The sequence below is a fragment of the Lentilactobacillus sunkii DSM 19904 genome, from assembly GCF_001435575.1.
In the GTDB taxonomy this organism is placed as follows: domain Bacteria; phylum Bacillota; class Bacilli; order Lactobacillales; family Lactobacillaceae; genus Lentilactobacillus; species Lentilactobacillus sunkii.
Genome location: NZ_AZEA01000014.1, coordinates 1 through 57,237 on the forward strand (window position 1 = coordinate 1; position 57,237 = coordinate 57,237).

At 41.7% G+C, this 57,237-nt stretch carries 53 protein-coding genes and 1 riboswitch; of the genes, 3 read left to right on the forward strand and 50 right to left on the reverse strand.

The genetic code is table 11. The annotated features are described in order from the left end of the window. Positions 1-142: 142 nt before the first annotated feature. From topA to FD17_RS08580, 12 genes are all read right to left on the reverse strand, one after another. Positions 143-2,299: a type I DNA topoisomerase gene (topA, locus tag FD17_RS08525; protein WP_057825607.1), complete on the reverse strand. Its 2,157-nt coding sequence runs from the start codon at positions 2,297-2,299 to the stop codon at positions 143-145. Positions 2,300-2,408: 109 nt separating this feature from the next. Next, positions 2,409-3,293, reverse strand: coding sequence for a DNA-processing protein DprA (dprA, locus tag FD17_RS08530; RefSeq protein WP_057825609.1), 885 nt, complete (start codon positions 3,291-3,293; stop codon positions 2,409-2,411). Positions 3,294-3,330: 37 nt separating this feature from the next. Further along, positions 3,331-4,104 (reverse strand): ribonuclease HII, encoded by a 774-nt coding sequence (locus FD17_RS08535; protein WP_057825610.1) that lies wholly within the window; start codon positions 4,102-4,104, stop codon positions 3,331-3,333. Continuing rightward, a complete protein-coding gene (gene ylqF, locus FD17_RS08540) occupies positions 4,085-4,957 on the reverse strand; it encodes a ribosome biogenesis GTPase YlqF (RefSeq protein WP_057825612.1) in 873 nt (290 codons plus the stop codon). Before ylqF ends, FD17_RS08535 begins: the two co-directional genes overlap by 20 nt. 11 nt (positions 4,958-4,968) lie before the next feature. Beyond that, entirely contained in the window at positions 4,969-5,193 is a 225-nt protein-coding gene (locus tag FD17_RS08545) for a YozE family protein (protein ID WP_176744946.1), read from the reverse strand. Further along, positions 5,189-5,806, reverse strand: a complete 618-nt coding sequence (locus tag FD17_RS08550) for a YpmS family protein (protein WP_057825616.1) — start codon at positions 5,804-5,806, stop codon at positions 5,189-5,191. Before FD17_RS08550 ends, FD17_RS08545 begins: the two co-directional genes overlap by 5 nt. Positions 5,807-5,812: 6 nt before the next feature. Beyond that, positions 5,813-6,736, reverse strand: coding sequence for a GDSL-type esterase/lipase family protein (locus tag FD17_RS08555; RefSeq protein WP_057825700.1), 924 nt, complete (start codon positions 6,734-6,736; stop codon positions 5,813-5,815). Between the two features lie 94 nt (positions 6,737-6,830). Next, positions 6,831-7,679 carry a DegV family protein gene (locus FD17_RS08560; protein ID WP_057825618.1) on the reverse strand — a complete coding sequence of 283 codons (849 nt, stop codon included), beginning with the start codon at positions 7,677-7,679 and terminating at the stop codon, positions 6,831-6,833. A 94-nt stretch (positions 7,680-7,773) separates the two neighbouring features. Further along, a complete protein-coding gene (locus FD17_RS08565) occupies positions 7,774-8,265 on the reverse strand; it encodes a dihydrofolate reductase (RefSeq protein WP_057825620.1) in 492 nt (163 codons plus the stop codon). A 9-nt stretch (positions 8,266-8,274) separates the two neighbouring features. Next, positions 8,275-9,225, reverse strand: coding sequence for a thymidylate synthase (locus tag FD17_RS08570; RefSeq protein WP_057825622.1), 951 nt, complete (start codon positions 9,223-9,225; stop codon positions 8,275-8,277). Between the two features lie 34 nt (positions 9,226-9,259). Next, the gene (locus FD17_RS08575) at positions 9,260-11,179 is read right to left on the reverse strand and encodes an ABC-F family ATP-binding cassette domain-containing protein (RefSeq protein ID WP_057825624.1); all 1,920 of its coding nucleotides are present in this window, start codon (positions 11,177-11,179) and stop codon (positions 9,260-9,262) included. Between the two features lie 7 nt (positions 11,180-11,186). After that, on the reverse strand, positions 11,187-12,398 hold the full coding sequence (locus FD17_RS08580) for a CCA tRNA nucleotidyltransferase (RefSeq protein ID WP_057825626.1): 1,212 nt from the start codon (positions 12,396-12,398) through the stop codon (positions 11,187-11,189). A gap of 129 nt (positions 12,399-12,527) precedes the next feature. Between FD17_RS08580 and FD17_RS08585 the strand changes: the two genes are divergently transcribed. After that, positions 12,528-13,418: a YitT family protein gene (locus tag FD17_RS08585; RefSeq protein WP_057825627.1), complete on the forward strand. Its 891-nt coding sequence runs from the start codon at positions 12,528-12,530 to the stop codon at positions 13,416-13,418. 254 nt (positions 13,419-13,672) lie between these two features. Here FD17_RS08585 and FD17_RS08590 read toward each other — a convergent pair whose 3' ends face one another. The 17 genes from FD17_RS08590 to dnaE form a co-directional block, all read right to left on the reverse strand. Beyond that, positions 13,673-14,926: a tetratricopeptide repeat protein gene (locus FD17_RS08590; RefSeq protein ID WP_057825630.1), complete on the reverse strand. Its 1,254-nt coding sequence runs from the start codon at positions 14,924-14,926 to the stop codon at positions 13,673-13,675. Between the two features lie 67 nt (positions 14,927-14,993). Then, positions 14,994-15,269 (reverse strand): HU family DNA-binding protein, encoded by a 276-nt coding sequence (locus tag FD17_RS08595; RefSeq protein WP_013727856.1) that lies wholly within the window; start codon positions 15,267-15,269, stop codon positions 14,994-14,996. A 207-nt stretch (positions 15,270-15,476) separates the two neighbouring features. Further along, on the reverse strand, positions 15,477-16,784 hold the full coding sequence (der, locus tag FD17_RS08600; RefSeq protein ID WP_057825632.1) for a ribosome biogenesis GTPase Der: 1,308 nt from the start codon (positions 16,782-16,784) through the stop codon (positions 15,477-15,479). A 97-nt stretch (positions 16,785-16,881) separates the two neighbouring features. Then, positions 16,882-18,135, reverse strand: coding sequence for a 30S ribosomal protein S1 (gene rpsA / locus FD17_RS08605; RefSeq protein ID WP_057825635.1), 1,254 nt, complete (start codon positions 18,133-18,135; stop codon positions 16,882-16,884). Positions 18,136-18,218: 83 nt separating this feature from the next. Continuing rightward, entirely contained in the window at positions 18,219-18,896 is a 678-nt protein-coding gene (gene cmk / locus FD17_RS08610; protein WP_057825637.1) for a (d)CMP kinase, read from the reverse strand. 51 nt (positions 18,897-18,947) lie between these two features. Further along, positions 18,948-19,595: a LysM peptidoglycan-binding domain-containing protein gene (locus tag FD17_RS08615; protein WP_057825639.1), complete on the reverse strand. Its 648-nt coding sequence runs from the start codon at positions 19,593-19,595 to the stop codon at positions 18,948-18,950. 65 nt (positions 19,596-19,660) lie between these two features. Beyond that, positions 19,661-21,118, reverse strand: coding sequence for a RecQ family ATP-dependent DNA helicase (locus tag FD17_RS08620; RefSeq protein ID WP_057825641.1), 1,458 nt, complete (start codon positions 21,116-21,118; stop codon positions 19,661-19,663). Then, on the reverse strand, positions 21,108-22,166 hold the full coding sequence (locus tag FD17_RS08625; protein ID WP_057825643.1) for a helix-turn-helix domain-containing protein: 1,059 nt from the start codon (positions 22,164-22,166) through the stop codon (positions 21,108-21,110). The genes FD17_RS08620 and FD17_RS08625 overlap by 11 nt, the downstream gene beginning before the upstream one ends. A 105-nt stretch (positions 22,167-22,271) precedes the next feature. Next, positions 22,272-22,856: an ECF transporter S component gene (locus tag FD17_RS08630; RefSeq protein ID WP_057825645.1), complete on the reverse strand. Its 585-nt coding sequence runs from the start codon at positions 22,854-22,856 to the stop codon at positions 22,272-22,274. Between the two features lie 88 nt (positions 22,857-22,944). Further along, a riboswitch (FMN riboswitch) is annotated at positions 22,945-23,066 on the reverse strand. Between the two features lie 40 nt (positions 23,067-23,106). Further along, positions 23,107-23,835 (reverse strand): pseudouridine synthase, encoded by a 729-nt coding sequence (locus tag FD17_RS08635; RefSeq protein WP_057825648.1) that lies wholly within the window; start codon positions 23,833-23,835, stop codon positions 23,107-23,109. A gap of 11 nt (positions 23,836-23,846) precedes the next feature. Next, positions 23,847-24,428: an SMC-Scp complex subunit ScpB gene (gene scpB, locus FD17_RS08640; RefSeq protein ID WP_057825649.1), complete on the reverse strand. Its 582-nt coding sequence runs from the start codon at positions 24,426-24,428 to the stop codon at positions 23,847-23,849. Beyond that, on the reverse strand, positions 24,418-25,167 hold the full coding sequence (locus FD17_RS08645; RefSeq protein WP_057825651.1) for a segregation and condensation protein A: 750 nt from the start codon (positions 25,165-25,167) through the stop codon (positions 24,418-24,420). The genes scpB and FD17_RS08645 overlap by 11 nt, the downstream gene beginning before the upstream one ends. Beyond that, complete coding sequence (locus FD17_RS08650; protein WP_057825653.1) at positions 25,154-25,522, reverse strand: hypothetical protein; 369 nt, start codon at positions 25,520-25,522, stop codon at positions 25,154-25,156. The genes FD17_RS08645 and FD17_RS08650 overlap by 14 nt, the downstream gene beginning before the upstream one ends. 17 nt (positions 25,523-25,539) lie before the next feature. Continuing rightward, positions 25,540-26,427 (reverse strand): site-specific tyrosine recombinase XerD, encoded by an 888-nt coding sequence (xerD, locus tag FD17_RS08655; RefSeq protein WP_057825655.1) that lies wholly within the window; start codon positions 26,425-26,427, stop codon positions 25,540-25,542. Positions 26,428-26,436: 9 nt separating this feature from the next. Then, positions 26,437-27,297, reverse strand: coding sequence for a CvfB family protein (locus FD17_RS08660; RefSeq protein WP_057825657.1), 861 nt, complete (start codon positions 27,295-27,297; stop codon positions 26,437-26,439). A gap of 169 nt (positions 27,298-27,466) precedes the next feature. Beyond that, positions 27,467-29,224 carry a pyruvate kinase gene (gene pyk, locus FD17_RS08665; RefSeq protein ID WP_057825659.1) on the reverse strand — a complete coding sequence of 586 codons (1,758 nt, stop codon included), beginning with the start codon at positions 29,222-29,224 and terminating at the stop codon, positions 27,467-27,469. A 248-nt stretch (positions 29,225-29,472) separates the two neighbouring features. Further along, positions 29,473-32,820: a DNA polymerase III subunit alpha gene (gene dnaE, locus FD17_RS08670; protein ID WP_057825661.1), complete on the reverse strand. Its 3,348-nt coding sequence runs from the start codon at positions 32,818-32,820 to the stop codon at positions 29,473-29,475. A 133-nt stretch (positions 32,821-32,953) separates the two neighbouring features. On the opposite strand from dnaE, the gene FD17_RS08675 reads away from it, so the two are divergent. Next, positions 32,954-33,160: a YjzD family protein gene (locus FD17_RS08675; RefSeq protein ID WP_057825663.1), complete on the forward strand. Its 207-nt coding sequence runs from the start codon at positions 32,954-32,956 to the stop codon at positions 33,158-33,160. 62 nt (positions 33,161-33,222) lie between these two features. Here FD17_RS08675 and FD17_RS08680 read toward each other — a convergent pair whose 3' ends face one another. The 16 genes from FD17_RS08680 to rpsU all read right to left on the reverse strand — a co-directional run bounded on the left by FD17_RS08680 (position 33,223) and on the right by rpsU (position 51,022). Continuing rightward, a complete protein-coding gene (locus FD17_RS08680) occupies positions 33,223-34,089 on the reverse strand; it encodes an alpha/beta fold hydrolase (protein ID WP_057825702.1) in 867 nt (288 codons plus the stop codon). Between the two features lie 48 nt (positions 34,090-34,137). After that, positions 34,138-36,750, reverse strand: coding sequence for an ATP-dependent chaperone ClpB (clpB, locus tag FD17_RS08685; RefSeq protein WP_057825665.1), 2,613 nt, complete (start codon positions 36,748-36,750; stop codon positions 34,138-34,140). 148 nt (positions 36,751-36,898) lie between these two features. After that, positions 36,899-38,137 carry a peptidase T gene (pepT, locus tag FD17_RS08690; RefSeq protein WP_057825667.1) on the reverse strand — a complete coding sequence of 413 codons (1,239 nt, stop codon included), beginning with the start codon at positions 38,135-38,137 and terminating at the stop codon, positions 36,899-36,901. Between the two features lie 20 nt (positions 38,138-38,157). After that, complete coding sequence (locus tag FD17_RS08695) at positions 38,158-39,273, reverse strand: Nif3-like dinuclear metal center hexameric protein (protein ID WP_057825669.1); 1,116 nt, start codon at positions 39,271-39,273, stop codon at positions 38,158-38,160. Next, on the reverse strand, positions 39,263-39,967 hold the full coding sequence (locus FD17_RS08700) for a tRNA (adenine(22)-N(1))-methyltransferase (protein ID WP_057825671.1): 705 nt from the start codon (positions 39,965-39,967) through the stop codon (positions 39,263-39,265). Before FD17_RS08700 ends, FD17_RS08695 begins: the two co-directional genes overlap by 11 nt. Positions 39,968-40,129: 162 nt before the next feature. Beyond that, positions 40,130-41,365, reverse strand: coding sequence for an RNA polymerase sigma factor RpoD (rpoD, locus tag FD17_RS08705; RefSeq protein ID WP_082617183.1), 1,236 nt, complete (start codon positions 41,363-41,365; stop codon positions 40,130-40,132). 17 nt (positions 41,366-41,382) lie between these two features. After that, positions 41,383-43,212 carry a DNA primase gene (gene dnaG / locus FD17_RS08710; protein WP_057825673.1) on the reverse strand — a complete coding sequence of 610 codons (1,830 nt, stop codon included), beginning with the start codon at positions 43,210-43,212 and terminating at the stop codon, positions 41,383-41,385. Between the two features lie 136 nt (positions 43,213-43,348). Further along, positions 43,349-45,430 (reverse strand): glycine--tRNA ligase subunit beta, encoded by a 2,082-nt coding sequence (gene glyS, locus FD17_RS08715; protein ID WP_057825675.1) that lies wholly within the window; start codon positions 45,428-45,430, stop codon positions 43,349-43,351. Further along, positions 45,430-46,359 carry a glycine--tRNA ligase subunit alpha gene (gene glyQ / locus FD17_RS08720; protein WP_057825677.1) on the reverse strand — a complete coding sequence of 310 codons (930 nt, stop codon included), beginning with the start codon at positions 46,357-46,359 and terminating at the stop codon, positions 45,430-45,432. Before glyQ ends, glyS begins: the two co-directional genes overlap by 1 nt. Before the next feature lie 299 nt (positions 46,360-46,658). After that, positions 46,659-47,420 carry a DNA repair protein RecO gene (recO, locus tag FD17_RS08725; protein WP_057825678.1) on the reverse strand — a complete coding sequence of 254 codons (762 nt, stop codon included), beginning with the start codon at positions 47,418-47,420 and terminating at the stop codon, positions 46,659-46,661. Positions 47,421-47,432: 12 nt separating this feature from the next. After that, positions 47,433-48,335 carry a GTPase Era gene (gene era, locus FD17_RS08730; RefSeq protein WP_057825680.1) on the reverse strand — a complete coding sequence of 301 codons (903 nt, stop codon included), beginning with the start codon at positions 48,333-48,335 and terminating at the stop codon, positions 47,433-47,435. A gap of 12 nt (positions 48,336-48,347) precedes the next feature. Next, positions 48,348-48,755: a diacylglycerol kinase family protein gene (locus FD17_RS08735; RefSeq protein WP_057825682.1), complete on the reverse strand. Its 408-nt coding sequence runs from the start codon at positions 48,753-48,755 to the stop codon at positions 48,348-48,350. Continuing rightward, positions 48,733-49,221 (reverse strand): rRNA maturation RNase YbeY, encoded by a 489-nt coding sequence (ybeY, locus tag FD17_RS08740; protein ID WP_057825684.1) that lies wholly within the window; start codon positions 49,219-49,221, stop codon positions 48,733-48,735. Before ybeY ends, FD17_RS08735 begins: the two co-directional genes overlap by 23 nt. Before the next feature lie 28 nt (positions 49,222-49,249). Continuing rightward, on the reverse strand, positions 49,250-50,215 hold the full coding sequence (locus FD17_RS08745; RefSeq protein WP_057825686.1) for a PhoH family protein: 966 nt from the start codon (positions 50,213-50,215) through the stop codon (positions 49,250-49,252). Between the two features lie 71 nt (positions 50,216-50,286). Continuing rightward, positions 50,287-50,736, reverse strand: a complete 450-nt coding sequence (locus FD17_RS08750) for a GatB/YqeY domain-containing protein (protein WP_057825688.1) — start codon at positions 50,734-50,736, stop codon at positions 50,287-50,289. Between the two features lie 94 nt (positions 50,737-50,830). Beyond that, positions 50,831-51,022 (reverse strand): 30S ribosomal protein S21, encoded by a 192-nt coding sequence (gene rpsU, locus FD17_RS08755; protein ID WP_003553874.1) that lies wholly within the window; start codon positions 51,020-51,022, stop codon positions 50,831-50,833. Between the two features lie 177 nt (positions 51,023-51,199). Between rpsU and FD17_RS08760 the strand changes: the two genes are divergently transcribed. Beyond that, a complete protein-coding gene (locus FD17_RS08760; RefSeq protein ID WP_057825690.1) occupies positions 51,200-52,021 on the forward strand; it encodes a pyruvate, water dikinase regulatory protein in 822 nt (273 codons plus the stop codon). A gap of 10 nt (positions 52,022-52,031) precedes the next feature. On the opposite strand, the gene FD17_RS08765 is transcribed toward FD17_RS08760, so the two are convergent. The 5 genes from FD17_RS08765 to FD17_RS08785 all read right to left on the reverse strand — a co-directional run bounded on the left by FD17_RS08765 (position 52,032) and on the right by FD17_RS08785 (position 57,135). Further along, positions 52,032-52,952, reverse strand: coding sequence for a deoxyribonuclease IV (locus tag FD17_RS08765; protein ID WP_082617184.1), 921 nt, complete (start codon positions 52,950-52,952; stop codon positions 52,032-52,034). Continuing rightward, positions 52,949-54,166 carry a CDP-glycerol glycerophosphotransferase family protein gene (locus FD17_RS08770; RefSeq protein ID WP_057825692.1) on the reverse strand — a complete coding sequence of 406 codons (1,218 nt, stop codon included), beginning with the start codon at positions 54,164-54,166 and terminating at the stop codon, positions 52,949-52,951. The genes FD17_RS08765 and FD17_RS08770 overlap by 4 nt, the downstream gene beginning before the upstream one ends. A 17-nt stretch (positions 54,167-54,183) precedes the next feature. After that, positions 54,184-54,993 (reverse strand): ABC transporter permease, encoded by an 810-nt coding sequence (locus tag FD17_RS08775; protein ID WP_057825694.1) that lies wholly within the window; start codon positions 54,991-54,993, stop codon positions 54,184-54,186. Between the two features lie 13 nt (positions 54,994-55,006). Beyond that, on the reverse strand, positions 55,007-56,158 hold the full coding sequence (locus FD17_RS08780) for a CDP-glycerol glycerophosphotransferase family protein (RefSeq protein WP_057825696.1): 1,152 nt from the start codon (positions 56,156-56,158) through the stop codon (positions 55,007-55,009). A 101-nt stretch (positions 56,159-56,259) separates the two neighbouring features. Continuing rightward, positions 56,260-57,135 (reverse strand): YitT family protein, encoded by an 876-nt coding sequence (locus FD17_RS08785; RefSeq protein ID WP_057825698.1) that lies wholly within the window; start codon positions 57,133-57,135, stop codon positions 56,260-56,262. Positions 57,136-57,237: the final 102 nt, after the last annotated feature.

The following is a 57,237-nucleotide window of genomic DNA, read 5'->3' on the forward strand; positions in this document are numbered from 1 at the left end:
CTCTATATATATTGACTATACGTAGAAAACGCGTTTCGACAACCCACATGCTAACTTCTAAGGGCACTTTAGTTCAAACCCAAAACCAGGGTTTCAACCAAAGTGCCCTTAGAAACCGCATGTACCGGGTTTCGACACGCTCTTATTTTTGTGCCGGTTCCTCATAATCGCCGTTAGGACAAACGACTTGGGTTCCGCCCTTGACCCTCTTTTCGACTAAGAAGTGACCGTCTTTTGGACAATCACGGCCGATTGGCTTATCCCATGAAACAAAATCACAGTCTGGATATCTTGAACATCCATAGAAAATTCGATTCTTTCGTGACTTTCGTTCAATGACTTGGCCTTCATGACACTTGGGACAAATCACACCGATTTCCTTCACGATTGGCTTCGTATTTCGACATTCGGGGAATCGTGAACAAGCGTGGAATTTACCGAAGCGGCCCATTTTGACAACCATTGGCGCACCACAGATTTCACAGTTAATCCCAGCTGGTTCGTCTTTAATTTGGACTTTCTCCATATTTTTGGTAGCCGACTCGACTTCGTTTGAAAATGGCTTGTAGAATGTATCTACTAGCTTGATCCAGTTCTCTTTACCTTCTTCAACCTGATCCAGCTTACCTTCCAGATTAGCGGTGAAATCAATATTAACCACATCCGGGAAATACTCAACGATGATTTTGTTAACAATTTCACCCAATTCAGTCGGTTCAAAACGTCTGCCGACTTCCTTAACGTAATACCTGCGTTGAATGGTATCAATTGTGGGTGAGTAAGTTGATGGTCGGCCAACGCCCTTTTCTTCAAGTGCCTTGATCAGTGTTGCTTCACTGTATCGGGCAGGTGGCTGGGTAAAATGTTGATCGGGATTATTCTTGACCAACTGAACAACATCCCCCGTATCCAAATCAGGTAAGAGATTGTCCTTTTCTTTACTGTCACCATATACTTTCAAGAAACCATCAAACTTCATTTTTGAACCGTTTGCTTTGAAAATAACTTTGTTTTGCTCAATTGTAACTGCCATGGTATCCATGATAGCCGGTGTCATCTGGCTGGCAACAAATCTTGACCAAACCATTTGGTAAAGTCTAAATTGATCTCTGGTTAGATATTTCTTCAAACTGCCAGGTGTCCGGAAAACCGATGTTGGTCGAATCGCCTCATGGGCATCCTGGGCACCTTCGGGTAATTTACCTTTAATTGGCTTAGTAGCTGCGTATTCTGCACCGTATTCCTCATGAAGAAATTTGGAAGCTTCGTGCTTGGCAATCACAGAAATCCGGGTTGAATCGGTACGCATATAGGTAATCAATCCCTGACTGCCTTCCTTACCGATATTAATTCCTTCATACAGCTGTTGAGCAGCCATCATTGTCTTTCGGGTTCGGAAGTTGAGCTTACGGTTGGCTTCCTGTTGCATTGTACTGGTGGTAAATGGTGGTTGAGGCTGTCTTTTGCGTTCACGACGGGTAACTTTGGTAATATCGAAGTCGCCTTTTGGATCCAACTGTTTGAGGATATCTTGAACGGCATCGTTATTAGGCAATTCTTTTTTCTTACCGTTCAGACCGTAAAACGAAGCTTTGAATTTGCTGCGGCCCTTTTTAAACTCGGAATCAATTGACCAATACTCTTCGGGCGTAAAGTCTTTAATCGCATTTTCTCGTTCAATGATCAACCAAAGTGCGATCGACTGAACTCGTCCTGCACTCAGCCCTTTCTTCACCTTCTGCCAAAGCAAAGGTGAAATTGAATATCCTACCAACCTATCTAAGATTCGGCGAGCCTGTTGGGCGTCAACGAGATTCATGTCAACGTTACGGGGATGCTTGAATGACTCTTTAACGGCATCTTTGGTAATTTCATTGAAGACAACTCGATTATCGTCATTAGGATCCAAATCAAGAATATGCTGTAAATGCCAAGCAATCGATTCACCTTCGCGATCAGGATCGGCTGCAAGATAAACTTTTTTGGCTTTTTTTGCTGCAGAACGCAATTCTTTAATTGTGTCCCCTTTACCACGAATTGAAATATAGTGTGGTTCGTAGTCGTGGTCAATGTCGACCCCCATCTTGCTCTTAGGCAGATCACGAACGTGTCCCTTGCTGGCCATCACTTTATATGAACGGCCAAGATATTTCTCGATGGTCTTGGCTTTGGCCGGAGACTCCACAATAACTAAATTCTTTTTTGGTGATTTTCGTTTGGCTCTTGTTTTTGACTTAGCCGTAGTTTTGGCTTTGGCTGTTTTTTTGGCTTTTGGTTTTGTTGTTGTTGAAGTTGCCATATTTTCTCCCCTCAAAACTGCTTATTTTTAATTATACTATTGTAGGAATTTTTATTACAAATCTACCACATCATATTGCAGGAATTTTGAAGTGTCAACTGATAGAAGTCTAAATACCTATGTGAATGTATTCTTCCAAAATGTCCAAATTACTCAATACAGGTTTGGCCCCGGCGGTGATTAACTCATTGGTACCAACCGAAAGCGGCGATGTAATGGCTCCCGGGACGGCAAGGACATTCCGATTATTTTGAAGTGCCAAATTGGCAGTAATCAAACTTCCGGAATGCTGTTTTGCTTCGGTAACCAGCACACTTTGAGCCAAGCCGGCAATAATTCGGTTACGCTCCGGGAAATGGATCCGATAACCCTTTGTATGGTTTGGATATTCACTGATTAACAAATGATCCTTTGAAATAATCCCTTGCAGCTGCTGGTTGGAATACGGGTAGCAGATGTCTAACCCGGTCCCAATCACACCAATTGTTGAACCATTGTTGGCAATTGCACATTGATGAGCCAGCGTATCGACCCCTTTTGCCAGGCCCGACACAATAGTCATTGTATTGGAAACTCTTCCAGGAATCAAATGTTTCAGAATTTCGACCGAGTATGTGGTACAGTCTCTGGCACCAACAACCCCCAGAAGCCACTGGTTAAGAATCTGTAATCGGCCACGATAAAATAAAACCAGGGGCGGTGCATAAGATTCTCTGAGTTGAAGCGGATATTCAGGATCAATGATGCAGATCCACTTCTCGTTATCAACCAGTTTGGCAACGAACTCATCGTCTTGCATCACCCGCTCATAATTTTCTGTAAAAGTGATGGTGTGCTGGCCATGAAGATTGGCAATTGCCGCCAGATAACTCGGTGTCGGGATCTGATCATCTCGCCACTGAATTTGTTTCAACCATTCATATACTCGCGACTTTCCAACAATCCCAATTCCTTTGCATAAATGCAACCGTAACAAAAAATCTCTTAAAAGCATTATCTTCATCCTTTTAAGAGTATATACGTCAAACTATTCATTTTCTGCTAAATTTTTCAACTGGTGAAAAAGTCATTCGGTGAATGGGTGTCGGACCAAACTCCTTGAGAGCGGCCAAATGCTTTGCTGTACCATAACCCGCATTATGAGGAAAGTCATACTGAGGATATTGCTCGGCATATTCGTCCATCAGGTGATCCCGGTAAACCTTGGCAATAATGCTGGCAGCGGAGACACTGATACTCTTGGCATCCCCCTTAATTAGTCGGGTTTGTTCAATCGGAACAGGAATTTGCATGGCATCGACAATAATTTCCTCCGGTTGTGGATCCAACGACTCAACCGCCTGTTTCATCGCGACTCTGGTGGCTTGATAAATGTTCAATTGATCAATCCCCAGATTGTCCACGGACCCAATCCCGATGCTGATAGCTTCTTCACGAATCTTTGGAGCTAGTTTTGCCCGAGTAGCCGGGGTTAACTGCTTGGAATCGTTGACCTCAATCAAGTCAAAATCATGAGGTAAAATAACGGCCGCAGAAACTACTGGACCTGCCAACGGTCCGCGACCCACTTCATCGACACCGGCAATGTATTGTAATCCCTTATGCCAAAAAGACCGTTCGTATTTGAAACGATTTTCAAATTGAGAAACGGCCTCACGATACTTAGAAATCCGCCTTTCAGCAGCTTTAACGGCAAGCTGAACGCCTTTACGGGGATCTGATGTTAATTCTATGATCCGAGGATCATCCAAATCATCAATCCCAGCTAATAATTGTTTAATTTCACTAATCGTTTGGCTTTTCATTATCCATCACCATTTCTGGATCATCAAGGGTATAATGCCCAATCTTGCCGGATCGAAAATCTTGAATAATTCGATTGGACCCACGTTCATAATCATCTCTCATGCCGACTCTTTTGGTAATCTGCAATAACAAATCAACATCGGATAAGGTTAAGTCTTCTTCATTCAAGTGATAACGTTCTTTCAGACCGTCAGGGTTAAGCTGACGAAATTGCTTCAGACCATACAGGGCAATATCATCGCTGGCGAAGACGCTTTCCTTGATCGCACCGGTAAGAGCCAACTTATCAGCAACTTCCTGACTGGCAAACTTTGGCCACAAGATACCGGGTGTATCCAACAATTCCAGCTTGTCACTTGATTTAAGCCATTGTTGGCCTTTGGTAACACCAGGACGGTTGCCGACCTGGGCTGCCCGTCGATTGACCAATCGGTTCAAGACCGTTGATTTGCCCACATTTGGGACGCCAACGCTAATTGCTCTAATCGGCCGTTTCTTCATTCCCTTATCCTGCTCTCGCTGGATCTTTTCTCGAAGAAGCGGTGAAATAACCGATATCACATTATTGACGCCAAACTTGGTCTTTGCATCTATGGCGATAGCCGGTTGGTTGTGATCTGAAAAATATTCCAACCAGGCACTGGTTAATTTGGGATCGGCTAAATCGCGCTTGGTCATGATAAACAGATGTGGCTTGTCGGCACTGATCCGCTTAATTTCCGGATTCTGTGATGTTAAAGGAATCCGAGCATCAATCACTTCGAAAACAACGTCAACTAAAGAAAGATTTTCTTCAAATTGCCGAATTGCTTTTGCCATATGACCTGGAAACCACTGAATTGTTACTGCCATTATTTCACTCCCTAAAAGCTTTCCTGATATTCCTTCCACACCGAATCAAAAATTTCCATGGTGGGCAGGTATGAAGCGTTCTCTTCCAAATATTTGGATAGTTCATCAAATTCATCTTCCTGTTTTGGAAAGGATTGATCGTAAAATGCATTATTGGCAAACTCCGCTTCGGGATCACTGCTTCCCGGATTACGCTTGGTCATTAAAAATTGATAGAACGTTTTTTGCATGTTAATTCTCCTTATCTGCTTGCGGCAAAAGAATATCAAAGGCGAATTTGCCTTGGCCTTTCATATCAATCGTCCGAGCCCGATAATTGATCCCATTGTCGCCATTCATATGAATAATATCAAGTTTGATTGTCTTGTCTTTTGGAATTAACTGAACCCACTTTGGCAATTTATAATTTTGCTTCACATACATCAGGACAAAGCTGATGGGAACCGGAAATTTGCCCAGAGCCAGCTTATTTGCGTGAAGTTCAATGTTGCCGTTTTTCATTACTTTGGGGTCAAATGTCAGTGAATAGTCTACATTTGATCCCAACAAGCGAATTGCACCGTAAACAATTCCTTCATCCCCGACTTCAAAGTGGTATTTATTGACACTGTTTTTTTGAAGCTTGCCCAAGTAGTAGGTTGACAACTGGTTGAGCTGGGCTTTGTTGATAGTCGCAGAAATTGGCTGTGACGTATTAGTCGATTTCGAATCAACTGTTTTGCTGGCTGAAGTGGAAAGTGAAACCGCCAAAAACATGCCAGCCACAAAAAGTATCAGCAGACCAATTAGCGAAATAAAAGCAGTTTTCCAAGGATTTCTATTCTTATGATTTTTATCTGGGTTTCTCATTCAAGGCTACTCCTTTATCCAATTAATGTGATCTGCCATTTGTTTGTACAGCAGGTTTGTCATAATTTTATATCCCTTTAAATTTGGATGGAAGTGATCATCATTTGATAGGTATTTGTTCGATTGAGCAGGCTGACCCTCCAGCAACTCATTAATATCAGAAGATGAATGGTCATTGCCGTTTATAATGCTCTGCAGCGCTTTTTTCTTCAACACTTTTCTTGAATTGGTCGTCTTAAACTGGCCGTCAGTCAATTGCTTATTAATTGAAACGAAGTACATCCCATGCTGCTGTTTGATCACTTTATTTGTGATTTGATTGGTACGGGTAACCGCCTCGTTAATATAAGCAACTTGGGGGAAATAAACATAAACCGGATTGTAAATGCCAAAAACAAAAATTGGTGCCTGACGGTTCAATTGCCGAATATTTCGGAATAAACGGGCAACCCGAGTCTGATAATTAGCACCATATGTTGTCAACCGTTGTTTCAACTGCTTTTGATTGTTGCCCATCACATTGGCTTTCAAAAAAGACAACAGATCATTGCCGCCAGTCGTGATTGTAATGACATTTGCATGACGCAAACTACTCTGCAGTCGTTTTGAATGAATAACCCGGTGATTAATTTGGTTGGTAGTTTCACCAGAAATCCCGTAATTGACAACCGACATCCTGACTTGTGGATTTTGTTCATTGACCTTTTGTCTGATCAAGTGGGTATAACCCCCCTTGCCGGTTGGATCACCAACACCTTGGGTCAGCGAATCACCCACCGCAGTCAATTTAACTTCTCGTGGAAGGGTCGATTTTGAGTTGAAATAGTGAAATCCGGCAAATGCCATTGCTCCAACGACGACTAACCCAACCAAGAAAAACAGCCACCGATTAAAATGCCGTTTTTGTTTTACATGTTTATTTTTACTCACTGGAAACAACCCCTCATATCTCCATAAAATCCAAAAGGGGTGACAACAAAACACCCGCTTTGTCTCGCCCCTTCAAGCAATATCTAATGTTAAATTATTCAGGATCACTGTAGTAAACCAACGCAAAGGCACCTTTTCCGGTATGGGTAGAAATGATCGGAGAAGTAACCCGCTCCAAAAATGAAACATCAGGGAACGCCGCCTTAAGCTTTTGCACAGTATCCTTTAAAACTTCAGTCTCAGTGACATATGAAATGCCAATTGACTTGATGGAAGGTGTGTTTTTCATTTCATCAATAATACCATTGAAAAACTTTTTAAGTGACTTATCGCCACGACCTTTAGAAATAATTTTAAGTTTGCCATCAGTTACCTGAAGGCCCAATTTGATATTCAAAAAGTTGGTGATTGCGCCGGCAATTGGGTGTAATCGACCGCCCTTAACGATGTTGTCCAGCGTCATGACGCACAAATAAAGCTTGGTGTTGCTTCGAACTTTATCAACTCTGGCCAAAATTGCTTTTAGGTCCGCACCCTGCTGAGCTGATTTGGCAGCTTCAATCACCTGAAAAGCCAAGCCGCGATCGGTACTCTGACTGTCAACAACGGTTACGTCAGATTTACTAAGGGTTGCCGCCTGTTCAGCAGCATGGACGGTTCCGCTAATTGCTTCGAGCATATTCAAACAAAGTACCTGACTGCCATCTTCTCCCAACTTATCGAATGTTTCCACAAATTTTCCGACAGGTGGTTGACTTGTCTTTGGTAAATCGTGTGAAGCAAGCATTTTCGGAACAAAAGTTTCACTGGAGATTGTATCTCGATCGACATACAAAGTGTCATCGATCATCACAGTTAATGGAACAATTGTAATATCATATTGTTTGGCTTCTTCATCTGTAATTTGAGCAGATGAATCAGTCACAATTTTTACTTTTGCCATTTACGCCACTCGTTTCTTTACAAAATTGATAATTGATTATTAGTCCACACACAATTATATCAAAGTTTGCGCGAAGATTCATAACCAATTACAACTAGTGATCTTTTCTTTCGAAAACTTCAAAGGTATGTGGATATTTATTTTTTTCGTCAACCACTCCCGGGATCGATTTAACTTTGTCGAATAATGAGTAATCAATTGGCGGCATATACGTATCACCGTCAAATTCAGCATTGATTTTTGTTCGGTAAAGTCGGTCAACCCGTGATAATAATTGGGAGAAGAGATTTGCCCCACCTGTTACGATATATTCTTTGTCAGCATGCTGCTCGATCAGATCGCACAATTTTTCGATGGATGAAATGACCTGCACACCATCAGGAAAATTCTTCTGACTGGACACGACAATATTTTCACGACCGGGTAACGGTCTGTTATAGCTCCGAAATGTCCGTGAACCGGAAATAATCGTATTGCCCATTGTCGTTCGCTTAAAATAATGCATGTCATCAGGAAGATGCCATGGCAATTGTCCGGATGCGCCAATTAGTCCTTTAGCGTCTTCAGCCCAAATAAAAGATAGCATGGTATCCTCCTAAACAGCGACTGGTGCTTTGATAACAGGATATGGATCGTAATTTTTGACCTTAATATCCGACATATCAAACTCATCCAGATGCTTCTTTTCAGGATTTAACCAAAGCTGCGGTGCCTGACGAGGTGTCCGGGACAAAAGCTCTTTAACCTGCTCAACATGGTTGAGGTAAATATGGGCATCCCCAAATGTATGAACAAAGTCACCGAGTTCAAGACCACACTCACGGGCAACCATGGCTGTCAGCAGAGAATAACTTGCAATGTTGTACGGAACGCCAAGGAAAATATCTCCTGAGCGTTGATACAGCTGACAGCTCAACTTGCCATCATTGACGTAAAATTGAAAAAGCGTATGACAGGGCGGCAGTGCCATTGTTGGCACATCTTCAGGGTTCCAGGCAGAAACAATCATCCGTCTTGAATCAGGATGAGTCTTAATCAAATCAATGACATTTTGAATTTGATCAATTGTGCCGCCTTGAGAAGTCTTCCATGCCCGCCACTGGCTGCCATAAACGAGACCTAAATCACCATACTTCTTGGCAAAATCGTCGTCCTCGACAATCCGGTTGCAGAACAGCTTCTTTTGTTCCTGGTAGACTTTGTTAAATTCTGGATCCTTTTGGGCACGATGGGAAAAGTCAGTCATATCCGGCCCAGTATAGTCGTTTGAATCAACAAACTTTTCAAAAGCCCACTCATCCCAAATATGATTTTTGTGCTTAAGCAGGAATTGAATATTGGTATCACCCTTCAAGAACCATAACAACTCACTTTTGATCAATCCGAAAGGCACTTTTTTAGTGGTTAACAACGGAAAACCTTTCGACAGATCAAATCTCATTTGATATCCAAATATACTGATTGTTCCAGTATGGGTTCTGTCAGTCTTTTTATGACCATTTTCCAAAACATAACGAGCAAGGTCTAGATAGGCATCTTCTAACATAGTCATTCTCCTTTTTAAAGAAACTTCATTCACATTACGATTCAGCGTACTCACTCAAATATTCCCACCGCTTCATTTTTTTATCGGCTTCTGCAGAAAGTTTATCCTTTTGATCCTGAAGATCAGCGAGCTTATCATAATCTGAACCGTTACTTTGCATCTGTTTATCAATATCTTCCACTTGTGATTCGAGCTTTTCGATATCATCTTCGATATGATCATACTCAATTTTTTCCGAATAGGTCAATTTCTTCTTTGAGTTGGATTCAGTAGATTTTGAATCATTTGCTGAATCTGCCTGTGTATCTTTGGTTTCTGCTGAACGCTTAACAGGTTTCTGAGCCTGCTTTGGTGATTTTTTCAGCGAAGCCAGATAATCGGTGAACCGACCCCGATGTTCGTCAATCACGCCATTACCTTGGAAAATCAGCAGCCTATCGGCGACCTTATCCAAGAAATAACGGTCATGGGAAACGGTAATCACAGTTCCTTGGAACTTGGAAATATAATCCTCCAAAACCGTCAAGGTTGCAATATCCAAATCGTTGGTCGGCTCATCCAGCAAAAGAACATTGGGTTGCTGCATCAAGAGTTTCAACAGGTATAAGCGGCGTTTCTCGCCACCGGAAAGTTTGCGAATCAGAGTACCGTGCATAAATCGCGGGAACAAAAATTCTTCCAGCAATTCCGCCACGCTGATCTTGGTACCGGTATTATCAGTCACTTGCTGCCCAATTTCGCTTAAATAGCTGATTACCCGTTTGTCTTCTGGAATTGGTTCGGTTAACTGGGTATAATATGCAATCTTAACCGTTTCACCGACTTTGATGATGCCTGAGTCCAACTTGAGTCTGCCGGCAATGACGTTAAGGAGACTGGTTTTGCCGGCACCGTTCTCACCACTAATTCCAATTCGTTCATTTGGCTGAACCAAAATGTTAAAATCTTTGAGAATCGTCTTACCATCGATCGTGAGATTGGCATCTTTCATTTTCAGAACTTCTTTGCCCAACCTTGTTTGGCCAAGTGAAATATTGACATCCTGATCAAGCTGCAGCGTACCGACATTTTCCTTCAAATCGTTAAATCGGTTAATCCTGGCCTGTTGTTTGGTTGAACGGGCTTTGGCCCCAGTCTTCATCCATGCCAACTCTTGTTTATAGAGCTGTTGGGTTTTGTGCTCGGATTGAATTTCTCCTTGAACCCGGGTTGCTTTTTGCTGGACATAATCCTGGTAATTGCCTTCATACTGGTAAAGTTTACCAAACGACAATTCCCAAATCTTATTGGCAACATGATCCAAAAAGTATCGATCATGAGTGACCACAATCAAAGAGCCCTTATATGCGGCTAAGTAATTTTCCAGCCAATCAATGGAATCAAAATCCAAATGATTGGTCGGCTCATCCAGTAAAAGCAAGTTTGGCGCTTGAATCAAGACCTGTGCAAGACCAACCCGGCGACGCTGACCACCTGACAACTCAGAAATTTTCTGATTATAATCGGTGATTTTCAACTGAGTCAAAATGGTTTTAACATCATTTTGCGCATTCCAAGCGTCTTCCTCGTTCATTCGGGCTTCTGCCTTGGTGTACCGTTTGGCAGCATCGGCGTCTTCGGGATGAGTCGAATATTCTTTCAAGGCTGCTTCATAATTGCGGATAGTTCTGTAGACATCTTGGGAGCCAGAAAAAACGGCATCCATGATAGACAAATTGTCATCGAGTTCCGGATCCTGCTTTAAATAACCAATTGTATAAGACTTTGACGTAATAATGTCACCGGTTGAATCCTGATCGATTCCGGCAATTGCATTCAACAAAGAAGTCTTACCGGTTCCATTTGTCCCAATCAAACCAATTCGGTCATGTTCATTGATAATAAAATTCAGCTTATCAAACAACGTTTTTTCACCATACGTTTTTGCTAAGTTTTCAACACGCATTGTTTCCATTCAGTTATCAGTCCTCATTTAGAAAGTTAATCGCTGCTTTAACAAGTTTTTCTTGTTGGTTAGGAATTGTCCCGGCAACGACATTATGTTCAAGTGTATCCAAAACTTTTCCAAGTTGTGGACTGGGTTTTAATACACCACGTTTAATAAGCTCACCGCCGGTTATCTGCAACTGTTTCTTGTTTTTGATCGGCAGGTTGTTGTACCTTTCTTTCAACCCAGAAGTTTTCGTTGAATCTGCAGTTATGACGACCGCATTGTCAACATTTTCAGCACCCGCATGATACAGGATTGAATTGGAAACTTCGCCTCTGGCAATTGAGAAAAGTAATTCAGTGGTAAGTATAACATCATTGATTATCTTATTGGCAGTCTTCCACTTTTTTAAAAAAGTCGAAATTTGGCTGGCCGAAAAGCCGAATTTAAATGATAACAGTGACCATACCTGAACTTCATTGGTGAGCTGAAATTTACTGGCAACGATTGCCTTTAACTGTGGAAGATAATTACCCAATACGGGAACATGCTGATACAAATTGGTTTCGAGCATAATGTTTAATCCATTTTCAGCGTCTACTCCCAGCATCATCTTGACAAATTCGGTATGTGAACGTTCCACGGCAATCTTTTCCAAAAGCTCGCTGTGTCGGCGAATACCAGCCAAGGTGGCATTTTCAATACGAAAGTCCAACTGACTGGCAAATCTGACTGCCCGCATCATTCTCAACGCATCTTCATTAAACCGTTCGTTGGGATCACCAACTGCGCGGATAATCCGCTTTTTCATGTCATCCAGACCGCCAAACAGGTCGGTTATCTGGCCATTTTCAGAAAGTGCCAGGGCATTGATTGTAAAGTCACGACGCTTGAGGTCTTCTTTTAATGATCGCACAAACGTCACTTTATCGGGACGCCGATAATCCTGATACCCGGATTCAGTCCGAAAAGTCGTCACTTCATACCCGGTTCCATGATCCAGAATCATAACTGTACCGTGTTCGATGCCAGTGTCGACCGTCCTCTTAAAAAGAGACTTAACTTCACTTGGATAGGCACTCGTGGCAATATCAACATCATGAATTGGTCGTTGTAAAATTGTGTCTCTGACTGAACCGCCAACAAAATAAGCTTCGTACCCTGCTGATTCAATTTTCTGTAAAATTGGTAATGCTTCGTGAAACTCTTTTGGAATCTCTACCATCCGCACATTAATCGCCATCCATTTATATTTATCCTGTTGTAATTTTAACAGAAATTTTCGATGAAACAAAAAGAACGGTGAAATGATTGCCAATCTTGAACTAGAATTGCTATGATAAGTTGTCAGATCATTCAGGGAGGAAAAACAATGGCTAAAAAAGAAAGCCGATTTAAAATTGACATTTCGCTTGTCGACCTGCTGGTAATCGCAGCCGGCACAGCAATTTACTCATTCGGAATTGTCTTCTTTAACATTTATAATCATTTGGCTGATGGTGGTGTTACCGGTATTACACTGATTTTAAGGGCATTATTTCATATTGATCCCGCCTATTCAACAATTCTGGTTAACATTCCGTTATTTGTGATCGGTTACCGGTACTTAGGTAAAAAGGACATGTTTTATACGTTGTACGGGACCATTGCATTAGCAATCTTTCTGTGGATTTGGCAGCGGGTCCCAATTGTCATCAATATCGACCACGACCTCCTGCTTTCGGCGATTGGTGCCGGCTTATTCGGCGGATTTGGTTGTGGGATTGTTTACCGATTTGGCGGCACCACCGGGGGGGTTGATATCGTTGCCCGACTGTTCGAACGGTTTAAGGGCGTCCAAATGGGGCAAACCCTTCTAACTATTGATGTGGCTGTCTTGCTGTCATCACTTATTTATTTAAATGTGCGCCAGATGGCATACACGTTAATTTACGTGTGGATTTTCTCAATGATTGTCAACTTTACCCAACGGGGCGCATATACTGCTCGGGGGATTTTAATCATTAGTAACGAGTCCGAAAAGATTTCAAATGCCATTCAAACTGAATTGAGCCGTGGGGTCACCTTCTTAAATGCTGAGGGTGGTTATTCCCACAAATCAAAGCAAATTGTTTACTGTGTGGTTTCACCAAGTGAATTGCATACCCTGAAAAAATTAGTCGAGTCAATCGATGAAGAAGCGTTTATTTCAATTATTGAAGTCAACGAAGCTATTGGTGAGGGCTTCACATATAAGCGACCTAAACGGTTTAAAATTTTATAATGCTATGTAATTGAGAGTGGGAAAAAAGGCGCTTTGATCCCAGAATTTAAGGGAATACATCAATTATTCCCGGTTCTGGAATGGTTGGTGTATTCCCTTAAATGGCCGGGATCAGCCGATTTGAGCACGTTTTTGCTAAGTAATAATGGCACCACCAAAAATGAGGCTGAGGCAAAAGTTTACACTTTTGTCCCAGCCCCCTTTTTCTTTTGTTAACTTGTTATAGACATTGAGTTAATCAACAATGTTACCCATCAAAATTCATCCCACATTGCTTCCATTTCAATGTCACCAGGCACAATATCCAAATATTTTTTCAGATATTTCCGTTCTTCGTCCGGTTTCCCAGCTTCCCGATAGAACAATGTCGCATGCTTCAAGAAATCCGGATTATCCGATAATTCGTTGGCAGCCAATTCGTAATTCTTGGCTGCTTTTTTGATGTCGCCGGTGTTTTGATATGAGATGGCCAAGTTGTATGCCAAGTGCGCATCAACGACATGGTCTTCAAATACCCCTTCTAGAAGCGTCAGATTGTCGCTGTAACGTTCGTGGGACACGTACCAGTCAGATAGTAGGGTCAGTATCTCCATGTCGTCAGGAGCGATTTCATGGCCTTTTTGAAGATATTTCAAAGACAGCTCGTCTTCGTTGGCCATTAATGCAATCTGACCGGCTTTCTGCCAGATTTTTTCATTGAACTGATCAATGGAAATTCCTTCTTGAATTGCCTTGAGTGCTTCATCCACCCGTTTCAAGTTAACGTAGGAATCAGCCAGGTATGGATAAAGTGAGCTGTACTGGGGATCGGAATCACGCAGGTCTTCAAATGCTTTGATGGCCTTTTGATATTCTTTCAAGTTGAAATACGTAAATGCCAGTTCAAATTTAACATCACTGTTCATATTGATTGGCTTAATCTGTTCCAAATATCCAAGCGCCTGTTCAAATTTACCAATTTCAGCGTAGGAAACACCTAGCCGTTCAACGAGATTAACCGATGACATCTCCAAAGTGCCGGACGTGATCAGAGCTAAATACAAATTGATCGCTTTTCTGTAGTTTCTTGTCGTGAAATAAAATTCGGCCAGAGCAAACTTGATCACATCCTCATCAGGGGCCAACTTTTGCGCCTCTAAGAGCTTTTGCTCACTGATTTCGAACATACCCTGGGTTTGATACAAATCGGCTGCTACCATCAAAGAACGGACATATTCATCAGATTGTTTTGATACCTGTGACAAATAGTTCAATGCTTGGTCATCCTTGTCGTCATCAATCGCCAACTCGGCCAAGTTGATTTTTAAGCCATCGTCATCAGGATATTTTTTAAATAACTTTTCGTAAATAGTATTTGAGTAATTGGAAAATCCAAGTGAATACAACTCTTCAGCCAGCGAATACAGCAAATCATCAGAATCATTGTCCAACGCGGATTGAAATGATTTCTTGAAATCGTCGATTTGGCCGCCTTCGAGTTGATCTAAAGCAGTTTTTGAATAGCTCATATTTGTCCTCCAAAGTGTATAAAAAAAGCCAGCCCGACAAATGCCGTTCTGGCTTAACAGATGAATACTATTTAACAGCATCCTTGAGCGCCTTACCAGGTTTGAAAGCTGGTACCTTGCTTGCAGGAATTTGAATTTCTTGACCTGTTTGTGGGTTACGGCCCTTACGAGCGGCACGTTGACGTACTTCAAAGTTACCGAAACCGATTAATTGAACCTTGTCACCTTTTGCTAAACTAGCTTGGATTGATTCAAATACTGCATCCACAGCTGATGTAGCGTCTTTTTTAGTTAAACCAGTTGCAGCAGCAACATTGGTTACTAATTCTGCTTTATTTGCCATGAGTGTATTCACCTCCCTCAAAGATAGGTATGTAAAACATTGCAAGTCGAATTCTTACAAATCCGGAATGCTAAAACAACGCCTTTCGTAGCATCATTTCTTTTTCAAAGATAGCATAAGAATGCTGTTATTGCAATGCTTTTGGCCAATTTAGTCCCGATAAAGCCCGAAAAATCAAGATTTTGTTAAAAATCAGCCATTTTTCGGCTATTTCCGGCTTCTTTTGATGATTCTAATTGGAGTCCCGGTGAAGTCAAAATTATCACGGATCTGGTTTTCAAGGAACCTGACATATGAAAAATGCATCAAGTCCGGATTGTTAACAAAAACCACAAAAGTCGGCGGTCCAGATTTAACTTGGGTCGCATAATAAATCCGTAGTCTTTTACCGTTGACTGTCGGTGTTGGATGGACTGCAACGGCATCCATAATGACATCGTTAAGAGCAGATGATTGAACCCGTTTCTCATGATTATCGTAAACCTGCTTAATGAGAGCAGGCAGTTTCTCGATTCGCTGCTTGGTGACTGCCGAAACAAAGATAATCGGCGAATAAGCCATGTATTGGAACTCATTGCGAATCAGCGTCTCGAAGTCCTGCTGGGTATGATTGGTCTTCTTTAAAGTATCCCACTTGTTAACAACAGTGATAATGGCTTTGCCTGCCTCATGAGCATATCCGGCAACTTTTTTATCCTGCTCACGAATCCCTTCTTCGGCGTTCATGACAAACAAAATAACATCACTTTGATCAATGGCCTTCATTGCCCGCATAACGCTATAACGCTCGGTATTTTCGTATACCTTGCCACGCTTTCGAATTCCGGCAGTATCAACCATTGTGAATTTGATTCCATCCGCTTCAAATCGCGTATCAATCGCATCTCTAGTGGTTCCGGCAATGTCGGAAACAATTACCCGGTCTTCGCCAAGAATTGCGTTAACCAGCGAAGATTTTCCAACGTTGGGACGGCCAATAATACTGAAACGAATGTCATCATTATCAGTTGATTCATCCATCTTTGGAAATTTCTCGACAACTTTATCAAGCAAATCGCCCAATCCAAGCCCATGAACACCGGAAATTGGCATCGGATCACCAAAACCTAATGAGTAGAACTCATAGATATCTTCCCGACTTTCAGGATTATCAACTTTGTTAACAGCTAAAACAACCGGTTTGTCACTTCGATATAAGATTTTGGCAACCTGTTCATCCTCAGCCGTGACACCTTCCTTACCACTTACGATAAAGACAATCACATCAGCCTCATCAATGGCAATCTCAGCTTGACTCTTAATTTGAGTGGCAAAAGGTGCGTCACTGATTTGAATACCACCGGTATCGATCATGGCAAATTTAGTAGCTAACCATTCACCGTGAGAATAAATTCGATCACGCGTCACACCTGGTGTATCTTCAACGATTGAAATTCGATCACCGGCAATTCGATTAAAGATGGTCGATTTTCCTACGTTGGGGCGGCCGATAAATGCAACTGTTGGTAATGCCATATAAATCCCTCCTTTGCTAAGTTAATTCAGAAAGAAAGGAGCTGGGACAAAACTTGCGTTTTGTTTCCAGCCCCTTTTCATGATTTAAAAATATTGATTATTTGTTATCATCATCGTCATTGTTGCCGGATTTCTTCAATTCGTCACCAATGATGTCACCCAAAGTAAAGCCGGTTTCTTCTTCCGGAGCGTTACTGATTGGACGATTATAAGATTGACGTGATGGCCGTGATGGTCGTTTGTTTGACTTCTTTGGCTTGTCTTCTTCTTCAGGAGCATCAGTCAAAGCTTTAATAGATAATGCCAAACGCTTTCTGTCAGTATCAACATCAAGAACCTTAACCTTGATCTTCTCACCGACCTTCAAGACATCAGCAGGTGTGTCAATGTGTTCGTGAGCGATTTGAGAAATATGAACTAAGCCCTCAACACCGGGGAACACTTCAACAAAGGCACCAAAATCAACAAGGCGTTTTACAGTACCTTCAAGGACACTGCCAACTGGTGCTTTTTCTTCGATTCCGTCCCAAGGTTCTGGAAGAGTTTGTTTGATAGAAAGTGAGATTCTGTTACGATCAAAATCAACTGATAAGACCTTAACTTTAACTGTTTGGCCAACTTTAAGAACATCAGATGGTTTGTCAACACGTTCGTAAGCGATTTGAGAAACATGAACCAATCCGTCCATACCGCCAAGGTCAACAAATGCACCGAAGCTGGTCAAACGAGCAACAGTTCCTTCAACAACATCGCCTTCATGAAGAGTTTCCATTAATTTTTCACGTTCTTCAGCTTTTGCAGCTTGAACGATTGCCTTATGAGATAAAATAAGACGGTTTTCAACTGGATCAATTTCAATAATCTTTAATTCAAGTTCTTGACCTTTAAATTGATTTAAATCATCAACATAATGGTCGGAAATCATTGAAGCAGGAACAAATCCACGGACACCGGCATCAACAACCAAGCCGCCTTTAACAGCTTGACTGACTTTAGCAGTGATGGTTTCATCATTCTTTGACTTTTCAGCCAATTCGTCCCAAACTTTACGAGTTTCCAAACGCTTTGATGAAAGCAGGAAACTGCCGCCTTCCTTGTCGCTTCCGATACGGGAAGTAACAACCAGCTTGAGCTTATCGCCCTGCTTGATTTCATCAACATTTTGGTCGGATGAAAGCTCACGTGGTGGAACAACACCTTCAACACCGGAACCTTCAATACCCACAATCAATTGTTGGCTGTCATCTTTGGCCAAAACTTCACCAGTGACGACATCGCCAACCTTTACTTCATTAACGCTGTTTAAAGCGTTTAATAAATCATTTTTATCGTTATTTGCATTTTCACTCATCAAACAATTCCTCCTTGAAACAACTCTAATCATAATTTTATCTTAAATTGACCAATATTACCAGTCAATTGAACAATTAGTTGCTATTTCAACGTTTTATTTATCACATTTGCAATTTTGGAAACAACTTCATCAATAGAAAGTGACGTCGTATCAATCTCTACGGCGTCTTTTGCCTTGGTCAATGGGGAAATCTTTCTATGAGAATCTTTATAATCTCTGGCCTCAATTTCTAACTGGAGCTCATCAAGTGGGGTATTAATTCCCTTTTGAACGTTTTCTTTGTACCGGCGTTGGGCACGCTCTTCAACACTGGCAATCAAAAAGATTTTGACTTCGGCGTTGGGAAGAACAGAAGTCCCAATATCTCTGCCGTCCATCACAATGCCGCCATCCTTGGCAATCTGCTGCTGTTGCGCACTCAATTCTTTTCGAACATCCCCGATTGCTGCAACTGCCGAAACAGAATTAGTGACATCTTCTTGACGAATCGCCTCGGTGATTTCTTCACCGTCAATGAAGACTTTTTGCCCATCGTCACCGGGTTTAAACGTAATTCTTGAAGCGTGAACAATTTTTGCAATTTCAGCAACGTTATCAAAAGACACCCCGGCCCGAATTGCCTTTAATGTGATGGCCCGATACATTGCTCCTGTATCACAATAAACATAGTGGAACTGTTTAGCCACCAACTTGGCAACGGTACTTTTGCCGGCTGATGCCGGTCCATCGATTGCTACTTGTAATCCATTTTTTCGCATTCTAACATTCCTTACCTAACAAATTTTTTAATTTGAACATGATCCTTATTGCTACTTTACTCGCAGCCGCTGACCAGGATACAATTGCGAGCTGGAAGTTAATCCATTCATCTGCATCAATTGAGCAGTCGTCAAACCGTTGTTGTATGCAACCCGAAACATCCCCTGACCGGCCTGAACGGTCACATACTTATGACCGGATGTCGATGTGGACCGACCGCTTGTTGAATTGGCGGTCTGTCCGGATTGGCTTGTTGTACCAGCCTGTGAGCTTTGAGTTGAACTTGCCGTACTGGATTTTACAGCGGATTGAGCCTTGGTAGCTTTCTTAGGCTCAGTGGTAGTCTTTTTGGTACTGCGCTTCACAGATGACTGGGTTTTTGCCGGTTTAGACTTGGCCTTTGATGCTGAAGACGATTTTTTTTTTGCGTTATCTTGGCGAACCACCCTGACAGATGATGATTCAGCGCTTTTGGAGTCATTGCTCATCGCACTCTGACGGACCAACCCCCAAACGAGTGCAACAACTGCCACCAAGATAATCAAAGCGGCCAAAATAACGGTGATCAGATGATGATTATGGCTTTGTTTTCTAAGTTTAACTCGTGAAAGATTTCCGTTTTCATCACGATCTTCAGAAAATGTTTGATTCCAAGGCTGGTCTTCGTCAGTCTTTTTATGTTCATCGTTCGAATTCATATTGAACCCCCTCTTGATCAGGATATAGACAAACTTATTTTATCATTAAAATGAGTAAAGTTACCTTAATTTTTTAATAAAAACAGCTTGTCGATGACTTCGTGCCAACTTTGCGGCCTATATTCAACAGATTTCTCGGACTGTTTGAGATATTTGTCATTAAAATTCTGCCAGTGACCCCAAAAGTCAATATCATGGTCACAGCAAAACGCAGAATTTTTTTGATCTTCAGAGAGTGTTTCATCAAAGTATTTCAACAGTTCGTCGCGACGGCAGCCGTCATGGTAAACGTATCTAACCATTGCGGTCAGTTCTGAAAGCCGCCTCTCCCGTGAATGGTCAAAAACAGCCGTTGCCTGATCGAAAGAATACCCATGATCATAGTAATATTTGATTACCCGAAACTGATCTTCATTTGTCAGAGCCTTTGGGTGCTGATACAAATACTGTAACAAGTTTCGATCAGGAATTGTGTTATCAATCAGATTCATCTGAAGATATCGATCGTTGGGCTCATACAAAAGGATTGCCAGTCCAGGCTGCTGATCACGGCCACAACGCCCAATCTCTTGGACGTAGCTTTGGATATTTGCCGGTAAATGGTAATGGATCACAAACCGGATATCATCCTTGTCAATTCCCATCCCAAAGGCACTGGTAGCACAGACGATGTCGAGATTGCCATCCATAAACTGCTGCTGAATATGAAACCGCTGCTGGGTGTCCATCCCTCCGTGATATGCCATTACCCGGCGGTCGGTTTGCGAAGACAGAGTGACGGCTGCCTGTTCCGCCTTACTTTTACTCGAGAAATAAATAATGCCAGGACCATGAAGCTGGCGAACCAAATCAATCAATGTCTGGTCCTTTTCCTGTTGACCCGACAAAATTTTCGCGCTCAGGAAAATGTTTGGCCGGTTGACAGGCAACACAATCTGCTCAACAGACGTCGACTCCAAATCCAAATGGTCGATAATATCCTGACGAACCGTTTTTGTAGCCGTTGCAGTCATCATCAGCGTTAACGGATTCCCGAGGGCGTGGCGAACCTTTCCCAAATTAAGATAATCAGGCCGAAAATCAGGCCCCCATTCCGAAATGCAATGGGCCTCATCAATGACAAACAAACCAATGTTTAGGCTTTTGATCTGTCGAAGAACCTGCTCATTGGCAAGCATTTCCGGTGAAGCGTAAATAAATTGGTACTGATTCAGATGCTTTAAAATAACTGCTTTTTCCTGATAATCCAGCGCAGATGTCAACGCCACAACCCGTTTGGATCCCAAATACTGCAGCCGACTGACTTGATCCTGCATTAATGAAATTAATGGAGAAACAATCATCACTCGTTGGCGACTTAACGCACCATACATCTGATATAGTAACGTTTTCCCACCACCGGTTGGCAAAATTGCCAGCGTATTTTTGTGTGAAAACAAATTTTTTAGAATTGTTTCCTGACCGGGTCGAAATGAGTCAAACCCAAATTCATTTTTTAAAGCACTTTGCAGATTAATTTTCATCAGCTGATTTACTCCTATAAATTTGAAACAGTCGGAACTCAAAAAATGACAGGTCAGGGATTTCTTGTTTCGCCGCCTCAAAAGTCCAACTGCCAACATTGACTGGATGGCTTGCTTCAAGATGCCGCTTACTTTCCGGTTGAATCAATGCTTTGTATGGAAACTTCGTAACCGGCAGCATGATTGCCGCTTCCAACAGGTGCTCATAAACCGTTGTCAACTTGACCCGACGCTTTTGGGCAATTGTGTTTAAGCTGCCGTTTTCTTGATGAACAAACATTTCAAAGGTTTCTTTGGCGCTCTGTGCGATGATCGGCTTCTCTAATCCCACCGTCAACATTTTAAATGGATTGTCATTCGGCAGCTTCAACACGCGTTCCAAGAGGACACCGTATGTTTGAAGCCACTCAAGATTGACGACTGTTACATCGGAGTGAGCTTGCGTCGCAATTTGATCAGCCGTCAATCCGGAAAAACCGTGACCGACTAAACTTTGAACAAATAAGTTTGCCAACTCATCATTGGCTAAGCCGTTTAAAAAGCCATTCAATAATTGATGAAACTGAGCGGGCAGATCAGTATGTTTCGTCTGAACAAACCATCTTTTTAATAATTGATCTTCAAAATAATTGATGGATTGCGGATAATATTTGTTATTTGTATAACTGAACTCCGAAACAATCTGAACAGCAAAGGAAAACCGACGCATGAACTTGGCAACATCATATCGGGATCCAAGTGCCAAATACTTTAAAGGCAGTAACCGGCTCAGGTATTTCTCCTGCTGATCGGCCCCCTTTGCGGTCAATTTGAATTGAAAGTTGTCATCAGTATCTGCCAGGCCATGGACTTTTAGCTGTTTGACTGCCACTTCATCCTCACCAAAACCAGTTCCATGTAATGAGTCCACAAAATCGAGCATGTCATACTGCAATGCCCAATACAAATTTGAGACCGTTCGGCGCCCACGCAAAGTATTTTTAATTGCCTTCACCCGGCGAAACTGTTCCGAACTGCCAAATATTAATAAGAGAATGCTCAATTCCATGGATGTCCTCCGAAATAAAAAGCCAGTCCAAACCTGAGTTTGTCCTAGCTTTAAGATTACTCACTATTTAATTATATACGAAAGGTTTTAAATATATACTTAAACTTATCGCAACTTGAGTCTCGGTACCATAAGAGTTTTGACTACATAGAAAATCGTGCCAACAAAAATTCCTTTAATGAAGTTAAACGGCACAACCCCCGTTAAAATCACGGTAGCCAGCGGGAACCCAAGTTTCATGCCAATTAAGTTCATGTATAGTGGGATAACACCTAACCAGTTCGTTAATGACATGATTATTGTTAGTGCAATTGCCATTATCAAAACAACGAGAGCACCTTTTTTCCACCCACTTGTGAATGAAAACAAACGATTAGCAAGATAATATGCCCAAATCAGCACCAAAGATGAAATCAACGATGAACCAACACCAATAAAGTTGATGATATCAGCCCCAGTTGTAACCCAGTAAAGTAAAGCTTTCAAACCGGCAATGGTCATACCACCAACGGGGCCAAACATGACTGTCCCCAGTAAAATTGGCATATCAGCCAAATCAAGCCGCATATACGGCACAATTGGAATAATTGGGAGTGAAATGAACATCAATACATACGATAATCCCGCCAGAACCGACATTTCTACTAACTGCGTTGTTGCTAACTGCCTGTGCTTACCACTATTTTCCATTGAAAAAAACCTCTCCTCCAATGGTCAATCTTCAAAATAATGCCCTGACAAAAAGAATTTGCCAGGGCATTACAAAAAGCGTGTAAAATTTAATCTTCTACATACCAGACTTTACTGTCGGCACTGGAATTGCACCAGCTCAGCACGATCACTCGTGAGTCGCGGACTATAACCGCCGGTCGGGAATCACACCCTGCCCTGAAGATAAACCAATTTATTTAATTCAAATATATCAGAAATAAACCAGATGTCAACGATTTGTCTTACCGGTCAATTCTTTAAGTTCTTCAACTTCATGGGGCTTGAGTGGTCGATAGTCGCCAGGCTGTAAGCCTTTTAACGTTAAGAATCCGTATGTTTCGCGGCTTAATTTTTCGACTGGATGGCCAATCTTCTCAAACATATTCTTAACCTGATGATTCCGGCCTTCGTGGATCGTCAACTGAACAATTGAAGAATCCTTATTGGTGCGAATCAACTTTGTTTTGGCTTTGGCAGTCTTTCGATGCTCAATAACCACACCCGTTCTCAAATGTTTGAGGTCATCATTCGTCACAATGCCCTTTACCTTTGCGACATAAGTCTTTTCAACTTCGTATTTCGGATGTGTCAGTTTATTATCCAAATCGCCATCGTTTGTCAACAACAGCAGGCCTGATGTATCGTAATCCAAACGGCCAACTGGGTAAATTCGTTCCGGCACCTCTTCTAAAATATCAACAACAGTTTTTCTGTGTTTGTCATCAGTTACTGCTGTAATGACACCACGAGGTTTATATAACAAATAATAGACAGGTGCTTCTTTGGAAATCGGCACCTCATCGACCTTAACTTCATCATTTGGCGTAACCTTGGTTCCAAGCTCTTTGACAACTTCACCATTGACCTTCACATGGCCGGTGGCAATTAAATCCTCTGCCTTGCGTCGAGAAGCAACTCCGGCATGGGCAATCACTTTTTGTAAACGTTCTTCGTTCATAAATGCACCTCTTAATTTTCTTTATCAATCTCTTTATTGAACCGAGTTAACAATGAATCACTGGTATCATCATCCAAAACCTCGTCTTTTGGCAGCGGTGGCAGGTCCTTGAGTGACTTTAATCCAAAATAATCGAGGCCAAAATTGGTCATACCATATTGTTTGGGATTTCCAACCTCTTCTTTCACGCCGGTTACTTCAATTAAATCCTGATTGACCAGCCGATGCAAAATGGCCGAACTGTTGACACCACGGATTTGATCAATCTCAATTCGCGTGATCGGTTGATTATACATAATAATCGAAATTGTTTCCAAAGCCGCTTCTGACAAAACCCGCGGCTTGGCATCATTGACATAGTCACCAACTAATTCGGAAAGCTGTTCTTTGGTCCCCAGACGATATACATTGTCACTCACAAATGCTTTGAGCCCGCTATCTTCATCCTGGGTGTACTTCTCCACAATCTTTTCAAGGAGCTGTCGACATGCCGCAACGGTCAGTGCCGTACGCTGAGAAATCTGTCGCAATGTGATTCCCTGATCGCCTGATGCATATAAAAGTGCTTCAATTTTTGCTAAATTACTGATCAACGTACCCGGGCCCCTTTCGAATTTCAATCTCCGACTTGACACTTGGCTGACTTAATCGAACCTCGTTATATTTGGTCATTTCCAAAATGGCCAAGAAGTCGGTCACGATCTCCTCAGTTTGAGTCGAATTTCCAACCAATTTGCTGAAGGTGACCTGGTCACGATGTTGATTCAATAATTGGCGCACTCGTTGACTTTGGCCTTCAATGGTAAATTCCCATTCATGGATAACCGTCGACATTGGTTTGTTATATTTAAAATGCTTAAGTGCGTCCACGTAACTTGCCATCACATCCCCGCTGGTGAATGGTGACGGCTGGATCAGTTCTTCTTTGGTTGGCGGTACGGTCAATTCCGAACGGGTAAAACTTTCTCGCCGCCTCATCTCACGTTTCTTCATATCCGCAGCAACCATTTTATAGCGCTTGTAATTCAATAATTGAGAGACAAGTTCCTCCCGTGGATCAGCTTGTTCTTCGTCGGGATTATCATCAGAAACCGTGGGTAGGAGCATTTTTGACTTTATCACCATCAGTTTGGCTGCCATTACGAAATACTCACCAACAATTTCCAAGTTAAGCTGCTGAGCATCATAAATATACTGCATATATTGCTCAGTGATTTTGGAAATTTGAATATCATAAATATCCATCTTGGATTCTTGAATTAAATGCAGCAAAACTTCCAATGGGCCATCGAAGTCATTCAAATGTAATTCAAGTTGCTCAGTTTCTGACATGATTGGTCGAATTCTCCCATTTTTCCCAAGCGGTTTTGTTATCAAAGTTAACCACAATTTTTTGTTTCGGATATATATCCTGAAGGTCGTCAAAAATTCGGTTGTAGTTGCCCTGACTGCCACTCTGGGGTGTTAACACCAGTTGGTGAACCAACAGCTGCTCGCCTTGGAGCTCAATTCCCACAAGACCGGACCAGTTGTTTGAAGGATCTCGCCACAAATAAATGAGACGGTTATCTTTGGCAGCATACCAATTCATCTCTTGGGCAACCAAATCCATGTTTTGAAGTTCAGAGACCAGTGAAAAAAGTCCCATAGCAATTTTTTCATAATCTTTTCGGTATTGATATAGCATTTATTCAACCTCACTAATTATGCTCTTGGATGAAATTTATTATAGACTTCCGTTAAATGTTTGTGAGAAATGTGCGTGTAAATTTGGGTTGTGGAGATGTCTGAATGGCCCAACAATTCTTGGACAATTCTCAAATCAGCCCCATTTTCCAATAGATGAGTGGCAAATGAATGTCGCAGCGTATGCGGTGTCACATGACGCTTGATCCCAGCCTGATTGACATATTTCTTAATCATCTGCCAAATTGCTTGACGCGTCAACTGACGTCCATGAGCATTCAAAAACAAGTATTCAGTATTGGACTTTCCATCAAGCAACTGAACCCGCGTCGTCTTCATGTATTGATTCAGCCAATCAACAGCCACGTCACTAATTGGAATAATCCGTTCTTTATCGCCTTTCCCAATTGTCTGCAGAAGATTCATGGGTAGATGAAGATCTCCCAGCTTTAAGTTGACCAGTTCACTGACCCGCAAGCCGGTTGCATACAAGGTTTCCAAAATTGCCCGGTCACGAACACCTAATTTTTTGCTTGTATCAGGCACTGCCAAGAGCTTATTAACCTCGGCAATTGTCAAAACATCAGGAAGTGTCTGGGCTTTTTTCGGCGAGTCAACCTTAATCATCGGATCGTCTTTGATGACGTGAAACTGAACCAGATATTGAAAAAATCTTCTCAGGGTGGAAACAGCTCGGATAATGGTGTTGGGTGCTTTATGCTGCTTTTGTAAGCTCTCAAGAAAATTGAGAATCACAAACTGGTCAACCTTGGTGATACTGCCGGCATGTTTATCAAAAAAAGCACCGGCTTCGTCCAAATCCTGCCGATAGCTTTTAATCGTATTGTCCGAAAGTCCACGTTCAACTCTCAAATAATGAAGGTAATCCTCAATCTGTTCGTGCATCTTAAGACCCTACTTTTTTAACGAAATATGACCGTCTTCTTGAATGATCAGATTTTCTTTTAACAAATGCCCTAAAGCACGCTTAAACGCACCCTTGGAGATTCCAAAGTATTCTTTAATGGAATCCGGTGTGCTCTTGTCACTAAAATCAAGCTGTTTGTCATCGGTATGTTCAATAGCGGCAAGAATCATTTGGGCATCTTCGCCAATTTCCTGGTAAGCACGGGGCTTCGTAGAAATATTGACACTTCCGTCACGAAGCATTCCAATGACCCGGGCATCTACTTGCTGACCAAGACGAGGCTCCATTAACCGCTCATCTGGATGTAAAAATGCCAAGTTATAATCTTCAGTCAACAACCTGGTACCGGAAATCTTTAATCGATATGCCCGAGCTTTTAGATTTTTATTTTGTAGATCATCTTTAGCCGGCTTGGCGATTGCGGCAAAAATTTCTTCATCTGCTAAATGGCCCCAAATTCGATTTTTATTATCGACAGTCAGATCAATCAGCAATTTATCACCATCTTGCGGCCATAGTGAGCGGACGGTTGGCAGTTCATCAATTGAGACAACAACGTCTTTATTGGGGAGGCCAATATCAACAAAAACCCCGAGACCAAACTTTTCCTTAACAACCGTTGCGAAGCCATAATGTTCGCGACGAATGTCCGGAATGTTTCTTGTGATCTGCATTTTATGCTGTTCATTTTCGTAAGTGAAGCCGGTGAAGCTGGCACCAATCTTCAACGGTTTTTTAACTTCGGTTTTATCCAGAAGAAAAGTTTCTCCTTCAATCTGAACATAGTAGTCTTTGTCATTTTCATCGATAACCTTCCCGGTTACCACTTGTGCAATTATATTATTCATGCTTATCTCCGATCTAATCCATCTTGTTCTCATTTTACACGTTTTCAACTAAAATTTCGACCGCCAGAGCACGTTTTGAATAAGTACAGGCCTTAACATAAGAAACAGGTCCGAACGGATTAACCGCCCGGACCTGTCATTATTAATCGTGACTACTCACGAGTTAAATTTAGATTGATGATGAGGCACCGTGATAAATTACACCACGATGTGAATCAACAGTGATTAATTCACCGTCAGAAATCTTGCTGGTAGCATCAGCAGCACCAACAACAACTGGGATACCCATTGAGATACCAACAACAGCTGCGTGTGAAGTCAAGCCGCCAGTTTCAACAACAACGGCACTAGCCTTTTCGATAGCTGGCAGATATTCTTTGTCAGTTGACTTAGTTACAAGGATGCTTCCTTCAGTAACTTTGCTCTTGGCATCAGCAGCGTTCTTAGCAACAACAGCCTTACCAATAACAGTCTTGTCACCAACTCCTTGGCCTTGAACCAACTTTGAGCCGATCAATTGAACTCTCATCAAGTTAGTTGTACCACTTTCACCAACTGGAACACCGGCAGTAACGATAATTAAATCGCCTTCCTTAGCTAAACCAGTTTCGAGAGCTTTCTTTGAAGCTAATTCAAAGATTTCATCAGTGCTCTTAACTTCGTCAACTAAGATTGGGTGAACACCCCAGTTAACCATCAAACCACGACGAGTACGTTCGTCAAATGTGATGGCAAGGATATCAGCATCTGGATGATACTTGGAGATCATCTTAGCGGTGTAGCCGGAACTAGTAGCTGCAACGATGCAGTGGATACCCAATTCTTTAGCAACACGAGCAACTGAATCACCAATTGATTCAGTGACATCGCTTGAATCGAATTCTGGACGTGGCGTACCAAATTCACTAAATGCATTTTCAGCCTTAACGTCGATACGAGCCATTGTTTGTACTGATTGTACAGGATAATCACCGTTAGCACTTTCACCTGAAAGCATGGTTGCATCAGTACCATCAAAGACGGCATTGGCAACATCAGAAGCTTCGGCACGTGTAGGACGTGGGTTTTCCTGCATTGAATCAAGCATTTGGGTAGCAGTGATAACAGGCTTGCCAAGTTGGTTACATTTCTTGATCAAAGTCTTTTGTACCAAAGGAACATTTTCTGCTGGAATTTCAACACCCATGTCACCACGAGCAACCATCAAACCATCAGAAACTTTGATGATATCGTCAAAGTTGTTGATACCTTCCTGTGATTCAATCTTAGGGAAGATTTGAACATGTTCCATGTGCTTTTCTTCAAGCAATTCACGGATGTCCAAAACATCTTGGGCTTTACGAACGAATGATGCTGAAATGAAGTCAATATCATTGTCCAAACCGAAACGAATATCATCTGAATCTTTTTCAGTGATACCAGGCAGGTTGATTGAAACACCAGGTGCGTTAACACCTTTACGTGAACCAAGAACACTGTCATTTTGAACAGTTACGACTAATTCTTTTTTAGCATCGTCTTTTTTAGTTACAACAGTGTCCAACAAACCATCATCAAAAAGAACATGGCCGCCTTCATGAACATCGTCAAAAAGTCCTGGATAAGTAACAGCAATCTTATCTTTAACACCTTCAAGATTTGCATCCATTGAAATACGGAATACATCGCCAGTGTGATATTCGATCTTACCGTCTTTTTGGACAGTGGTACGAATTTCGGCACCTTTGGTATCGAGCATAATTCCAACAGTCTTGCCAGTCTTCTTTTCAGCTTCGTGAACCTTGTTCATACGATCAAGATGTTCAGGGTGGTCACCATGTGAAAAGTTAAATCGGAAAACATTAGCTCCAGCTTCAATCAACTTAGTAATTGTTTCGACATCAGTACTTGCTGGGCCTAATGTACTTACGATCTTAGTTTTCTTCATAAGTAAAATCTCTCCTTCGGTTTTTGGGCACTCAACACGCTATTAAAAGTGTTAAAAAACACTTGAAATAATGTATCGGTATCCTTTTAGATTTCAATCGTATTTTATCACTTTTTACGCAGGTTGTCGCCCACCTTTTGGGGACTCATAGACATTTCAGAATAAGGCCACAATCCAAAAGTTAGGCATACCGCAAATGTAAGCCTTTACTTAATGAACAACCGGCTTGAAAAAAATTAACAAAATTATTACTTATAAACCACATTATTCCTGCCAAAGATTGTGATTAAATGTTCTTTAAGAACATCACTCTGATTCAGCCACAACTTTTTGTCCAACTGCCACGTTTTTTTGGTTTGCATTTCATAGACAATAACTGGGACTTTTCCCGGAAATTGGTGGCTTAAATCATCAAGCTTGTGAAACATTGTATTTTTATTATGTTCGTTATCAATCCGCAAATACCATTTCTGGGATGCTTGGTTTCGTTTAAGATTTGTCAGCGCGTTATCGGCAGGTTCAATCTCATTGGCAACAATTTGAATGTTATTGGTCTTTTCAACGTTCCCCTTAATTAAAATGACCAGATCTTTGTGAAGCCACGATTGAGTTTTGGCGAATAGATTAGGAAAAATTGTCACTGAGGTCTGACCGACTTGATCATTTCCATCCAGGAAAGCCATTTGCTTACCCGTTTTCGTGCGAATAATTTTGACCTTGGTAATGTATAGAATCAAATAAATATTCTTCATGCCTTCAGCAATGGTGCTGGTGGTTTCCGCATCCAACCGTTTAATCAACGGCGCAAACCGCTCGGTTGGATGGCCAGATAAGTATGCCCCAAGATATTCATTTTCTTTCTCAAGTCGTTCCATGAGCGGCATTTCGGGCATCCTTGATATCTTTGGTTCCAAAGCTTTGAACAAACTCATGGAACTGCCGCTCAACTCAACTGAACTAATGAATTCAGGAGCTGCTGCAATCAATTCCGACCGGTTAAACGGGAATACATCTAAGGCTCCGGCATAAATCAAGGCATTAATCAGTTCAACCTTTCGGTACTTTGGTAACAATCTGCTCAAAAAATCCGGGAATGATTTAAATGAACCGCTTTTATCGCGTTCCGACAGCATATCAACTACCATATCGTGACGGACGCCCTTAATGGAATCAAGACCAAAGACGATTTTATTTTCTTGAAAAGTAAAACCGGCATCACTTGCATTAATATTTGGACCATCAACTTTGACACCCATTGACTTGGCATCCAACAAATACTTTTTGATTTTGACAGAATTGTTGTTGACAGAATTTAACAAGGCAACGTGAAATTCGCCTGGATAGTAGACTTTTAAATAAGCCAACTCATACGCCATCTTGCTATATGCAACCGCATGAGATTTGTTGAAACCATAGTTGGCAAATCGTTCAATATAATCAAAGACTTTATCGGCAATCTGCTCCGTGTATCCACGCTTTTTGGAACCACTCAAAAATTGCACTTTCATCTGTTCCATAACGGCAAGTTTTTTCTTACTCATGGCTCGTCGCAAAATATCGGCTTGCCCCAAAGAAAAGCCCGCCATTTTGGATGCAACCAGCATGACCTGCTCCTGATAGACAATCACGCCATAGGTTGGTTTGAGAATATCAGCCAAGGAATCATCCGGATAAGTCAGTGCTTCGTGGTTTGTCTTGCGCTTGACGACTTCATCGATATTCTGCATTGGCCCTGGACGATATAAAGCATTGACCAAGGCCACATCTTCAAAACGTTCCGGATGCAGGCGGCGTAAAACACTCCGAATGCCATTGGACTCAAACTGAAAGATGCCTGTGGTGTTTCCTTCGGCAAATAATTGAATCACTTTTAAATCGTTCAAAGGAACCGAAGAAATATCCAGTTGGCTGCCAGTGGTTAACTTAACCTGGTGCAATGCATCAGCCAGAATTGAGAGATTCCTTAACCCCAGAAAATCCATTTTCAAAAGTCCGACAGATTCAACATAATCCTTGGAATATTGAGTCATCAATAACCCCTCGTTGCCGTTTTGAAGCGGAACCAGATTCACTAATGGATTATCACTCAACACAATCCCCGCAGCATGGGTGGAATAATGGCGCGGCAAGCCTTCCAAGGTTCTCGCGGTCTCATACAACGCTTGATTAAGCGGACTATCAGCCACAAGATTTTTTAAAAGCTGGGAATTATCAAATGCATCTTTTAAAGTCACGTGAAATACGCTGGGGATTGCTTTACTCCACTGATCTTGTTGAGTGGTGTTCAAGCCAAATACTCTGCCGACGTCCCGAATCGATTGTTTGGCAGCCAAAGTTCCAAAGGTGATGATTTGAGCAACCCGTTTGTGACCATATTTTTGATGAACATATTGAATTACTTCATCACGCTTGTCATCTGGAATATCCAGGTCAATATCAGGCATCTGAACCCGCTCCGGATTCAAAAACCGTTCGAACAGCAGGTCGTATTTAATTGGGTCAACATCGGTAATTGTCAATACATAAGCGACCAGCGAACCGGCAGCCGATCCCCGACCAGGTCCGGTAATAATATGGGTTTGGTGAGAAAAATTAATCACATCCCAAACAATCAGAAAATAATTATCAAAGCCCATTGAATGAATAACCGACAATTCCCGATCAAGTCGCTGGCGATAAGGGGTGTCATCAGTAATGTGATTTTTGGCTAAACGCTCTGACAAGCCCTTCTCACAAAGCTGACGGAGATATTTTCCCGAATCCATCCCATCCGGTGTATTAAATTGAGGTAATTTGGGCTGCTGCTTTTTGATTTCAACATTACATTCAGCAACAATTTTTTCAACTTGGCTGAGTGAATCAGCCAGATGGATTCGCCGATATTCGTCTTCAATCTGTTCAGCAGGACGCAGCCAGTATGGCCCGACTTGTTTACTAAGCTGAGCAACGTTGGCAATTTTGGTGCCATCCGCAATATTTTTTAAAACCTGCATCGAGAAGTAATCGGTTGCGTTAATATAGTTGACCGGCGAGTCGGCAACCATTGCAACATGCTCATCGGCCGCAATTCTGCTCAGCACGTCGATCATGCTGTCTGATGAGTGATAATCCACACCAATTTTGAGAGCACCTTCATCAATTCCCAATAATTTGAACTGCTCTATCAAAGAAACTGCATCTTCAGAGCGACCCTGCAGCAAAAGATCGTTTAATTCTGCCAGAGGCGGCAAAATAACAACCAGATCACTCAGGTAATTCTGAAGCTGCGAAATGGACAGCTCACTCGACGTCATTTTTAAAGTCGATAGTTTTAAGAGGTTTGCATACCCCTGCTGATTCTTAGCTAAAAGAACCAGGTTATAATTCTTGTCGTTAAGCATTAATCCGGGCAATTGCAAGGTCAGGCCAATTAAAGGCTTAATGCCCGCACTTAAACAAGCATCATAGAAGTCGACCGATCCGTACATGACGTTTAAATCGGTCAGCGCTAATGCTTTGTATCCACGATTTTTCGCCTCGGAAATCAATTCCGAAATTCGAATTGGGCTTTGCAGCAGACTGAATGAACTGATAACTTGCAATGGAACATAACTCAAAGTATTGCCCTTCTTTCCATACTAAAATTATAACAAATTAATTGCCGGGACATTCAGAATTCAAAATTAAATAAATAATGATTTTTCATCAAATATATGCTAAAATGCTATTGATTGTGAGGTGGCGTTAGACATGAAACTTATCAGTTCAAATATTGTAGCTGTTTTATGGGCTTACATCTTTGGCGAAATTATCGGTTACATAGGTTCCGCTCTTGAAGTACGTACATGGGATCCTTCCCAAGTTGGGATTGCTGCCGCTATTACCGCATTTATTGCCGTGAACGGTATTTATCTGATTACCAAGGATTCTGCAGGTTCAAGTAAATCAAATGATTAATGGATTATGAAATATTAAAAGGCTATGGCAATTCTGCCATAGCCTTTTTGTTGTCTAAAACATTATTGATGGACTTCAAAGAATTTAAGCAGCCGGTCAAAAACGACCTGTCTGTTGGTTTCTTGAAGTACCTCATGTTTCATGTGGGGTTCTTTTATACTAATGACGTTTTTGTAGCCAATTTTGTGAAGCGTTGAAACCGTGTCCGCCAGGCCCTTGTCACCACCACTGAATTTGTCTTCGGCACCTACCAGGCTCATGATCGGCAGATTGGGATTGGAACAGTGAAAATGATGAATCTGTTTCAGCTCAAAGTCACCTTCCCACAACGTAACCAGACTTTTAACCGGATACTCGTCCATCATCAATGGATCATTGGTTACCTTACGAATGTTTTCCTGATTGTAACTTAACCAGGAATGATCCCCAGGGGTCAAACCGGAAATTTTGGACAAGAATGACCATTTAGCGTTCTCTGGGTATATTTTTAAAAAGGCTTTCCCAATCAACAATCCAACAGGCACAATTGGAATGTAATTTGCCGTCCCCGTCAACGCAACTGCGTTAATCTGGCTGTCGTGATTTTGAAGATACAAGCGGGCCAAAATCGACCCGAAGGAATGGCCGAATAAGGATACTTGGAGATCTGGGTACCTTTCCTTGATAAAATTAGTTATGAGCACCTGATCAGCCAATAACTGTGGAATACTGCGCATAATGCCATAAGGATCGTCTTTTGAAATTGAAGCGCCGTGGCCGCGATTATCAGAAACGACCGCAATATATCCGTGTTCGCTTAAGAATTGAGCAAACTCATAGTAGCGCTCCTTATGCTCCAACGCACCATGAATGATTTGAACAATCCCTATGGGCCGAGTAGTGGAAAATACAGCTACGGCTAATTTTGTCCGATTATTGGTAGGTATCATGTAAAAGCTTGGCACGCCATGTTCCTCCTATTTCAGAATCAATCCTGATTAAATCTGAGTATCAGCAGAAAGCTGTTCTGGGACAAAGGTTAATTTGTCACCATCTAAATTAATGTGAACCACACTATGCGGCTTGATTTCATCCGCAACGATCATTCGGGCCAAAGGTGTTTCAACAACGTTGGTGACGTATCGCTGAAGTGGTCGAGCGCCATATTGCGGTTCGTAACCATTATCGGCAATCCATCTCTTTGCCTCGTCTGAAATCGACAATTTGATATCTTGAGCCTTTGTTCGCTGTGACAGCTGATTGATCAGTTTTTGGACGATCTTTTCAATATCTGCTTTTGTCAAAGGTGTGAACGTAATGACATCATCAATTCTGTTTAAAAATTCCGGTTTGAATGAGGCTTTCAACAATCGATCAACCTGTTTTTGGGCATCTTCTGAAATAACGCCATTCTTATCAGTTCCTTCAAGTAGAATATCTGATCCCAAATTGGATGTCATAATCAAAATCGTGTTTTTAAAATCAATTGTCCGTCCCTGACTGTCAGTTAACCGGCCATCATCCAGTACCTGAAGTAAAATATTAAACACATCGGGATGGGCTTTTTCGATTTCATCAAACAGCACAATCGTATATGGATTTCGACGAACAGCTTCAGTTAGCTGGCCGCCTTCTTCGTAGCCAACGTAACCAGGTGCAGCACCAACCAAGCGAGACACCGACTCTTTTTCCATATACTCGGACATATCAATTCGAACCATATGATTTTCGGAATCAAATAAGTCTTCGGCCAGAGCCTTGGCCAATTCCGTTTTTCCGACACCGGTAGGCCCAAGGAACAGAAATGAACCCAATGGTCGACTAGGGTCCTGTAAGCCCGCACGCGACCTTATAACGGCATCTGAGACGGCTGTGACAGCTGCGTCTTGTCCGATCACCCGTTTATGAAGATTGTCGGCAAGGTGAAGCAGCTTTTTACGCTCGCCTTCAACTAATTTGGTGACCGGAATCCCAGTTTCACGACTGACAACTCCCGCAATTTCATTGGCAGTCACTGACTCACTGACCAGCCAATCTGAATGCTGATCGTTGTCTTCAAGCTTTTTCAAATCTGATTCCAATTGAGGAATTGTCCCGTGCTGGAGAACAGCAGCTTTGTTTAAATCATAGGTGTTTTCGGCCTGTTTCAAGTCATTCTTAGCCTGGTCAAGTTGTTTCTTCTTATCTGAAATTTTCTTGATGGCATCTTTTTCTTGAGACCAGCGCGCATTTAATTTGTTAACCTTTCCTTTGATGTTGGCCAGGTCTTCTTTAACTTCCTTGAGGCGCTTTTTGGAAGCTTCATCGGTTTCCTGCTTCAAGGCGGCTTCTTCGACTTCAAGCCTCATCATTTGGCGTTTCGACTGATCAAGCTCGGTTGGACTGGAGTTCATTTCAACTCTGATTTCGGCAGAAGCCTCATCAACCAAATCAATCGCCTTGTCTGGTAAATATCGGTCGGTAATATACCGGTCGGATAACTTGGCAGCGGCGACCAGCGCGTTGTCATGGATTCTGACACCATGATGAATTTCCAAACTTTCAGATAGTCCACGCAAAATAGTGACAGTGTCTTCAACGGATGGTTCATGAACCATAACCCGCTGGAATCGTCGTTCGAGGGCCTTATCTTTTTCCATGTACTTACGGTACTCATCAATGGTGGTGGCGCCAATCAAATGAAGCTCACCACGTGCCAACATTGGCTTGAGAATATTACCCGCATCCATGCTTCCTTCTGCCTTACCGGCACCAACAATATTGTGGATCTCGTCGATGAACATGATAATCTGACCTTCGGCTTTTTTAACTTCTTTCAGCACTGCCTGAAGCCGCTCCTCAAACTCACCACGGTATTTGGCACCGGCGATCAATGAGCCCATATCCAGTTGGAAGATTGTCTTGTTCTTGAGATTCTCGGGAACGTCATTTGAAGCAATTCGCATTGCCAAGCCTTCAACGACAGCGGTTTTACCAACACCGGGAGCCCCGATCAAAACCGGGTTGTTCTTGGTTTTCCTGGATAAAATCCGGATAACATCCAGAATTTCCTCATCGCGGCCGATAATTGGACCTAATTTATTGTCACGAGCAGCTTGAACCAAGTCTGTCCCGTACTTTTCAAGAGATTGATAACTGTCTTCTTGATTTTTGGTGGTTACTTTTTGGCCACCACGAATTTTCTCAACAACATTTCTGACCTTTTGCTCAGTGATGCCTTTGTTAGCCAAATAATCGGCAAATTTGTCGCCATGAAGCTGCATAACGGCAATGGTCAAGGTATCAACAGCAATAAAAGAATCACCAAATTCATTCTTAATCTGTTCAGCATTTTGGAGCAATTCATATAAGTTTGAAGACAGTGATTGACCATAATTGACGTTACTGCCTTCAACGGTTGCGATTTGATCGATTTCTGAATCAAGCTCGGAATTAACGTCATCCAAGTTCAGTCCTAATTGAGAATAAATTTCTCGGGCAAGTTCACCTGGCTGGACCAGAAATTTGAACAAATGGGCAACAGTGATGTTCTGCTGCTTGCGAGTCGTTGCAATTTGTTGTGCTTGAGAAATGGCTTGGGTCACTGCTTCAGTTAAATTATCGGGATTCATTAATTTATCACCTTATTCATGTATTTTTAAAAAGTTATTTCTAACAAAAAGGTTCGAAATAAAGATAAAACCTTTCATTCCAAACCATCTAAAGCTATACTATCAAATTTTGAATACCCTGAACAATAATTTGACCTTTTTTGACCTATTACTTTTCAGCGTATAATTTTGCAATTTCTAAAACAACATCGACTGCTTTTTCCATCGTTTGTTCAGAAACGTATTCAAAGCGTCCATGCATATTCTCACCACCGGCAAAAATGTTTGGCGTTGGTAAACCCATGTATGAAATCTTTGAACCATCCGTTCCACCACGAACTGGAAAAATGTGCGGCTTAACATCGACGTTCTTCATTGCCTGCTCGGCAATTTTGACCGGTGTCGGGTCCTTCTTAATAATTTCACCCATGTTATAGTACTGATCCTTGATGGTAACTTTAACCCGGTCTTCACCGAAATCACTGTTCATTTGGTTGGCAATGCCTTTGAACAAGCGTTTTCGAGCTTCGAACCGATCACGATCATGATCCCGGATAATATACCCCATCTCGGTATGATCAACGGTTCCCTGAAAATCGTATAAGTGGAAAAAGCCTTCTCGATCCTGGGTCTTTTCAGGACGGTCAAAATCCGGCAAAGCAGCGTGGAAATCCATTCCGACTTGAATGGCATTGACCATGATTCCTTTTGCTTCGGCAGGATGGACGTCAGTTCCTTTAATTGAAATTTTGGCATCGGCAGCATTGAAGGTTTCATAATTTAAATCACCAAGAGGACCCCCGTCAACTGTGTAGGCCACGTCAGCGCCAAAGTCTTTAACATCAAAATGATCAGCGCCTGTGCCAATCTCCTCATCAGGGCCAAAAGCAATCTTAATCTCACCATGTTTAATCTCGGGATGTGCCTGAAGATATTTAACGGCAGAAATAATTTCTGAAACCCCAGCCTTATCATCTGCGCCCAACAATGTTGAACCGTCAGTGGTGATTAAAGTCTGCCCCTGATACTTTGTCAGGCTTGGAAATACCTTGGGATCCAAAGTGTATTCACCCTTATCATCCAACTTAATGACAGAATGACCGTCATAATTTTCAACGATTTTAGGATTAATATTCTCTGAATTAAAATCAGCAGTATCAATGTGAGAGATAAAGCCAACCGCCGGGACTTTTTTATCAATGTTTGCCGGTAGGGTTGCAAATACATAAGCACTTTGATCATTGGTATGAACGTTCTCCAATCCCATTTCGTTTAAGAGATCTTGAAGACTGTTCAGAAACTTGGTTTCCCTGTCTGAGGACGGAATCGTCGTTGAATTTGGATCCGAGCGGGTATTAACCTTCACAAATTTTAAAAAGTTGGGAATCAGTTCAGTGTACTTTGCCATAATTATTTTCTCCTTAATTTCTACATAAATGTGAATGGATCGGTATTAACAGTGGATTGATAAACATCCAAGTCCCAGTTGTTTTCTTCGGCCCATTGCGTAAACATGGCTGCCAGCTTGGGAATGCAGATGCTTTCAATGTGATGGCCAGGGTCAATCACCGGCAGATTAGCTGCTAACATGTCATGGCCGGTATGGTAGTAAACATCCCCGGTAACATAGACATCCGCACCTTTCTGCTGAGCCAAATGGAAGAATTTGCCGCCATCACCACCCAAGACAGCAACGCGTGAAACGGGCTTGGTCAAATCTTTAGCGATCACCCGCAGTCCATCGACGGCAAAAACTTTCTTACAGTAGTTGGCAAATTCCTTAACGGTCATCGGACTGTCCAGATCACCAATTCTTCCCATTGTAAAATGATGCTTTTTATCTTCAAGCCGAATCAAATTATACAGTGGCTTTTCCAAGGGATGAACGTCTGCTAAAGTTCTCAATACATGATGCAGATTTTTCTCGGGAACTTCAAATTCCAATCGAGAATCTTCAATTTCGTTGGGTTCACCGGCAGCCCCCATTGTAGGATCGGCACCGGCTTTTGGTACATAATATACCGTGCCGTCAATTTCATAGGTATAACCACTGTACTGGTCGGCGCTTGCTTGGGCGCCAGCATCAACCAAAGACATTCTAACAGCTGTTGCATAAACTTTTGGCACCTGAACGGTTAAACGGAAAACCGACTCATCATAAGTCGGCACTAGCCCTGATAAATGACTTAACCCAAGGGCGTCGGCAAGCCAATCATTCATCCCATTATCAGCTGAGTCCAAATTAGTATGAGCTGCGTAGACCGTGATGTGGTTGGCAATAATCTTAGCGTACATCGCGTTCTGTGGGTCATCTAAATCCAGATTCCTAGCAGGATGAAACATCACAGGATGGTGGGCAAAAATAAAATCAACATTGTTTTCAACGGCTTGATCGACAACCTCTGGACGAACATCCAAAGTTGTCATCACTTTGTGCACATTGCTCTGTAATGATCCGATCTGTAAACCAACGGGATCTTTTTCCATTGCTAGCTTCTTTGGTGCGAACTGTTCAAAACGATCAACCAAATCTTTAACTTTCAACCTGTATCACCTCATTAATCGTATCTATTTCTTTTTGAATTGCAGCGATCTTGGCAGTATCTTGATGAACCGCCTGGCGCATACTTTGAATGACTTTTTGTAAAAGACGGATTTCTTCCTGCCACTTGGCAACGAAAACTGGTGACTTCTCTTGTAACAGAAACGGTCCGAATTTTAGTTCCAATTCTGTATACTTGATCGGCTGTTCTGCCTTTTTTGCAGTGACAATCTCATAAATATGGCCATCTTCTTCAAGAATCTGTTCGGCAAATATTTTGTAGCGGTTTGCCATCAACCATTTTCTCACAGTTGGCTCGCCCACATTGGGTTGGAGAATCAGCTTCTCTTTACCAGACAATTTAGCTTTACCATCTTCGAGAATGTGAGTGATTAGATTTCCTCCCATTCCAGCAATGGTAATGGCATTGACGTCATCACCGGGTTCAATGGCAGCTAATCCGTCCGCCAATCTTGGATGAAGGACTTCCAAAAGATTATCTTTTTTAATTTCAGAAATGGCATTTGAAAGTGGGCCTTTGGCAACCTCTCCCACCACGCCATATTCAATGATGTGATTCTTGGCCAAATGAATCGGTAGATAAGCGTGATCGGAACCGATGTCGGCCAGCCGGCTTCCCGGTTCAACATGGTCACTGACTGTCTGCAGTCGTTTTGATAAATGATTGCTATTCATAATAAGCTCCTAAGTTTGTATATAAATTCATTATAAATTATTAGAATGAAAAATAACAGATTTCACGGTGAGTTTCACTCATGAATCACCGTGAGCAACAAAAAAGAGGTTCGAACAACGAATGTTCCAACCTCTTTAAACGAAAAGTTAAAATTATATTGATTAATCCAAGAAATCTTTAAGCTGCTTGCTTCGTGAAGGATGACGCAGCTTTCTTAAAGCTTTGGCTTCAATCTGTCGAATTCGTTCGCGGGTGACACCAAAGACTTTTCCAACTTCTTCAAGAGTTCGGGTACGGCCATCATCAAGACCAAAACGTAAACGCAAAACGTTTTCCTCACGATCAGTCAATGTGTCCAATACGCTCTCAAGTTGCTCTTTCAGCAATTCGTACGCTGCATGATCAGCTGGTGAAGTAGCGTCTTGATCTTCAATGAAATCACCAAGGTGAGAATCGTCCTCTTCACCGATTGGGGTTTCAAGTGAAACCGGTTCTTGAGCAATCTTAAGGATTTCACGAACTTTTTCAGTGGGCATATCCATTTCAGCACCAATTTCTTCAGGCAGTGGCTCACGGCCAAGGTCTTGAAGTAATTGACGTTGAATTCGGATCAACTTGTTGATTGTTTCAACCATGTGGACTGGAATTCGAATTGTTCGAGCCTGGTCAGCAATGGCACGAGTAATCGCCTGTCGAATCCACCAAGTTGCATAAGTGGAAAATTTGAAACCTTTGCGGTAATCAAATTTCTCAACGGCCTTCATCAAGCCCATATTACCTTCTTGAATCAAATCAAGAAATTGCATCCCACGGCCGACATAACGCTTGGCAATTGAAACAACCAGTCGTAAGTTGGCTTCAGCAAGTTCCTGCTTAGCTTCCTCATCACCGGCTTCAATTCGTTTAGCCAATGAAATTTCCTGGTCGGCACTCAACAGAGATACACGACCGATTTCCTTCAAGTACATCCGAACCGGGTCATTGATTTTAACCCCAGTTGGGGCTGAAACGTCTGAAAGTTCCTTCTTAGTCACTTTCTTGGCAGCACCAATTGCCCGTGGATCCGGATCACCTTTTTCATCGACAACACTGATTCCAGAATCCTCAATGCTTTCCAACAAGTTCTCCATGTCCTTTTCACTCAAGGAATATGGTTTTTGAATTTTCTTTTCCAATTCATCATAAGTGATGTGACCAATTGGCTTATTCGTTTTTACAATTGCATCAAATTCTTTTTTGTAAGGCTTGTCGGCCTTCTTGGAAGCCTTGGTCGTTTTTGCCTTGGTTGATTTGGCTTTGGTTGACTTAGCCTTAGCGGCAGTTGTCTTTTTGGCTGCGGTCTTCTTTGCTGTAGTCGTCTTTGCTTCTGTTACCTTATCTGTTTTTTTGTTAGCCATCAAAAAGCCTCCTGGAGTTATACTTGTTGTTTCATTCTCTTCTGTTGTTCAAGCTTAACAATCTCAATTGTCAATGTTCGCTGTTTGTCAACATCACCAATCTTGACAGCCTGCTTAAGCTCTGCTCGTTTCTTCTTTAATTTTTCTTCGACAGGTGCTCGGTGCATCAAAATGTTTAAATAACTGTTAATTTCATCATCTGTCGGATTGTCCGGCAGTTCAAGCATATCAATGTTGATTAATAAACTTTGCAGGGAGTCCTCGGAAATCAAATTACTAAATGTCGCGACGTTATACTCATCAAACTTGGTAAAATAACCTTCAGCTAGAAGGTACAACATTTGATACTGCTCATCAACAAATGAGAATCCTGAAACATTACTTACCTTTAACCATACATCATGGTAATGCAGCATTCGATTCATCAACTGCATCTCGGCTTTCTCAATCAACGAGAAATGCTTAGGCTGCTTCACGACCTGAACCTGTTTATGATAAACGTGCTGCTGTTCAGGTACCCGGGTGGACTGGGTGATCAGTGGCGCCAATTGCTGTTGAAGCAATTGCTTGTCCACTTCAAATTCATCAGCCAACCGATTAAGGTAAAGATCCCGGGAAATGCCGGAATCAACGTGACTAATCAGCTTTAAAGCTTCAGCAATGTAATGACTCTGATCCACTTCGGAATCAAGATTGTACTGTTTCTTGAGGAATCCTAATTCAAACTCAATTGGTGCCTGGGCATGGACAATCAACTGCTTAAAATCATCAGCACTTTTTTTACGGATAAATTCATCTGGATCCATCCCATCCGGCACCGAAATAATCTTCATCTCAATACTGCTTTTCTGCTCGTTAAACGCATCAATTGCGCGTTTAATCGCTTTTTGCCCTGGTGTATCACCATCATAGGAAATGACGACTTCATGTGTTATTCGCTTGATATCATAAATCTGCTGTTCAGTCAGACTTGTTCCCATGGAAGCAATTCCCGACTTAATTCCTGCTTGATATGCAGTGATAACATCCATGAACCCCTCAAATAAGATTGCGGGTTCTTTGCTGCGAATATTTGGCCGGGCAAGATCAAGATTGAACAGTACTTTGCGTTTGTTAAAAATCTCAGTTTCTGGACTGTTAAGATATTTCGGCATGTCTGAATCAGTCGTCAACAACCGCCCGGAAAAGGCAATAGTTTGTCCTGATCCATTACGAATTGGATACATCACCCGATCCACAAATCGGTCCCGCAAATTACCATCCTGATCTTCTGAAAACAAACCAGACTTGCGAAGTAATTGAAAGTCAACCTTCCGTTCGTCAAAAAACGGCTTTAGCAAACGTTGCCCAGGAGCATAACCCAACTGATAAATCGCAATTGTGTCATCACTAACCCCCCGCTTATGGAGATAATCCAAAGCCGGCTGCCCCATTTTGGTATTAGTCAAAATGTGGTTGTACAACTTGACGCTTTGCTCATGAAGGTCGATGAGCTGCTTTTGCTGAGAGTTTTCTGCAGTTTCTTGGGAATTGGCATTTCCTTGAAAATACTTATCATCAACGGAAATGTTTTCCATCTCAGCAACTTTTTTAACGGCTTCAGGAAACGAAATATTTTGAAGCTCCATCAAGAATTTAAAGACATTCCCGCCTCTTCCACAACTGAAACAGTGGAATATTTGTTTATCCTCTGATACTGAAAAAGATGGGGTCCGCTCCTCATGAAACGGACAAAGGCCAAATAAATTCTTTCCGGATTGTTTTAATTGAACAAACTGGGAAACAACGTCAACAATGTTAACCTGTGACCTGATTTCTTCAATCACATCTTCTGGGATCTTCACCATTACTTCGCCTCCCATCTTTTAAACTGTGTTAATACCTGTAAAAAGCCGCACCAAAAGTGCGACTTGTTTTACTGGCGATACGTATTTAAATAATAGCATAAAAGTCGAGTTTGCACAAACATTGACACTTGAACAATTACCCTTTGACAACCAGCTTATCCAGATCACCAAGATACATAATCATGTTGGCAATGATCGTCAATTGACGCAAATGATTATTCTTCAATTGATCGTCTTTAGCCATCACCATTGTTGCATCGAAGTAGTCATTGATGGCGTCCTTTAATTGTGACAATCGATCAAAATCAGTCTCGGCACTTTGACTGGTGTAATCTTTTGAAGCAGATGATACGGCATCATACAAGGCTTTTTCAGAATCATTTTCAAACAGCGATGCGTCGACACGCAGATCATCATCCTTGAATGAACCCTTCTTTGAAATACGTTGCACACGGGTCAAGGATTCGATGATGTCCTTAAAATCGGTATCGTCCTTATGATCCTGTAATGTCTTGGCACTGGCGATGTTGAACAAAATATTGGTGTGTGATCCTGAAGTGACTGCGTCGGCAATATCATATCGAACCCCAAGATCGTCCAAATATTGTTTGATCCGGTCTTTTGTGAAGGCACTGACCGCTGAGACCTGACTCTTCATATCAAGCTTTGGCGCAACCTTTGCCTGGTCTTCCAAGTCAATCAGCTTATCGAGGGTGTCGTCCAGATCAAAATTGAGTTGTCTTTCGGCAACAATTCGAACAATCCCGGTAGCTTGACGACGCAATGCGTATGGATCGTTGGAACCACTTGGAATCATACCGGCGGCAAAGAATGTCAGGATACTGTCAAGCTTGTCGGCAATCGCTAAAATTGAGCCAACGTCAGTCTTTGGCAGCTCACCATTAGCAGAAATCGGCATATAATGTTCAGATATTGCTGTGGCAACTGCCTGGTCTTCGCCTTTAAGCAAGGCATATTTGTTCCCCATCACGCCTTGGAGCTCAGCAAATTCACCGACCATCCCAGTTACCAAATCAAATTTGTAAATTGAAGCAGCTCGATCCAGATCTTTAAGCTGTTGTTCGGATAATCCGGCAAGCTTGCCAAGATAACCGGCCATCACCTGAACCCGCTGCATCTTTTCATACATCGTTGAGATCTTATCGTGGAAGCTAACTTTCTTTAAGCGTTCTACATAATCGGCAATCGATTTCTTCTGATCTTCTTGATAGAAGAACATTGCGTCATCAAGGCGGGCAGTCAAAACTTTTTCGTTCCCAGCTACAACGTTTTGGATGTCGTAATCATTCCCGTTACGAACGGAGATGAAGTGAGGCAGCAATTTTCCTTCTTGATCCGTAACATAGAAAAATCGTTGATGGTCTTTCATGGAAGTGATCAATACTTCGTCTGGGATAGTCAGATACTTTTCATCAAAGTTGCCATAAAATGCGGTTGGCCATTCAACCAGATTATTGACCTCTTCAAGCAGGCCCGGGTCTAAATTAATCTTCCAATTATTGTCGGCGGCAATCTTGTTAATCTGCTTTGAGATTAATTCTTTTCGCTTGGCGGCATCAGCAATGACAAATTGTTCGGTTAATTTTTCTTCATATTCGTCAGCGTTGGTTAATTCAATGTCTTTACCCAGGAATCGGTGTCCAGAAGTAATTCTGTCAGTTTCAACATCCAGGATCTTGAATGGAATGACTTGATCATTCAGTAAGGCCACCAACCACTTGATTGGCCGAACGTATTCAAATGAGTAGGTTCCCCATTTCATCATGGTTGGGAAAGTCATTGCCGTAATAACGTCCTTCATGCCAGTCAAGATTTCTTTGAGTGGCTTTCCAGCAATGTGCTTTTCAACAAAAACATATTCGGTCCCCTTAACATCTTTGAATGTGATGTCGTCCGGAGTGGCTCCCTGGCCACGAGAGAATCCAATTGCAGCTTTGGTCCAGTTGCCGTCTGAATCTTTGGCAATTTTCTTGGCAGGCCCCTTTACAGACTTGTCAATATCAGGCTGTTTATCGGCTAAGCCGGTGATGTATAAAGCTAAACGACGTGGAGTACTGAAGGTTTTAATATTGGCAAATGAAATTCGCTGATCTTTCAAGAAATCGCTTGCCCGCTTTTTAAGTTGGTTGATACTTGGCGTTACAACGTGAGCAGGAATTTCTTCCAAACCGATCTCTAATAGAAAATTGTTAGCCATTATTTCTTCTCCTCCTTGTCGTCCTTTAATAATTCTTGGCGTTTCTTTTCGTCTTTGATTAATGGGAATCCTAATCGCTTCCGGGCTTCCACAAATTCTTTGGCAACCGAACGGGCTAAATTCCGGATTCTGGACAGGTAACCGGCACGTTCAGTAACTGAAACCGCCCCTCTTGCATCCAACAAGTTGAAAGTGTGACTGCATTTAAGGATGTAATCATAGGCTGGATGAACCAAATCTTGAGCTAAAAGACGTTTAGCTTCACGTTCATAATCGTTAAACAAGTTCAAAAGCATTTCCTGATCAGAAACTTCAAAACTATATTTTGAATGTTCATATTCAGGTTCTTTAAAGATGTCGCCGTACTTCACATCGTCTGACCAATTAAGATCAAAGACAGAGTTGACATCTTGAACATATGAAGACAAGCGTTCCAACCCATAGGTAATTTCAGATGCAACGGGATCCATTTCAAGACCACCGACGATTTGGAAGTAAGTGAACTGGGTAATTTCCATTCCGTCCAGCCATACTTCCCAACCAACACCGGCACAACCCATTGATGGGTTTTCCCAGTTATCTTCAACAAATCGGATATCGTGTTCCAAAGGATTAATTCCAAGTTCTTTTAAACTGTTTAAATATAAATCTTGAATATTTTCAGGTGAAGGTTTCATGATCACTTGGAACTGGTGATGTTGGTACAACCGGTTGGGATTTTCACCATATCGGCCATCAGCCGGACGTCGCGAAGGCTCAACGTATGCAGCATTCCAAGGTTCAGGTCCGATCGCTCTTAAGAAAGTATAGGGGCTCATTGTGCCGGCACCCTTCTCAGTATCATAAGCCTGCATTAACATACATCCCTGAGCTGCCCAGTATTTCTGCAGCCGCAGGATAATTTCTTGAAGTGATAACTTTTCAGTCATAAAAATTTCCTCCTAAATAGTAAAAAGCATGAAAAAAGTCCCTATGTTCAACGACTTATAGACTAAGCCACTCAACATAGGGACGATGAAATCGCGGTTCCACCCTACTTCTGGTATTACTACCAGCACTTAATTGTTCAACTCGAAAAGTGCCATTTGTTTAATCGATTTTGACCGGCTCACACTATCCCGACCTCGTTTAAAAAATCCGTTAAACAATCTCTTTTATCATCGTTGAATTATTTATTTCAAAAATAATCATAGTTGACATTAAAATAATTGTCAACGCTGTTATGCAATTACAGCTTGAATTTCCCCAACTGATCGATGAAGTGCTTGCTCTTGGGCACAACCCCGACGCTCCGTGAATAAATTTGATCGAGGACTTCACGAAGTGCCTTCTTGGTCTGATCGCCGACCTTGATGTGGGTCAGCTTCGATAAATCCACCACGGAAAACAAACGCAGATAATAAATTGTCCGCGCATCCAAATGCATCCGATAAGGATCTTTATCCCAGTGGTTCCGACAAAGCAAACCGCCATAGGCTTCCGAATAGTCAAAGGGCAGATCCGTCCGGTGACAGATCACACAATCTACCCAATCCGGCGCCACACCATATGCGTTGAGCAGCTGCACTTCAAAAATATTGGTGATGATCTGCTCATCAAACCCTTCATCAATCAAATGCAGTCCTGTCAACAGCTTATCGTACCAAGTCGGAATTGGTTCGCCATCAGGATACGCCATGTCAATCAACGACATAATGTATGTGGCATAAGCGTTCTTGGTGATATCTTCACTGATGTTTTGAAAGTGATCAAGATGCTTATCAGTCATAATATAAGACAAACCATCATCTTTGATGTCACCACTATACAAACCATAGGTAAATGGCAAAACAGCAGCTCGCATCTTGAATTTTGGTCGTTTTGCGCCTCTGACCAGGAACATTTTTTTGCCAAATTCCTTTGTCAGAAACTTTATCAGCAGGTCATGTTCCCGATAGGCTTTTGTATACAGCAAAATGCCGTTAAAATCAGTTCGCTGACCTTTTGACAAAGTCGTTCACCTCTAATAATTATCTTTACGGTAACCGTATGAATTGAGCAAGTTTGCTTTATCTCGCCAATGTGGCTCAACTTTAACCCAAAGCTCCAAGAATACTTTATTGCCCATCATATTTTCAATGTCTTTTCTGGCAAGGGTCCCAATCTTTTTCAACATTGAGCCACCCTTACCAATCACAATCCCTTTTTGACCGTCACGTTCAACAATGATAGTGGCGCGGATTCTCAACAGACTTTCTTCAGTCTTGATACTCTCGATCACCACGGCAGTTGAATGTGGAATTTCCTGTCTCGTCAATTCCAAGACCTTTTCACGAATTAATTCAGAAATTACAAACCGCTCAGGATGATCGGTTACCTCATCTGCAGGATAATACTGCGGTCCATTCGGTAATTCCTTGATTAAAGTATCAATCAGTTCAGGCACATTGTTCCCCTGTAGAGCTGAAATTGGATAAACGTCCTTGAATTCCAAGGCATTTTTGTACTGATCAATAATCGGCATAATATCATCAGGCGAAATCTCGTCAATCTTATTAATTAACAAGTAAATGGGCTTATCAACGTTCTTAAGCTGGTCAATGATGAAATTGTCACCGGCACCACGATGTTCGGTTGCGTTAACCATGAACAAGACAGCATCAACTTCTTTTAATGCCGACAATGCCGATTCCATCATAAAATCGCCCAACTTATTTTGGGGTTTATGAATACCAGGTGTATCGATGAAAACAATTTGCGCATCTTTAGTTGTGTAAACACCCTGAATCTTATTTCTGGTTGTTTGCGGTTTGTCACTCATGATAGCAATTTTTTGACCGATTACTCGATTTAAAAATGTTGACTTCCCAACGTTTGGTCGGCCGACGATGGCAATAAAGCCTGAATGAAAATCTGGATTATCCATTTTTTACCCCTCTTATTTTAATAATGTGATAAATCTGGGAACAAAAATCAGCATGCCAATGATTACAGCAAAAAGTGCCGACAACAAAACACCACCGGCAGCAACATCTTTTGCCCGTTTGGCAAGTGAATCAAAATGGTGACCGACAATTAAGTCAACAACGTTTTCAACAACGGTATTCAACACCTCTGAGCCGATAACTGAGAAAAAAGCAGCGAACAGCCACAGCCATTCATTGATGCTGATTCTCATGATGATGGCAAACGTTAAAACAATAATTGCCACAACCAAATCAATCCGAAAGTTCCGCTCCTCCAACAAAAGCCGCTTAATGCCATCAAGGGCGTGGCCTACCGACTGGAAAAACGTCTTATTCTTATCCAATTGTTGTTTTTGCTTATCTTTTGAGTCCATAGGCATTTAAAATCTCTTTTTGAAGCGGAAACATAACATCCGCATCAGCTTTCTTCATATGATCATAACCATTGAGGTGAAGGAATCCGTGAACGCAAAGAAAGCCAAGCTCTCGTTCAAATGAATGACCGAGATAATCAGCTTGTTCAGCAACTTTGTCAACCGACACAAAAATATCGCCAACGTTTTCAGGAATCGCTTCTTTTAATTCCTCGTCCATCACAATCGGAAAGTCATCGGCATCATCATTGTCATCTTCAATTGCAAAGCTGATCACATCAGTAGCACGGTCAACGCCCCGATATTTCTTATTAATTTGATGAATCTCATCGTTATTGACCAGTGTCACCGACATTTCCGTGTTGTCTGCCAAATGAATATAGGAGCCGGCAAAGTCCAACACATCACGGATTAGCTTCTGATCTTTTTCGGGGACACCTTTTTCAGTTTTATCGTAAATTTCTAAATCCATTAAGTTAATTCCTCAAGTCTTTTGTAAATTAATTGCCGCTTTTTTCGTAAGCAGTGATGATTTTGGCAACCACCGGATGTCGAACAACATCTTTTGCAGTAAAAGTGACAAACTCAATTTGATCAATGTTCTTTAAAATCTTTTGAGCCGTTACCAACCCGCTGGCTGAATGCTTCGGTAAATCAATTTGTGAGATGTCTCCATTCACAATCATTTTCGATCCAAATCCGAGACGGGTTAGGAACATTTTCATTTGCATATTGGTCGTGTTCTGGGCTTCATCCAAAATAACAAACGCATTGTCCAAAGTCCGCCCACGCATGTATGCCAATGGCGCAATTTCAATTGTGCCGCGATCCATCAGGCGTTCTGTATGCTCGGCACCGAGAATGGCATGAAGTGCATCATAAATTGGGCGCAAATACGGGTCAACCTTTTCTTTAAGATCACCAGGCAAAAAGCCCAAGCTTTCTCCAGCTTCAACGGCAGGTCTTGTCAAAACAATTTTGTCAACGGTTCCCTTCTTGAGAGCAGCAATTGCCATGACGACAGCCAAATAAGTCTTACCAGTACCGGCAGGACCGATTCCAAAGGCAACATCATGGTGCTTGATTGCCTGAATATACTGCCGCTGACCAAAGGTCTTAACACGGACTGCCTTGCCTTTTGCATCTTTTATGAGTACTTCATTGTAAAGGTCTTTAAAGTACTCCAGCGTGCCATTTTGAGCCATATTCATCGCGCTAATAAAATCGCTGCTGTTAATATTTATGCCCTTCTGGATTAAAGAGAGAATATTCTCCAAAATATGGACTGTCGTGGTGACGGCTTCATCCTGACCAGTGATTCGTAATGAATTGCCAAAGACGTTAATGGAGACATCCATTCCCTCTTCAATGATTGTAATGTACTCGTCTTGAGTACCGACAATCTGCAATAATTCATTAGGGTCAGATACAATAAACTCTCTTGTAACTTGTTGAGTATCAGCCAAGTAAGTGAGCTCCTTTTCATTGTCATATTTATTCAGATACTACCACAAAGCTGTGGCTTCCTAAAGGAAATCTAACTTTGAAGTTGTTTCTTAACGAGTTTGTTAATAATACTACCGTCTGCCTTACCTTTAACCTTAGGCATAATTGCACCCATGACTTTACCAAAATCGGCCATTGATTCTGCACCAACCTGAGAAATGGTGTCAGTAACAACTTTTTCGACTTCGTCTTCAGACATTTGTTTTGGTGCATATTCTTCGGCAATCTTTAGTTTGGCTTCTTGATCCTTCACCAAATCTTGACGGTCGGCTTTTTGAAACTCTTCAAGAGATTCTTTTTGCTGCTTAATCTCTTTCATAATGATATCTTGAATTTGAGCTTCGGTTAAATCATGGTTTCCATCTGCTACTTTGGCATTCATAACTTGTGCCTTAATACCACGAATAACACCAAGTCGGACTTTATCACGGGCCTTCATGGCATCCTTCATGTCAGAAAGCAATTTATCATATACACTCATCAAAGTAACCTCTTTTCAGTTAATACTTAAATTTTAACATTAAAAAAGATCAGAGACTAATAAACATTAGCTCCGACCTCTTTACCATCATTTATTAAAAACGACGTTTCTTTTTATTGTTCCGCTTACGTGCTGCTTCAGACTTTAACTTACGCTTAACACTTGGTTTTTCATAAAACTCTCGTTTACGATATTCCTGTAATGTACCGCTTTTAGAAACTGTACGTTTGAAGCGTCGAAGAGCATCATCAAGAGACTCGTTTTTACGAACGACTGTCTTTGCCATATGAAATTCCCTCCCTCCGAGCTTAAATGTAACTGTTTAATCAACACTAAAAGTGCTTTCTAAAACGGTTCGAAGTAAATTATACATATTAATCGATACATCGTCAATGATTTAAGATAAAATTGATGATGCATGTTAATATTTAATTAACAAATATAATTTTAGGGGTTATTTACCATGCAAACTCAAAACATTTTTATTATATCCGACTCAAGCGGTGCAACGGCACAGACAATTGCCCAAACTGCTCTGTCACAATTTCCAGACGTCAAAGCCGAGATTCGTCGGTTTCCGTTTATCCAGACCGACTCGATTTTACGGGGAATCTTGAAGATCGCCCTGAACAAGCAGGCAATGATCTTCCACACATTGGTCAACACTGATTTGAGTAAAATGGTTCAAGACTTTTGTAAAGAAAACGGCCTTTCTGACTTCGACTGTGTCCAATCGCCCATGAGAATGCTCAGTAAATTGACAGGCGAACAGCCTGCTCATGTTCCCGGTCTCATCCATGATTTAAACCAGAACTACTTTGAGCGGATTTCAGCCATCGAATTTGCCGTGGAAAATGACGATGGGAAGAATCCAAAAGGTCTTCTAGAAGCCGACATTGTGTTGCTTGGAGTCTCCAGAACCTCCAAGACACCGTTATCGCTATATTTAGCTAACCAAAACCAACGGGTTGCCAACCTGCCGATTGGACCGGATTTACAGCTTCCCGAGGAAGTTGAGGATATTGACAAGGACAAAATGTTTGGTCTTTTGAATACCCCGGAGAAACTCAGCAAAATTCGTAAACAGCGAATGATCTCATACGGACTAAATGCAGACACGCCTTATTCAGATCCAAAACACATCAAAACTGAATTAGAGTACGCAAAAAAGCTGTATCGAAAAATCGGCTGTTTAACCATCAATGTGGCTAACAAATCGATCGAAGAGACAGCAACCATTATCCTGGAAAGTTTAAATTTGAATACGACCGAATTTGAAGATTAACCGAAACACCCTAATATGGCTTGCCGGCTTTCATATCTTCAATAATATTTGGGTTGAATTCCTGTTTTTTGAGCATCGCAACTTCATAACCATGTGGGTTCCACTTAATATTTTTATTATCGGGATTTTTTAAAATCGGCGTTTCCATTATTTTGGGAACGCTTTTTAGTTGGTCATGATGGGCAACATAGTTAAGCGCATCAAAGCCAATTGTCCCTAATCCAATGATTTGATGGCGATCTTTGTGGCTTCCCTGTTCATTTTTTGAATCGTTTAGATGAATCACTTTGAGGCGATCCAAACCGATGACGTGGTCAAATTCGTTTAAAACGCCATCAAAGTCATTCTTAATGTCGTAACCGGCGTCACTTGTATGACAAGTATCAAAAGTCACGGCCAACTTATCATTGTCGTGAACCTTATCTATAATTTCAGCCAGCTGCTCAAACGTCACACCCACTTCAGTACCCTTTCCAGCCATTGTTTCCAAGGCAATCTGAGCATGCTGATCTTTGGTAATCACTTCATTAAGGCCTTTGGCAATTTGATCAATCGCTTTTTGAGCACCGGCACCGACATGAGCTCCGGGATGCAACACAATTTCCTTAGCGCCAATGGCTTCGGCCCGCTTAATCTCCTGTTGGAGAAAGGTAACTCCAAAAGCAAAGTTTTGTGGTTTTAACGTATTCCCAAGATTAATAATATAGGGCGCATGAACAACCACTTCTTTGAGTCCATTATCCGCCATAAACTGCTTGCCGGCGTCAGCATTTAACTTCTCTATCGGCTTTCTGACGGTATTTTGGGGTGCTCCTGTGTATACCATAAATACATTTTCGCCAAAGGATGCTGCTTCCTTGGCTGAACCCAGAAACATGTCCTTACCATTCATGCTGACGTGTGAGCCAATTAAGAATGTGTCATCACTCATTGTGTTTTTCCTCCCTTTAGAATCAATTGACTAACTTTTTCGGATGCTTCACCACTTTCCCAAGAACAGAACTTTTCGTTAAAAGCGTTGAGATTGGCTATGTAATTGGTAAAGTTTCCTTCAACAGCGTATTGCTTTAAAATTTGATAAAAATCGGCTTCATGGAGAGCCATTGGGCCCGGCAGATTGTCCTGGTTGTAATCAAAGTAAAACCCTCTGAGCTGATCACGATAATGGGCCAAGTCATAAGGATAAAAAAGCATTGGTCGCTTAAGATTGGCATAATCAAACATCACCGAAGAATAATCCGTAATCAGTAAATCTGTAATCAAGTATAACTGATTGATGTCAACATCCGCCAAAATTTTTACCCGGTCTTCGAAGCCGGTAATGTCGATGCTGTCTTTAACCAAGTAGTGCGGTCTGATGACCAATAGTGTCTCTGCAGAAACTTTGTCAAAAAACTCAGCCAAATCAAAAGGTAAAGTGAATTTATATTTCCCTTTCTCTGAAAAATCATCATCCCGCCAAGTTGGCGCATACATCACAACCTGCTTTGGCTGAAAGCCAAATAGGTTCTGCTTGATTTTGGCGATAGAATCGGCATTGTTACCTGAATATAAAACATCGTTTCTGGGGTAGCCGATATCCAGAAAATGGCCAGAATACTTAAAGGCAGACTTAAAAATATCATGAGAATATTGATTAGGGGCGATCAGATAATCCCACCGTGCCGCTTCATCAATAAATTCTTGATGGTATTCTGCCGTTGAACTGCCAGGGATCTCAACGTTATCAATATCCACGCCCAGCTTTTTAAGTGGCGTTCCATGCCAGGTCTGGATAAACGTTGTCTGGGAGTTTTTCTTCCACCACTTGGGCATTCTGGAATTCATCACCCAAAAATCCGCGCGGGCGATGTACTTGACCCACCCCGGTGTAAAACGCCTAATAAAGTGAATATCAGGATAGGTTGATGAAAGCTTTCGATACTCACTTGGTTTGACACTAAAATAACAGCGTTTGGTGGCGGTCGGGTCATCTTTTAACAGTTGTTTGTATATAGCAAGTGGATTATCACTGACGTCCTTGCCGTTAAAACTTTCAAATACGACACTGCCCTTTTTCACCGGCATACAAATAAACCCATCGTTCATCACGATGAGTATCATGCGGGCTATTAATTTAATTAATTGAATCATTGAATGCTTCAAAAAATTCACCCTCAAAACTAGATTAAGTCAACAAATCTTGATCGGAATTTGTAATGTAAATGAGAACCGACGAGAAGGAAGAAGAGAATCATTCCCCAAAAGATGATCGTCAAAGTCGGTTTCTGCCAGAACCAGGCCGTCCCCAACATACCATCACGGAAACCGGAGACAACGTAGAAGAATGGATTGAGTTGTAAGATATGAACAAATGGTGCAGGAAAAGCATCGGTCTGGAAGTTAAACAGAACGCCGGACATATAAAACAGCATCCGCATCAATGACTGGAGTAAAATTCGATAATCTCGAACCAAAACCGAGATTGTTGAGTTGAAAATTCCAAAAGCAATCAACCAGGCAATCATACAAATGAAATAGTAAATCCATTGAATCCAATAAATGGAAGGTGTCACACCATAAAGAAAACCAATGATAATTGAAAAGACCAACATGGTCCAAAAAGCACTCAAGTTACTGACAATTTTAATTGTTGGCAGGACACTCACTGGAAACTTCATTTTCGAAACCATTCCAACTCGCTGATAGATACTCTTCGAAGCATCAAGCGTTGCCCGGTTCATGAAGAACCAAGGCGTAATCCCGATAACCATCCAAACCAGGTAATCAATCCCATGGGTGGAATTCCCATGTTTTAAGCCGATACCAAATACCAGCCAATAAATACCGATCTGAATCAACGGATACAAATATTCCCAAATCAAGCCCAAGTAATGACTTTGGTACTCAGCTTTATCTTCATACTTTGAAATTCGAAAAATAATGCCGATATTTTGAAATTGTTCTTTTATTAAAGTACTGATTTCTTTCAATTTGAGGCACTCCTTAATTAGACTCTAAGAATTTAACGTAGCGATCGATGACGCGCTTGGTGGCGTGACCATCATTATAGGTATTCCAGTGTTCGTTAAACTGATCAAAGTTGACCACTGGTGATGCCGAAATCTGATCTTTGAGCTGCTCGACTTTATAAACCGGCTCTACCGGTAGCCAGTCGAGAAAATCATCTTGGACGCCAGGATCTTTTTGATAATTGTCCAAATCAAACATAAAAAATATCATCGATTTTGCATTGGGTAATAGACTGAAATCAAAGGCAACCGAGGAATAATCGGTAACCAAAGTATCGGCGACAGCTAATAAGTCGCTGGTTTCAAGTTCATGATAAAACTTGATTTTGGGATTGCCAATTCGTCTCATTGGAACTTCGCGATCTCGAAGAACCGGGTGCAGCTTGATAACAACCAATGCATTTGGATCAGCCGCCAAAGCACTGCCCAGTCCTTTTGGCAGCTTAAAGTTCTGATGTTCCCGATAAGTTGGGGCATACAAAATAACTCTGTGATTTCTTAATTCGGGTGCTGAACGAAAAATCCGTTCTCTGGCTTTCTTCTGCCATTCCGGATCAAGATACTGATCGGAACGCGGATACCCCAACAGTTTGATCTTATCAAACTTTTCGTGATAACTGTTGACGAACACTTGACCCATCGCTTTTGAGCCGACAATATATTCGTCAAAGTGATCATAAACCTTCTGAAATCGGTGTTTATCAGAGTTGCTTCTCATTGCAGTCGTTGGATCTTCCCAGCCGAACTTCTTGATGGCGCCGTCCGCATGCCAAATCTGAACAATCTTAGTCGTTGGAAGCTTTACCAACCCACCCAAAAAGGCATAGTAGTTATCGCAAATAATGAGCTTGGCAGACATTAATACCGAAATATCTTCAAAAACAAATTTCAGTCCGTCACTAAATGGGCGCGTAGTGATTCCAAAGGCTGCTAAATCAGTTGCAGCCGCCTCCGTGTTAGATTTGTAAAGCACGTACAAAACATATTTATGTGGTAATCGCTGTGCAAGCTGCTTGATGAAATCAACATTATCATCAAAGCTCATTACATAAACGACCTTATTCTTTGGTCGCCAGATATTCATTATTGAGAATAATCTGATCAGCCATAAATAAACAACTTTCAAAATCTTCACCATATTTCAGTATATTGTGGTCACACACAAAAAATATTATAACATAAACCCTCTGGAGAACTTGTTTCTTAGGAAATCTTTAGAAATGGGCCTTAAGGTTTCGGCTCATAAAATCTCCCCAGAATTTTGACGGAATCGGCAATACTGGCAAACGCATTTGGATCAGATTCCAACAACGCTTCCTCAAGTTCGCCCATTTCATACCTTGAAATAACAGTGAATAAAATTGTTTTGGCATCGTGCCGGTAAGCCCCTTCAGCATTATGAACAATCGTAATTCCTCGACGCAGATGATTTTGAACGCTGTCAATCACGGTATTGGGCCGATTAGTAATAATCATCACCTGCATCCGTTGCTGTCTGGTATACGTCATATCCATGATCCGGGCATTAACAATCAAACTCAATACTGAGTAAAAGGCATACGGCCATCCATACATAATTGCAGCCGAAATGATGATCAGAGAATTGAAGGCAATATTAATTGTTCCAATGGAATTACCAGTTCGATGCCGGATAACAATTCCTAAAATATCCAAGCCACCAGTTGAAATCCCATTTCGAAGTGCCAGTCCGGTTCCAAATCCATTGACTGCACCACCAAAAATGGCACAGATGATCGGATCATGGGTCAATGGAATCGGCTTTAACAATTGAATCATAAAGCTCGAAAGAAAGACGGTAATAATCGTAAAGATCGTAAATTCATGACCAATGGCGCGCCAAGACAGCACAAATAATGGCAAATTCAAAAGGAACAACGCGAGTCCAGTGGAAATCGTAAACGGAAACGCCCGGGTACTAATCGTATTAAGCAACTGGGCGAAACCGGTAATTCCTGAAGAATAGATATGGCCCGGTGTCCAGAAAAAATTAACCGCAATCGATACTAAAATTGCATAAATAAATGAGGTTGAAATTTTGGTTACGTAAGTATGCCGACGCATTAATTTGGAAACATCATCCATATAATAAATCCCCTTCGAAAACTTTTTGAACGTCATGCTTAATGATAAACGTATCTGACAAAAATAACACTAAAAGGGGCTGGGACAAAAGTCCCAGTTAAC

Bases quoted from the DNA above. Each gene is read 5' to 3' on its own strand.
- topA (WP_057825607.1), bottom strand. From the start codon at position 2,299: ATGGCAACTTCAACAACAACAAAACCAAAAGCCAAAAAAACAGCCAAA.
- dprA (WP_057825609.1), bottom strand. From the start codon at position 3,293: ATGCTTTTAAGAGATTTTTTGTTACGGTTGCATTTATGCAAAGGAATT.
- FD17_RS08535 (WP_057825610.1), bottom strand. From the start codon at position 4,104: ATGAAAAGCCAAACGATTAGTGAAATTAAACAATTATTAGCTGGGATT.
- ylqF (WP_057825612.1), bottom strand. From the start codon at position 4,957: ATGGCAGTAACAATTCAGTGGTTTCCAGGTCATATGGCAAAAGCAATT.
- FD17_RS08550 (WP_057825616.1), bottom strand. From the start codon at position 5,806: ATGAGAAACCCAGATAAAAATCATAAGAATAGAAATCCTTGGAAAACT.
- FD17_RS08560 (WP_057825618.1), bottom strand. From the start codon at position 7,679: ATGGCAAAAGTAAAAATTGTGACTGATTCATCTGCTCAAATTACAGAT.
- FD17_RS08565 (WP_057825620.1), bottom strand. From the start codon at position 8,265: ATGCTATCTTTTATTTGGGCTGAAGACGCTAAAGGACTAATTGGCGCA.
- FD17_RS08570 (WP_057825622.1), bottom strand. From the start codon at position 9,225: ATGTTAGAAGATGCCTATCTAGACCTTGCTCGTTATGTTTTGGAAAAT.
- FD17_RS08575 (WP_057825624.1), bottom strand. From the start codon at position 11,179: ATGGAAACAATGCGTGTTGAAAACTTAGCAAAAACGTATGGTGAAAAA.
- FD17_RS08580 (WP_057825626.1), bottom strand. From the start codon at position 12,398: ATGGCGATTAATGTGCGGATGGTAGAGATTCCAAAAGAGTTTCACGAA.
- FD17_RS08585 (WP_057825627.1), top strand. From the start codon at position 12,528: ATGGCTAAAAAAGAAAGCCGATTTAAAATTGACATTTCGCTTGTCGAC.
- FD17_RS08590 (WP_057825630.1), bottom strand. From the start codon at position 14,926: ATGAGCTATTCAAAAACTGCTTTAGATCAACTCGAAGGCGGCCAAATC.
- FD17_RS08595 (WP_013727856.1), bottom strand. From the start codon at position 15,269: ATGGCAAATAAAGCAGAATTAGTAACCAATGTTGCTGCTGCAACTGGT.
- der (WP_057825632.1), bottom strand. From the start codon at position 16,784: ATGGCATTACCAACAGTTGCATTTATCGGCCGCCCCAACGTAGGAAAA.
- rpsA (WP_057825635.1), bottom strand. From the start codon at position 18,135: ATGAGTGAAAATGCAAATAACGATAAAAATGATTTATTAAACGCTTTA.
- cmk (WP_057825637.1), bottom strand. From the start codon at position 18,896: ATGCGAAAAAATGGATTACAAGTAGCAATCGATGGACCGGCATCAGCC.
- FD17_RS08615 (WP_057825639.1), bottom strand. From the start codon at position 19,595: ATGAATTCGAACGATGAACATAAAAAGACTGACGAAGACCAGCCTTGG.
- FD17_RS08620 (WP_057825641.1), bottom strand. From the start codon at position 21,118: ATGAAAATTAATCTGCAAAGTGCTTTAAAAAATGAATTTGGGTTTGAC.
- FD17_RS08625 (WP_057825643.1), bottom strand. From the start codon at position 22,166: ATGGAATTGAGCATTCTCTTATTAATATTTGGCAGTTCGGAACAGTTT.
- FD17_RS08630 (WP_057825645.1), bottom strand. From the start codon at position 22,856: ATGGAAAATAGTGGTAAGCACAGGCAGTTAGCAACAACGCAGTTAGTA.
- FD17_RS08635 (WP_057825648.1), bottom strand. From the start codon at position 23,835: ATGAACGAAGAACGTTTACAAAAAGTGATTGCCCATGCCGGAGTTGCT.
- FD17_RS08645 (WP_057825651.1), bottom strand. From the start codon at position 25,167: ATGTCAGAAACTGAGCAACTTGAATTACATTTGAATGACTTCGATGGC.
- FD17_RS08650 (WP_057825653.1), bottom strand. From the start codon at position 25,522: ATGCTATATCAATACCGAAAAGATTATGAAAAAATTGCTATGGGACTT.
- xerD (WP_057825655.1), bottom strand. From the start codon at position 26,427: ATGCACGAACAGATTGAGGATTACCTTCATTATTTGAGAGTTGAACGT.
- FD17_RS08660 (WP_057825657.1), bottom strand. From the start codon at position 27,297: ATGAATAATATAATTGCACAAGTGGTAACCGGGAAGGTTATCGATGAA.
- pyk (WP_057825659.1), bottom strand. From the start codon at position 29,224: ATGAAGAAAACTAAGATCGTAAGTACATTAGGCCCAGCAAGTACTGAT.
- FD17_RS08675 (WP_057825663.1), top strand. From the start codon at position 32,954: ATGAAACTTATCAGTTCAAATATTGTAGCTGTTTTATGGGCTTACATC.
- FD17_RS08680 (WP_057825702.1), bottom strand. From the start codon at position 34,089: ATGATACCTACCAATAATCGGACAAAATTAGCCGTAGCTGTATTTTCC.
- clpB (WP_057825665.1), bottom strand. From the start codon at position 36,750: ATGAATCCCGATAATTTAACTGAAGCAGTGACCCAAGCCATTTCTCAA.
- pepT (WP_057825667.1), bottom strand. From the start codon at position 38,137: ATGGCAAAGTACACTGAACTGATTCCCAACTTTTTAAAATTTGTGAAG.
- FD17_RS08700 (WP_057825671.1), bottom strand. From the start codon at position 39,967: ATGAATAGCAATCATTTATCAAAACGACTGCAGACAGTCAGTGACCAT.
- rpoD (WP_082617183.1), bottom strand. From the start codon at position 41,365: ATGGCTAACAAAAAAACAGATAAGGTAACAGAAGCAAAGACGACTACA.
- dnaG (WP_057825673.1), bottom strand. From the start codon at position 43,212: ATGGTGAAGATCCCAGAAGATGTGATTGAAGAAATCAGGTCACAGGTT.
- glyS (WP_057825675.1), bottom strand. From the start codon at position 45,430: ATGGCTAACAATTTTCTATTAGAGATCGGTTTGGAAGAAATTCCTGCT.
- glyQ (WP_057825677.1), bottom strand. From the start codon at position 46,359: ATGACTGAAAAGTTATCACTTCAAGAAATTATCCTGCGGCTGCAGAAA.
- era (WP_057825680.1), bottom strand. From the start codon at position 48,335: ATGGATAATCCAGATTTTCATTCAGGCTTTATTGCCATCGTCGGCCGA.
- FD17_RS08735 (WP_057825682.1), bottom strand. From the start codon at position 48,755: ATGCCTATGGACTCAAAAGATAAGCAAAAACAACAATTGGATAAGAAT.
- ybeY (WP_057825684.1), bottom strand. From the start codon at position 49,221: ATGGATTTAGAAATTTACGATAAAACTGAAAAAGGTGTCCCCGAAAAA.
- FD17_RS08750 (WP_057825688.1), bottom strand. From the start codon at position 50,736: ATGAGTGTATATGATAAATTGCTTTCTGACATGAAGGATGCCATGAAG.
- rpsU (WP_003553874.1), bottom strand. From the start codon at position 51,022: ATGGCAAAGACAGTCGTTCGTAAAAACGAGTCTCTTGATGATGCTCTT.
- FD17_RS08760 (WP_057825690.1), top strand. From the start codon at position 51,200: ATGCAAACTCAAAACATTTTTATTATATCCGACTCAAGCGGTGCAACG.
- FD17_RS08765 (WP_082617184.1), bottom strand. From the start codon at position 52,952: ATGAGTGATGACACATTCTTAATTGGCTCACACGTCAGCATGAATGGT.
- FD17_RS08785 (WP_057825698.1), bottom strand. From the start codon at position 57,135: ATGGATGATGTTTCCAAATTAATGCGTCGGCATACTTACGTAACCAAA.